The sequence below is a fragment of the Pseudomonas sp. TWR2-1-1 genome (genome assembly GCF_049897045.1).
GTDB classification, from domain to species: domain Bacteria; phylum Pseudomonadota; class Gammaproteobacteria; order Pseudomonadales; family Pseudomonadaceae; genus Aquipseudomonas; species Aquipseudomonas versuta.
The window spans coordinates 230302-287972 of the sequence record NZ_JAFCVM010000002.1; the positions used below are offsets into that span (position 1 = coordinate 230302).

The following is a 57671-nucleotide window of genomic DNA, read 5'->3' on the forward strand; positions in this document are numbered from 1 at the left end:
AGGTAGATCGACTTGAGGGCCGAGGGGTCGGCCCAATATTGCGGCGCGACTTCCATCACCACGTGGTACTGGTTGGCCGAGCGGTAAATGGTCGACACCTGACGTTGCCCGAACGCGTCGTACAGGGTCTGGTCAATCGCCGACATGCTGACCCCCAGCCGTGATGCGGCATCGCGATTGATCTGCACATTGGCTTCCAGGCTGTTGTCTTGCTGGTCGGTATTGATATCGGTCAGCTGCGGCAATTTATGCAGCGCCGCCACCACCCTGGGCACCCATTCGTCGAGGGTGCTCTGGTCGTCGGCGGTCATGGTGTATTGGTATTGCGCGCCGCTCTGGCGCCCGCCCACAGTGATGTCCTGCACCGATTGCAGGTACATCCGGGTGCCCGGCATATCCCCCAGGTGCTGGCGTATCTGGCCAATGATCCGGTCGGCACTGTCCTTGCGTTCACCCAGGGGCTTGAGTGAGATAAACATCTGCCCGCTGTTGACTGAACCGCCACCGCCGCCCGCACCGCCGACAAATCCACCCACGGCCTCGACGTTGGGGTTCTGCATGACCTTGCGGTTGATTTCGAGAAAGTCCTTCTGCATCGCGCCGAAAGAAATGCTTTGCGAAGCCATGATGCTGCCACTCAGGCGCCCGGTGTCTTCCTGGGGGAAGAAGCCCTTGGGCACCAGTACGTAGAGCACCCCCGCCAGCCCAATAACCAGTACCGTGACCAGGCCCATCAGCAGGGAGTGGTCGATCACCCAGCCCAGGGTGCGGTCATAGAAACGATGAAACCGCGAGCCCTGCGACCTCTCTGAATGGCCGGACTGCGGCGCAGTGCGCAGCAAGACTGCGGCCAGCATTGGCGTGACAGTCAGCGAGATCAGCATGGACACGGCGATCGACACCGACAGCGTGACCGAGAATTCGCGAAACAGCCGCCCGACTATCCCGCCCATCAACAGCAGCGGAATAAACACCGCCACCAGCGACACACTGATGGTCAGCACGGTAAAGCCCACTTCCTTGGCACCCGCCAGCGCCGCCTGAACCCGCGACTCGCCACGCTCAAGATGGCGCATGATGTTTTCCACCACCACGATGGCGTCATCCACCACAAACCCGGTGGCGATGGTCAGCGCCATCAGCGACAGGTTATTGAGGCTGTAGCCCAGAAAATACATAACCCCGAACGTACCCAGCAGCGACAGCGGCACGACGATGGCAGGCACCAGGGTGCTGCGCCAGTCACGGAAGAACGCAAAGGTCACCAGCGTCACCAGAATGATCGAGGCCAGCAGGCTCAGTTCCACATCCAGCAACGAGGCGCGAATGGTGGTGGTGCGGTCCATCAGAATATTGAGCCTGATCGACGCCGGGATCGACTGTTGCAGGAACGGCAGCTCGGCCTTGACCGCATCCACCGTGTCGATCACGTTGGCGCCCGGCTGTTTAAAGATCACCAGCAGTACCGAGGGCTGACCGTTGTAGAGGCCGAAGTTGCGCAGGTCTTCAACGTCCTCGCGCACGTCCCCCAGGTCGCTGATACGCACCAGGTCACCGTTGTTCTGCTTGACCACCAGAGCGCCATAATCCGCCGCGTTGTAGAGCTGGTCATTGGCTGCCAGCACGTGGTTCTGCGGGCCGATTTCAATCGTGCCCTTGGGCAGATTGACGTTGGCGGCGGCGATGACTTGCCGCACTTGCTCCAGGCTGATGCCGTAATGGTTGAGGCGATCGGGGTTGAGCTCGACCCGTACCGCAGGCAAGGCGCCGCCGCCCACGGTTACATCGCCGACACCGGCGGTTTGCAACAGCCGCTGTTCGAGCAAGGTCGAGGCCACGTCGTACATCTGCCCCGGGGTCGCACTGTCAGAGGTCAGGCTGATGATCAGAATCGGCGAATCCGCCGGGTTGACCTTGCGGTAGGTCGGGTTGCCGGACAGGTCGCTGGGCAGGTTGGTGCGGGCGGCGTTGATCGCCGCCTGCACATCCCGGGCGGCACCATCGATGTCGCGGCTGAGGTCGAACTGCAGGTTGATCCGGGTCGAACCCAGGGTGCTGGAGGAAGTCATTTGGGTGACCCCGGCAATCTGCCCGAACTGACGCTCCAGCGGGGTCGCTACCGAGGTGGCAACGGTATGCGGATCGGCCCCCGGCAACTTGGCACTGACACTGACGGTGGGGAAATCCACTTCCGGCAATGGCGCCACCGGCAGCAGTTTGAACGCCAGCGCGCCAAACAGTGCCAAACCAATGGCCAACAGGGTGGTGGCTATCGGACGCTTGATAAAGGGCGCGCTGAGGTTCATCGCATCAGTCCGCCCTGCCCGCACGCCGACCGCTCAGGCGCTGGCCGAGGTCATGCATGGCGAGAAAGATCACCGGGGTTGAAAACAGCGTCAGCAACTGGCTGAGCAACAGCCCGCCGATGATCGCGATCCCCAGCGGATGGCGCAGTTCCGAACCGATGCCGGTGCCCAGGGCCAACGGCACCGCGCCGAACAGCGAGGCCATGCTGGTCATCAGAATCGGACGGAAACGCAGCTCCGCCGCCTGGCGTATCGCATTCACCGGGCTCAACCCGTCCTTGCGCTCCAGTTCCAGGGCGAAGTCGACCATCATGATCCCGTTTTTCATCACGATGCCGATTAACAGCACGATGCCGATCAGGCCGATGATGTCGAACTGGGTGCCGGTAATCATCAGCGCCAGCAACGCACCGAGGGCCGCCGACAACAAGGTCGAGAGGATGGTGATCGGGTGCACGAAACTCTCGTAGAGAATCCCCAGCATCAGGTACACCACCACGACCGCCGCCAGCACCAGCAACACCTGATTGGACAATGACGCCTCAAACGTGGCGGCCGCGCCTTGCAGGGAGGCTTGCAACGACGCCGGTAATTGCACCTGTTGTTCTATTGCCTGGAGCCGGGTAACCGCCGCGCCCAGGGTCTGGCCGGGGGCCAGGTTGAAGGAGATATCGGCATAGGGGAATTGCCCCAGGCGGTTGATGGTCAGCGGCACCCGTTCGACCTGCATCGTTGCCATGCTCGACAGCGGCGCCACACCACCACCGGGGATATTGACGTAGAGCCCGGTGAGCAAGTCAGCCAGATTTTTCGGCGGCCGGTCGGTGGCCATCACCACGTGATACTGGTTGAGTTGGGTATAGATGGTCGACACCTGGCGCTGGCCGAACGCGTCATACAGCACATCGTCTATGGCCTGCGGGGTGATGCCCAGGCGCGAGGCGGTGGCCCGGTCGAAATTCAACTGGATCTGATTGCCAAACTGCATGGCCTGGCTTTGCACATCGGTGAACATCGGGTCTTTCTTGATCGCCGCGATCATCGTGCCGGTCCACTGTTCCAGCACGTCCGGGTCGGTAGCCTGCAAGCCCAGTTGATAGCTGGTGGTAGCCACGGTGGCATCCAGGGTCAGGTCCTGCACCGAGTGCAGGTACAGGCGAATCCCGGCCACATCGGCGTTGGCATCGGACAGCCGGCGAATCACCACGGCACTGCTGTCGCGCTCGCCCCGTGGCTTGAGGTTGATCAGCAGGTTGCCCTGGTTGATCGTGGGGTTGGTCTGGTCGATGCCGACAAACGAAGACAGGCTCAACACCGCCGGATCACGCAGGATTCGCGACGCCAGACGCTGTTGCTCGACCTGCATCTGCTGGAACGAAATGGTCGGCGCCGCCTGGGAAATCCCCTGAATCAGGCCGGTGTCCTGCTCGGGAAAAAAGCCTTTGGGCAGCAGCACCAGGGTCATCAGGGTCAGCAGTGCAGTCAGCACCACCGAGCACAGCGCCAGGGTACGATGCGCCAGCACCCAGTCGAGCCCGCGCACATAGTGGCGGTTGATCCGGTCAAAAAAGTCCTCTTTACGCTCTGCGGTATGCACCTTGAGCATGCGCGAGCACATCATCGGCGTCAGTGTCAGCGAGATCAGGGCCGAGATCACGATGGTCACGGCCACGGTCATGGCAAATTCGCGAAACAGCCGCCCCACCACATCGCCCATGAACAACAGCGGGATCATCACCGCGATCAGGGCCAGGGACAGCGAAATAATGGTGAAACCGATCTGTTCCGAGCCCTTGAGCGCGGCTTGCAGCGGCGTGTCTCCGGCCTCGATGTAGCGGGTGATGTTTTCGATCATGACGATGGCATCGTCCACCACAAAACCTATGGCGATGGTCAAGGCCATCAGCGTCAGGTTGTTCAGTGAAAAACCCAGCGCATAGGCCACCGCCAGGGTGCCGAGCAAGGTCAGCGGCACGGTCACCGCGGGGATGATCGTGGCCGGTACATTGCGCAGAAACAGGAAAATCACCAGCACTACCAGCACGACGGCCACACCCAGTTCGTATTGCACATCCGTGACCGAGGCGCGAATGGTCTGGGTGCGGTCAGTGAGCACCGCCACCTTGAGCGTGCCCGGCAGGCTGGCACGCAGCTTGGGCAGCAGTTGTTGCACCCGGTCGACCACCTCAATCACGTTGGCCCCGGGCTGGCGCTGGATGCTCAGCACAATCGACGGCGTTTCGTTGGTCCAGGCGGCCTGACGCGGGTTCTCCGGGCCCTGGGTCGAGCTGGCGATTTGCGACAGGCGAATCGGTGCGCCGTTTTTATAGGCAATCACCAGGTCGCGATACTCTTCGGCCGATTGCAACTGGTCGTTGGCGCCGATGGAGTACGCCTGAAACTTGCCGTCGATGCTGCCCTTGGCCTGATTGACGTTGGCGTTGCCCAGCGAGGTGCGCAAATCATCCAGTGACAGGCCCAGGTTGTTCAGTGCCGAGGTGTTGGCCTCAACCCGCACGGCCGGGCGCTGTCCTCCGCTGATGGTGACCAGGCCGACGCCGCTGATTTGCGAGATTTTCTGCGCCAGCCGGGTATCGGCCAGGTCCTCGATCTTGGTCAGCGGCAACACATCGGATGTCAGGGACAGGGTCAGCACGGGCGCATCCGCCGGGTTGACCTTGCTGTAGACCGGCGGGTACGGCAGGTTGGCCGGCAAGAAAGTCCCCGCCGCGTTGATCGCCGCCTGTACTTCTTGCTCGGCGACGTCCAGCGACAACGCCAGATCAAACTGCAAGGTCACCACCGAGGCGCCATCGGAGCTGGTGGAGCTCATGGATTTGAGGCCGGGCATTTCCCCCAGCTGACGCTCAAGGGGCGCGGTGATCGAGGAGCTGATGACCTGCGGGCTGGCGCCAGGGTATTGGGTAAACACCTGGATGGTCGGGTAATCCACTTCCGGCAAGGCCGACACCGACAGCAGACGATAGCCCAGAATCCCCAGCAGCAACACGGCGACCATCAACAGGCAGGTGGCAACCGGGCGCTCGATAAAAGGCCGCGAGATATTCATCGGACCGGCCTCACTGGGCGACTACTTTGACAGCCGAACCGTCATCCAGTTTGTCGGCGCCCTCGGTGATCACCTGCTCCCCGGACTTGACCCCGGCATCCAGAACCGCGGTTACATCGCCCATGGCCGGGCCGGACTTGATAGTGCGCAGACTGGCCTTGTTACCCGTGACCACAAACACGAAATCGCCCTTGCTGCCATGCTGAATTGCCCGGGTCGGCACCACCGGCACCTGGCTCAGGGTATCGGCCTGGAGGCGCGCATTGACGAACTGATTGGGGAACAGGGCGCTGCCCGCCTCATTGAACTGCGCCTTGACCTTGATCGTGCCGGTGCTGGTGTCGACCTGATTGTCCAGCGCCAGCAAGTGACCGCTGGCCAACAGCTTGTGCTTGTTGCGGTCATAGGCCAGCACTGTGACCTGGCCGGCCGTCATGGCCTGATTGATCGCACCCAGGTCATCTTCAGGGACGGCAAATACCACCGTGGCTGGAACCATCTGGGTAATCACCGCAATCCCGGTGGTGCTGGCGGTGGTCACATAGTTACCGGGGTCGACCTGACGTAAACCGACCACACCGTCTACCGGTGAGGTGATGGTGCAATAACTGAGCTGTACTTCGAGGTTCTGCACGCTGCCCAGATCGGCGGCCACCGTGCCTGCTTGCTGGGCCACGGTGGAAACCTGGGTATCGAGGGTTTGCTGGCTGATGGAACCGGCCTTGATCAATTCGCGGTAACGCAGCAGATCGCGCTGGGCATTGCTCAACACGGCCTGATCGTGGGCCAGTACCCCCTTGGCCTGAGCCAACTGAGCCTTGAGTGCACGGTCATCGATCCGGGCGATCACCTGCCCCTTGCGTACCCGCTGGCCCTCCTTGAACTCCACCGTCGCCAGAATGCCGTCGACCTGAGTGATGACCGTGACACTTTGGGTCGGGGTCACGGTACCCAGGGCATCGATAAAGACCGGCACGTCTTGCAGCACCACGGCACTGGCGGCTACGGGCTCACCACGCACGGGAGGCAGTTTTTCAGGCTGCCCGTGCGAAAGGTAAAACCACAGGCCCACGGCGATACAAATCAGGAGCAGAACGCCAAGCGCCCATGCAGTCTTGTGTTGTCGGCTTTTTTTCACGCGCTTTACTCACCAGTGACAGGCAGAGATCAGCTTAGCCGTACGGCACGTTGCGAAAATTAATTCGGCCGTTTCTTACAAAACTTTCATTGATGGCGGGGACATGTCTGTGGGAGCTGGCAATACCGCGTCGCTTGCGATTAAAAGATCGCGAGCAAGCTCGCTCCTACAGAGGTTCGCTTTTAGGCCACTGCTGGTGCGCCATCGTGCTTGGCCCGCGGTTCTACGGGTATACCCGGCTCTTTGAGCAGCGCGAAGTATGCAAACGCTGAACACACCGCCACCACCGCACTGATCACAAACGCCGTGGAAAACGAGCCGCTCTGCTGCACGCTGAAGCCGGTCAGGATCGGCGCCACGGAGCCTGCCAGGTATCCGCCAAAGTTCTGGATCGAACCGAACGACGCCACCCGCTCCGAAGGCACGATGGTGTTGACGATCATCCACGCCGTGGCACTTGAGATATTTATGAAGAACATGGTCAGGCACAGCAGCACCACACACGCCACCACGTTGGTGGTGAAGGCGACGATCAGGGTGAACAGCGCCCCGCCGAGCAGGCCCAGGATGACCATCAGCTTGCGACTGGCCAAAACCCGCATTCCGCGCGCCACCAGACGGTCGCAGCATTTGCCCGCAACGATGGTGCCCACTGCGCCGAACAGATAAGCCAGTGATACCACCCAGGCCGTGCGGTACAGGTCCAGGCCGTGCTCGCGCTCAAAGTAACCGGGCAACCAGGTAAGGTTGAGCCAAATCATGTAAATAACGCCCATGAATCCGAGAAACGCGCCCCAGGTGTTGCGGTCTCTGAACAGTGAGGTCCAGGCCACCTTCGGCGCCTTGTGCTGTTGCACCGCCACCGGCTCGGCACGGCCCGTCTCAGCCATGTACTGGGCTTTGCTTTTGTAGAATTTGAACCAGCACAGTGCCAGCAACAGCCCCATGATTCCGGTGAGGATGAACATCCCGCGCCAGCCCAGATGGACCATGAATACGGTCAGCAACGGTGGCGCCAGGCATGGCCCGATGCAGGTCGATGACCAGACCCAGCCGGTGGCCGTGCCACGCTCCTGGGTGTCGAACCATTCGGACAGGGCCTTGGCTGCCGAAGGAAATACCGGCGCCTCGCCAATCCCCAGCAATACCCGCAGCCCCACCAGATGCCCGTAGCTGCTGAACAGGCCGAAAGCCGCCTGCGCCACCGACCACACGACCAGCGATCCGCCCAGCGCCAGCTTGCTGCCGAGTTTGTCGATCAAGGCGCCAAGGGGTAACTGCGAAAAGGCGTAGGCCACGGAAAAGGCCGAGAGCATCACCCCCATCTGCATGGGGCTGATTGCCAGGTCGTGCTGAATGGTGGTGTTGGCGATAGACAAGGCGCTGCGGTCCAGGTAATTGACCACGCCAATCAGGAACAGGAAAAAAATCGTCAGCGTTTTGTAGGTTTTTATTGTTCTCATACGCGCCTCTCATGAGCGGTTGCGCTCCTGCCCGACAGACGGAGCGTAGCTCACTCTAGTTGGCGTCCTGCTGGCTGCCCAATCACATGATTCGATCGGCTAATAACCTCGGGTTATCAAGGCGTCTGGGGTGCTCCGCGCAAGGCATCGGGACCGCTCAAGAGCGCGTCAATAAAGGCCTTGGCTGACCATTGGGGCACTTCGTTGCGCCGGGTAATGACCCCGTAATCGGCCAGCACCAGCGGAAATGGCAGCGCCAGACGGGTCAAGCGCCCGGCGCGGATTTCCGGCTCCGCCATCGATTCAGCCAGCATCGCCACGGCCGGGGTTGTTTGCAGCAGTTGCATGGTGGTCTGCAGGGAGACCGTTTCTACCGTGTTCTCCGGGGTCTGCATGCCTGCTTCGACAAAGGCCTGCTCCACCCGTACCCGCATCGGCGTGCCGGTGGGGTAGATCACCCAAGGCCAACTGCCCAGATCGGCCAGCGGCACTTCACTGGCACCGGCCAACGGGTGCTGACTGCCCGTGACCAGGCACAGCGGCTCCGGCGCCAGGGCCTGGAATTCAAACAGTTCACGATGACGGTCGAGGGTGAACCGTGCCACCACTACGTCCAGTTCCTTGTGTTCGAGCATGGCCAGCATGTTGGCGCTGGTGCCCTCGAGCACCTGCAAGGTGAGCAACGGCCACTGTTGTTTGACCCGCACGATGGCCGCCGGAACCGCCAGCGCGGTGGCGGCATAGATGGTGCCGACTTTCAGCAGGCCATGGCCGCCCTGGCGCAAATGGTTGATCTGACCGACAAACTGCCCGGTGTCGTTCAACGCGATCTGGGCAAACCGGGCCACATGACTGCCCAGGTCGGTCAGCGACATGCTGCGTGGCAAACGCGCAAACACTTCAAAGTCCAGCTGGTGCTCGATCTCACGCAACATCTTGCTCACCGCGGGCTGGCTGATGTTCATTTCATGGGCGGTGGCATGCATGTTTTGCGTGCGCGCCAGTGTGTCTATAAGCACCAAGTGGCGATAACGCAGCCAGTTGCACAATTGATTAAATCCGACATCAGCCATCCGATAACCTCCGGTTATTGAGACTTGAGAATATCTCATTGGCGATTATCGCGAAGCAATATTAGGGTGATCCGGTCGCGCCACATAATAACAATGGAAACCGCCATGAATCTTGCCAGCAAACGCGTAGTCATCACCGCTGCGGCACAGGGTATCGGCCTGGCCTCGGTACTCGCGTTCCGTGATGCAGGCGCAGAGGTCATTGCCACCGACCTGCACATTCAGTCCCTGCAGGACATCCCCGGGATCCGGGTGTTGCAACTGGACGTGACGCAACCTGCGGCCATCGCTGCTGTCAGCCAGCAGGTCGGCCCGGTGGACGTACTGTTCAATTGCGCCGGATACGTTCATAGCGGCGCACTGCTGGACTGCGACGAACAGGCCTGGCAGTTCTCCTTCGATCTCAATGTCACGGCCATGTACCGCATGATCAGCGCCTTCCTGCCCGGCATGCTGGCCGCGGGCGGTGGCAGCATTATCAACATGGCCTCGGTGGCTTCCAGCGTAAAAGGCGTACCCAACCGCTTTGCTTACACCGCGAGCAAGGCCGCGGTTATCGGCCTGACCAAATCAGTGGCCGCGGACTACGTGCGCCAGGGTATCCGCTGCAATGCCATTTGCCCCGGTACGGTGGACTCGCCGTCCTTGCGCCAGCGCATTGCCCAACAGGCGCTGGAACAGGGCCGCACAGAGGCCGAGGTGTATCAGGCATTCGTCGACCGCCAGCCCATGGGCCGTATCGGCACCGCCGAAGAAATCGCCCGCCTGGCCTTGTATCTGGCCAGCGACGCCAGCGCCTACACCACCGGCACCACCCAGGTGATTGATGGCGGGATGAGTAACTGACATGCATAAACCCTCTGCAGGAGCGAGCAAGCTCGTTCCTGCAGACACAGTTTTTCTTATTGGATGAAGGAGTTTTTATGAAACTACTGCGCTACGGCGAGAAGGGTCAGGAAAAACCGGGGCTGCTGGATGCCCAGGGCAAAATTCGCGATTTGTCGGCGCACATCGCCGATGTAGCCGGCCAGGCACTGGATGCCGCAAGCCTGGCCGCCCTAGGCAAAATCGACCCTTCCAGCCTGCCGCTGGTCAGCGGTTCGCCACGCCTTGGCGCCTGCGTCGGCCAGGTCGGCAAGTTCATCTGCATCGGCCTCAATTATGCAGATCATGCCGCCGAGTCGGGCCTGGACGTGCCATCGGAACCGGTGGTGTTCAGCAAATGGACCAGCGCAATCTGCGGCCCCAACGACAACGTCGAGATCCCCCGCGACTCAACCAAGACCGACTGGGAAGTCGAGCTTGGCGTGGTGATCGGCAAAGGCGGACGCAATATCGATGAACACAATGCCATGGACCACGTGGCCGGGTTTTGCGTGATCAACGATGTCTCCGAACGCGAGTGGCAGCTGGAACGTGGCGGCACCTGGGACAAGGGCAAGGGCTTTGACACCTTCGGCCCCCTCGGCCCGTGGCTGGTTACCCGCGACGAAATCAGCGACCCGCACCAGCTTGACCTGTGGCTTGAGGTCGACGGACAGCGCTACCAGAACGGCAACACCCGCACCATGGTGTTCCAGATCCCGGCCCTGATTGCTTACCTGAGCCGCTGCATGTCGCTGCAACCGGGGGATGTCATCTCCACCGGCACCCCGCCGGGCGTGGGCCTGGGGGTAAAACCGGCGCCGGTCTACCTGCGCCCCGGGCAGGAAATACGCCTGGGCATCAGCGGCCTTGGCGAGCAACGCCAGCGCACGGTACAGGCTGACTGACCCACAGCAGGCCTTGAAAATAATCATAAGAAACAGGAGCAACACATGCGGATTCTGATCACTGGCGGCACCGGTTTTATCGGCAAACAACTGGCCCAACGCCTGCTCGACCTCAACAGCCTGACGCTTGAAGGCCAGGCCCCCCGCGCGATCGATCGCATCGTGCTGTTCGACACTTTTGCCGGTGAAGACCTCCCCGTCGACCCGCGTATCGAACTGGTGACCGGCGATGTAGCCGACCCCGAAGTGATTGCCCGGGTGACCGACGGGGTGGACCTGGTGTGGCATTTGGCAGCGGTGGTCAGTTCAGCCGCCGAGGCCGACTTCGACCTGGGGATGCAGGTCAACCTGCATGGCCTGATGCTGTTGCTCGAAACCCTGCGCAAACAGGGCAACGCCCCGCGCTTTGTGTATGCCAGCGGCTTCGCGGTATTTGGTGGCGAGCTGCCGGAAGTGGTCGACGACAACACGGTACTCACCCCGCAATCGTCCTACGGCATGCAAAAGGCCGTGGGCGAACTGCTGGTGGCCGACTATGCCCGCAAGGGCTTTGTCGATGGCCGCGTGCTGCGCCTGCCTACGGTGGCGGTGCGTCCCGGCAAGCCGAACAAGGCAGCGTCGACGTTCTTCAGTTCAATCATCCGCGAACCGTTGGTAGGGCTGCCTGCTGTGTGCCCGGTACGCCCGGACACCCAGGTGTACCTGACCTCGCCACGGCGGATCATTGAGTCAATGCTGCTGGGCATGACCCTGTCGCCAGAGACCCTGGGCAATCAACGGATCATCCCGCTGCCGGGCGTGACCACCACCGTTCATGACATGGTCTCGGCGCTGCAACGGGTCGCGGGCGAGGAAGTGACCAAACTGATTCGCTGGGAACCGGATGCCACCATCCAGCGCATCGTCGAGAGCTGGCCAAGCAAGGTCCAGGCGCCCCGCGCCCGCGCCCTGGGCTTCACTGCCGACGCGGATTTCGACGCCATCGTGCGTGCGCATATTGAAGACACTGCCACCCGATAACACTCTGCCCCTGTAGGAGCGAGCTTGCTCGCAATCTTTTGATCTTAAAGAGCTCGCTCCTACAGAACACTGCACAACAGGTTCACGCTACTCACAACAATAAAAACTGAGGCCGTGCGATATGACCACTCCACTCACCGATGTCTCGGACATCGAACAACAGACGATCAAACGCGTTACCAAACGCATGATCCCCTTTCTGATCCTGCTGTTTGTGGTCGCTTTTCTGGACCGCAATAACGTCGGTTTCGCCGCCCTGCGGATGAACGAAGACATCGGTATCAGCCAGACCATTTATGGCCTGGGCGCCGGGATTTTCTTCCTCGGCTACTTCATGTTCGAAGTGCCGAGCAACATTCTGCTGCACCGCTACGGCGCCCGGGTCTGGATCGCCAGGATCATGGTGACCTGGGGCATCATCGCCGGGGCCATGGGCTTCCTGCAGACGCCGGTGCATTTCATCTCCCTGCGCGTATTGCTGGGCATCGCCGAAGCCGGGTTCTTCCCGGGGGTGATTTATCTGCTGTCGCTGTGGTTCCCGAGCCGTTACCGCGCCCGCATGATCGCCACCTTTTACCTGGGCGTACCCATTGCGCAAATTATCGGTGCCCCGCTGTCGGTGGGCCTGATGGAGCTGGGCGATGCCTGGGGCTTCGTCGGCTGGCGCCTGATGTACATCGTCGAGGCCGTACCCGCGGTGATTCTCGGTGTGGTCTGCTATTTCTACCTCACGGACCACCCGGCCGATGCCCATTGGCTGACTGACAAACAGCGCAACTGGCTGATCGGCACCCTGGAACAGGAAGAGCGCAACAAACCGCTGGTGGTGGGCCTGCAACCGACCAAGGGCCAGATGATCCGCAAGGCACTGTGCAACCGCCAGGTGTGGCTGCTGGCGCTGGTGTACTTCGGCATCACCTCGGGCTCCAACGCGATGAACTTCTTTATGCCCACGGTCCTGGCATCGTTCCGCGGCTCGTTCGGGCTGGAGATCGGCCTGATGCAGAACGGCCTGATCACGGCCATCCCTTACGCCGTCGCCGCCGTGGCGATGATCTGGTGGAGCCGTCGCTCGGACCGCCTGCAAGAACGCCACTGGCATGCCGGCGGTGCCGCCATGCTGGCCGCCGTGTCCATCGCCGTGGCGCTGTGGCTCAACCAGCCATGGATCATCGTTATCGGTTTCATCCTCCTGGCCATGGGTGTGTACAGCGCCATTAACGTGTTCTGGGCTGTGCCGGGGCAAGTGCTGACCGGGGTCGGAGCCGCCGCCGGGATTGGCCTGATCAACTCCATCGGTAACCTCAGCGGTTTTGTCGGCCCTTACCTGACCGGTTACCTGTTCACCGTAACCGGCAGCTATACCCCGGGCTTCCTGGTGATTGCCGCACTGGTGGGCGCCGGTGGCCTGGGCATGGTGATGATGCCGCGCAACAAGGTGTCGCAAATTGGCACCGCCATCCCCGCAGCCGCCGCAGGAGGTAAAGCATGAGTCTGGCGACCGTAGCGTTTATCGGCACCGGGATCATGGGTAAACCCATGGCCCGCAATCTGTTGCAGGCCGGTTATCCGGTACGTGCATGGAACCGCTCCCCGGCCAAGGCCCAGGAGCTGGCGGCCCACGGCGCCGACATCCTGTCGACCCCGGCGCTGGCGGCAAAGGGTGCACAGGTGCTGGTTTGCATGCTCAGCGATGGTCCGACCTGTGATGAGGTGCTGTTTGGCGAAGGGGGGGCTGCGCGGGTATTGGCCCCCGGGGCGCTGGTGATTGTGATGAGTTCGATTGCGGTCGACAGCGCCGTCGAACAGGCCCGTCAGTGCGCCGCCCTCGGGCTGCGCTACCTCGATGCGCCGGTGTCGGGCGGTGAGCGCGGGGCGCGTGAAGCCAGCCTGGCGATCATGGTCGGCGGTGAAGTGGCGGCCTTTGAACAAGGGCGCGAGGTGCTGGCGGCCATGGGCCGTCCGGTCCACGTAGGCCCGGCCGGAACCGGCGAGCTGTCAAAACTGGTCAATCAGTTGATCGTCGCCAGCACCATCGCCACCGTCGCCGAAGGCCTGCTGCTGGCCGAACGCGGCGGCGCCGACCCGAGCAAGGTCCACGAAGCGCTGATGGGAGGCTTTGTCGATTCTCCGATCTGGCGCCAGCACGGCCAGCGCATGCTCGACAACGATTTCACCCCCGGCGGCCCGGCCAAATGGCAACTCAAGGACACCCGCACTGCCCTCGCCCAGGCCCAAAAACTGGGCCTGAGCCTGCCGGTCGGCAGCCTGGTGGATGGCCTGTTCCAGGCCATGATCGAAGCCGGTGACGGTGAACTCGACCACGCCGGGCTGATCCGCCAGTTACGCCGTCACAACCAATTGCCTGAATAATCTGCTGGAGCCTGTCATGACCGAATCAACCCCTCGCCGCCTGCGCAGTCAGCTGTGGTTCGACGATCCCAGCCATGCCGATCTCACCGCGCTGTACGTCGAGCGCTACATGAATCAGGGCCTGACCCGCGCCGAATTGCAATCGGGGCGGCCGATCATCGGGATCGCCCAGACCGGCAGCGACCTGACGCCCTGCAACCGGCATCACATCGAACTGGCCAAGCGGGTCAAGGATGGCATCCGCGATGCGGGCGGCATTCCGATGGAGTTTCCGGTGCACCCGATTGCCGAGCAGTCGCGCCGACCGACCGCGGCACTGGATCGCAACCTGGCGTACCTGGGCTTGGTGGAAGTGCTGCACGGGTACCCGCTGGATGGCGTGGTGCTGACCACCGGCTGCGACAAAACCACCCCCGCGTGCCTGATGGCGGCGGCGACCACGGACCTGCCGTCCATCGTGCTGTCCGGCGGGCCGATGCTCGACGGTTGGCACAAAGGCCAGCGTATCGGTTCGGGCACTGTGCTCTGGCACGCGCGCAATCTGCTCAGCGCCGGGGAGATCGATTACGAAGGGTTTATGACCCTGACCACAGCGTCATCGCCCTCGGTCGGCCACTGCAACACCATGGGCACCGCCCTGTCGATGAATGCCCTGGCCGAAGCCCTGGGCATGTCATTGCCCGGTTGCGCGAGCATTCCGGCGCCTTATCGCGAACGCGGGCAAATGGCCTATGCCACCGGTATGCGCATTGTCGATCTGGTGCGTGAAGACGTACGCCCTTCGCACATCATGACCCACGCGGCATTCGAGAACGCCATTGCCGTGGCCTCGGCCCTGGGGGCTTCTACTAACTGCCCGCCGCACCTGATTGCGATAGCCCGCCACAGCGGCATCGATCTGTCGCTGGAAGACTGGCAGCGGGTCGGCGAAGACGTGCCGTTGCTGGTTAACTGCATGCCGGCCGGTGAATACCTGGGTGAAGGTTTCCACCGTGCGGGCGGCGTGCCGGCGGTGATGCATGAACTGGACAAGGTGGGCCGCCTGCACCGCGACTGCCGTTCGGTGAGTGGCCGCAGCATGGGCGAGATCGTGGCTGACGCCGTGACCGGCGACCGCGACGTGATTCGTTCGTACGAAGACCCGCTGATGCATCGCGCCGGTTTTATCGTGCTCAGCGGTAACTTCTTCGACAGCGCGATCATGAAAATGTCGGTGGTGGGCGAAGCCTTTCGCAGAACCTACCTCAGCGATCCGTTGCAACCCAACAGCTTCGAAGCGCGGGCCATTGTGTTCGAGGGCCCCGAGGACTATCAGGCGCGGATCAACGACCCGAGCCTGGACATCGATGAGCGCTGCATTCTAGTGATTCGCGGCTGCGGTACCGTCGGTTTCCCGGGCAGTGGCGAGGTGGTCAACATGGCCCCCCCTTCAACGCTGATCAAGGCCGGCATCGACTCGCTGCCCTGTATGGGTGACGGTCGCCAGAGCGGCACCTCGGCCAGCCCGTCGATTCTCAACATGTCCCCGGAGTCGGCAGTGGGCGGCGGTTTGTCGTTGCTGCGTACCGGCGACCGGCTGCGCGTCGACCTCAATGCACGCAGCGTCAATTTGCTGGTGGACGAAGTCGAACTTGATGCCCGTCGCCAAGAACCGCTGCCGCCGCTGGCGCCTTCGCAAACACCGTGGCAGGAACTCTATCGCCAGCTGGTCGGCCAGTTGTCCACCGGCGGCTGCCTGGAACCGGCCACCCTGTACTGGCGCGTGATCCCGGAAAACGGCCCACCGCGCCATTCCCACTAAACAATGAAGCCCCTGGAACCCTGAACCCTGTAGGAGCGAGCTTGCTCGCGATCTTTTGATCTTGAGAGCTCGCGAGCAAGCTCGCTCCTACAGAGGTTGGGGTAGAAGGGAGATCGACCATGAATTCAAGGATTGACCTTATGAAGCCGCTGCAATTGAACGTTGAGAACTCCCTGCCTGAGGACTGGCAGCGTGCAACCCTGATCGGTCGCGTGTGGCTGCCAGGTGAGCGCGGCGGGCCGGCGGTGGTTGTGATTCGTGACGGTGATGTCATTGACTGCACTGCACACTTCCCGACCCTGAGCCTGCTGCTGGATCAGCAAAACCCGTTACAGGCGGTGCGCGAAATCAGCGGTCATTCGCTGGGCACGGTCCAGGACCTGCTGGTCAACAGCGGTGAACAGCGCGACCCGGCCAAACCCTTCCTGCTGGCGCCCACTGACCTGCAAGTGATCAAGGCGGCAGGGGTAACGTTTGCCGCCAGCATGATCGAACGGGTCATCGAGGAAAAAGCCGGTGGCGATGCCCTGCGGGCCGAGCAGATACGCGGCCTGGTGCAGGAAGTCATCGGCGACAACCTGCGCGACCTGCGCCCCGGCTCCCCCGAGGCGATGCGTCTCAAGCAGGTTTTGATCGAGCAGAACATGTGGTCGCAGTACCTGGAAGTCGGGATCGGGCCCGATGCCGAAATCTTCACCAAGGCGCCGATTCTGGCTGCCGTGGGCAGCGGCAACGCAATCGGTGTCCACCCAGGCTCCAGCTGGAACAACCCGGAACCGGAAGTGGTGCTGGCCGTCGACAGCCGGGGGCAGATTCATGGTGCAACCCTGGGTAACGACGTCAACCTGCGTGATTTCGAGGGGCGCAGTGCACTGCTGCTGAGCAAAGCCAAGGACAACAATGCCTCTTGCGCACTCGGTCCGTTCATTCGTCTGTTCGACGAACATTTCAGCCTTGACGACGTACGCCGCTGCGAAGTGACCTTGCGCGTCGAAGGGCGGGACGGTTACGTGCTCAATGGTAAAAGCTCCATGAGCCAGATCAGCCGTGACCCGGCCGATCTCGCGCAACAGACCCTCAATGAGAACCACCAGTACCCGGATGGATTTGTGTTGTTCCTTGGCACCCTGTTCGCCCCCACCGACGACCGCGACCAGCCCGGCCAGGGTTTCACCCACAAGGAAGGCGATGTGGTGAGCATTGCCTGTACCAGCCTGGGCGCCCTGCACAATCGCGTGACCCGTAGCGACCAGGCCGCACACTGGTCGTTCGGGGTGGCAGCACTGATGAAGAATCTGGCGCGCCGGGGTTTGCTGGCGTAAATGAAGGCCAGCGCCGCCTCGAGTGCATGCACGCCATGCACTTGAGGGCGTCGCCATGACGGCCCGGGTGTTACCTGCTGCAACCCTTTTCGTGTAGTATCCGGCGCTGGGTGCCACCGCAACAACGCGGCAGGGCAGGTTAATTTAGCGAAGGTCGGGCCGCCATCGCGGAGTCGCCACACCTATGAGTCTTGAGCCCTCGCGTCTGGATAAAGCCGCAAACACCCGCAAGTCTGCATCCTCCCTCGCTTTTATTACGCGCTTTTTCGCCGCGGAATCTGCGGGCGGCTTGATCCTGATGGCATCAGCCCTGGCAGCACTGCTGCTGGCAAACTCCCCGTGGTCTGCTGCTTACTTCTCCACTCTGCAAGTCAAGTTCGCCGGGCTCTCGATCGAGCACTGGATCAATGATGGCCTGATGGCGATCTTTTTCCTGTTGGTGGGCCTTGAGATCAAGCGTGAAATGCTTGCCGGCCAGTTATCCAGCTGGAGCCAGCGCGCACTTCCGGGTTTTGCCGCACTGGGCGGCATGCTGCTGCCGGCCTTGATCTATATCGCCATCAACTGGGGCAACTCGCAAACTATCGGCGGCTGGGCCATCCCGGCAGCTACCGATATCGCGTTTGCACTGGGCGTACTGTCACTGCTGGGCAAGCGGGTTCCCGTTTCGTTGAAGATCTTTCTGGCGGCGCTGGCGATTCTCGATGACCTGGGGGCGGTACTGATCATCGCGCTGTTCTACACCAGCGGCCTGTCCATCAGCATGTTGCTGGCATCGGTGGCTGTGGTTGCGGTGCTGGTGGTGCTGAACCGCTGCGGTGTACGCCGACTGGCCCCGTACCTCATAGCAGGCGCCCTGCTCTGGTTCTTCATGCTGCAATCGGGCATCCACGCGACACTGGCCGGAGTCATCCTTGCCCTGTGCATTCCAATGGGTGATCCGGAAAAGAAGACGAAGTCGCCCCTGCTCCACCTCGAAGAAAAACTGCATCCGTGGGTCGCTTTCGCCGTGGTACCCATCTTTGGTTTTGCCAATGCCGGTGTATCGCTGGCCGGCATTTCGCCACGCGACCTGCTGGACCCGGTACCGCTCGGGGTCACGCTGGGCCTGTTGCTGGGTAAACAACTGGGTGTGTTCGGCCTGGCGGCTCTGGCCATACGCTTTGGCCTGGCAAAACTGCCCGAGGGTAGCAACTGGGTCCAGCTCTATGGCGTTGCCTTGCTGTGCGGCATCGGCTTCACCATGAGCCTGTTCATTGGCGCCCTGGCCTTCCCGGGTGCTCCGCATCTGGTGGATGAAGTGAAGGTCGGCGTGCTGATGGGCTCCATCCTGTGCGCCATCCTGGGAGTGGTGGTACTGATCAAGGCTGGTCGTCAAAAGGCATCAGCCTGATCCGGACTGAGGTGCGTCCGATCAAGGACGCACCTGCCGGGTAATTCGCTCACGCACAAAAAAGCCCCGCCAAGTCGAACTTGAGCGGGGCTTTTTGTTGCCTGAAGCCTGCCTGATGCACCCGCCCTGCCCCATGGGGAATTAGCGGGAAAATCAGGGATCACTGGAGGCTTTGAAAAATATGGTGTCCCAGGCGGGGTTCGAACCTGCAACCTTCCCCTTAGGAGGGGGATGCTCTATCCAATTGAGCTACTGAGACAAATCATGGGCACTGCACGCTATGTGCGGTGCGATCAACGGCGTGCATGGTAACGGCCAAGGCTTTATTTGTCATGTCGTGCGTTGGCTTTTTACTGTCAGAAGCATCGCGGGCAAGCCGCGCTCCCACAGAACTCCTGCACTGCCACGAATATGTCGTTGCTGCCCAGGCACGAGGCTGCGATCAGCAAGTGGCGACACGTTGCTGTGCATGGGCGTGAGCACGACCTGAAAAATCGTATACAAAATGTCACATAACGGTGCGCTAAAAATCCCCGCACAGGTTTTATGCATCAAAAAGTAACAGACATCCTGACAATAAAAGCTGACAGCTGTCCGCGCGCTCTTTCCCCCCTTAATCCCCCCGCCTCAAATATTGAAAATTAAAATACTTATTTTTCAATGCATTAATAAAAACCCCTGAGAACAACATTCACTTTTACCTGCACACAATTTTTGTCTGGCATGAATATCGCTTAAGTCCACACGCCACTTGTATACAAAACAAACAAAAACTAAGTACACGTTATTTCGTGGCCTGCCACAAAAAGCAGGCATACCGCGGACTTTCATAACCAGTGATTCTCGCTAGCCGTGACGAAGATTTGTCGAGCCCGTGCTCATGAACAGTCATCACGCTGCAGGTATCAGGAGCTTGCCAGAATGCGTTCAAGACTCTCCCCTACCATCGCTCTGGATTTACCTTCCCCGGTTTCAACCCCCACCCCTGCTCCTGACAGCGTCGCATCAACGCTGGCGCTCAGTCCGCGCTTGCATAACAGTGACCTGGCCCCCACCAAAACCGAAGGCCGGCGCTGGGGCCGGTACAGCATTTTTGCGCTGTGGACCAACGATGTGCACAACATTGCCAATTACTCGTTCGCCATCGGGCTGTATGCGCTGGGCCTGAACGGGTGGGAGATTTTGCTTTCGCTCGGGATCGGGGCGGCGCTGGTGTTCAATTTCATGAACCTGTCCGGCTATATGGGTCAACGCACCGGTGTGCCTTTTCCGGTCATCAGCCGTATTAGCTTCGGCATTCACGGGGCACAGATTCCGGCGTTGATACGTGCAGTTATCGCTATCGCCTGGTTCGGCATTCAGACGTATCTGGCCTCGGTGGTCTTGCGCGTGTTGCTGATCGCGGTTCATCCGGGTTTTGCCGCCTATGACCACAACTCGATTCTTGGCCTGTCGAGCCTGGGCTGGTTATGTTTTGTGGCGATCTGGTTCGTACAACTGGCGATCCTGGCCTATGGCATGGAAATGGTCCGACGCTATGAAGCTTTCGCCGGGCCGGTGATTCTGCTGACGGTGATCTGTCTTGCCGGCTGGATGTATTTTCAGGCCAACGGCACCATCGCCTGGTCGAGCCGCGAGCCACTGAGCACGGCTGAAATGTGGCGCAATGTATTTGCCGGTGGTGCTCTGTGGCTGGCGATCTACGGCACGATGATCCTTAATTTCAGCGATTTTTCCCGCTCGTCCCCCTGCTGCAAAACGATCAAGGTCGGTAATTTCTGGGGCTTGCCCGTGAATATTCTGGTGTTTGCCGGGATCACTGTCCTGCTGTGCGGCGCGCAATTCCAGATCAATGGAACAATCATTGAGAGCCCGACGCAAATCATTGCCTCGATTCCCAATACCTTGCTTCTGGTGCTGGGATGCCTGGCGTTCCTGATCGTAACGGTGGCCGTGAATATCATGGCCAACTTTGTCGCTCCGGCATTTGTACTGAGCAACCTGACCCCCCGGTACCTGACCTTCCGCCGCGCCGGGCTGATCAGTGCCACCATCGCGGTGCTGATCTTGCCGTGGAATTTGTATAACAGCCCGCTGGTGATCGTTTACTTCCTGTCCGGCCTCGGCGCCCTGCTCGGCCCGCTGTATGGCGTGATCATGGTCGATTACTGGCTTGTACGAAAAGGTCAGGTCGATGTGCCGGCCTTGTACAGCGAAGACCCGAGCGGCGCGTATTACTACTCGAATGGCGTCAATTTACGTGCGGTCGCCGCCTTTGTTCCTGCAGCACTCATCGCCATCGTGCTGGCGCTGGTACCTGGTTTCCACACGGTCTCGCCATTCTCCTGGCTGATAGGCGCCGGCATCGCGGCAATGCTTTATCTGATTATCGCCAAGCGCCAGCCCTACTACGCCCAGGTCAGCGGCGAATCGATTGCCGTCGAGAACGCCAGCCATTGATCCGTCTGCGGCCCGCCTGATCCGGGCCGCCCCCACTCACTTCAAGGAGAGCCAATGCGAATTCTCGTGGTTAACGTCAACACAACCGACAGCATCACCCAGGCCATCGCTCGCCAGGCACAAGCAGTGGCAGCGCCGGGCACTGAGATCATCGGTCTGACCCCCGCCTTCGGGGCAGAATCGGTCGAAGGTAATTTTGAGAGTTATCTGGCAGCGATCGCAGTGATGGACTGCGTGATGTCCTATGACCGGCCGTTCGATGCGGTGATTCAGGCCGGGTACGGCGAGCATGGCCGCGAGGGGCTGCAAGAGTTGCTCAATGTGCCCGTGGTGGATATCACTGACGCGGCGGCGAGTACGGCGATGTTTTTGGGGCGGGCTTATTCGGTGGTCACGACTCTGGATCGCACCGTCCCGCTGATTGAGGACCGTCTGAAGCTGTCGGGGCTGTGGGATCGCTGTGCATCGGTGCGGGCCAGTGGCATGGCAGTGCTGGAGCTTGAGTCTTCACCGCACAAAGCATTGGAGGCCATTGTTCGCCAGGCTGAACTGGCCGTCAGAGAAGACAAGGCGGAGGTGATTTGCCTGGGTTGTGGCGGGATGGCCGGGCTTGATGAGCGCATTCGTCAGCTCACGGGGGTGCCGGTGATTGATGGCGTGTCGGCAGCCGTGACCATTGCCGAATCACTGGTGCGCCTGGGTCTGTCCACGTCCAAGGTGCGTACCTATGCTACGCCGCGGCCCAAGGCAATTGCGGGCTGGGCAGCCCGGTTCTGCCGGTAGCGACAAGCACTGACATGCTCGCGAAAGCATCATTGGCGAGGTATCGAACTACCTCACCAAAGCCATCGCGGGCAAACCCGGTTACTGGAGGTTTTTTGAGACCCTCGGGACGCGCCACAGTGATATCGTGCAATTTGCACTACAGCAAAAAGCCATCATTGCATTTTGCAATTGAGCCCTCTTTTAAATACCCATCAACATACTGATTTATAAGGGTTTTATTCCAAAAATCAGTTGGCACGATCACTGCTATAACAACAGTATTCCGTCCATGCCCTCAGAGATGACCGCCATGAACAGCACTCTTTTACTGTTGAATGCCCTTGCGCTTGCCGTACTGGTAGTTTTCCACTTTCAACCTGAACCCGCCGCCTCCGCGCAGACTGCCGGGCTGGCCGGCACTTACAACAAACCGCTCACCCCCATGCCACAACTGGCCGTGATGACAGAGAACGATCAGGTTGCACCTCGTTTGACCGCCGAACGCCCTGTGGCCGCAACTATTCAAGGCGAACGCTGGTCCTTTTAAAGAGAGACTTGGGCCCTCGACTCACCGTTATGCCGAGTGGGCAGCAGGGGCCAGGCTGGCATCAATAAGCGCCAAAAAGCCTTGAACCCCCAGTGACAGCGCAGCCGAATTGTTCAGCACTGACACCTGCTCAGACTGCTGCTCATCGATTGAATCGATAAATAATTGGTTGCGCTGGAGCCGGTCGCTGATTTCAGCCGGCGTCTCCCGACCCCGAGCCTGTAAACGCTGACGCAGCACCCCGGTATCGACGTACAACATGATCGCCAGCAAATCCGGGTAACGCTCGCGGGCCTGCTTGAGGTACCCCCGGGAGCCGTTCACCAGTACATGGCGCCCGCTATTGAGCCATTGGTCGATTTCTACCGGGATGCCGTACTCAAGGCCGTTGGCCTGCCAGTGCATGGCAAAGGCCCCCTCCTCCTTGAGTGACTGAAAGCGCTCATGGGAAACACCCAGCGCATCCTCGCCCACCGCTTCGCTGGAGCGGGTAATCACTCGCCGGATAACCTCGCATCCGCGCTCGGGCAGATAAGGTCGTACGGCATCAATCAGGCTATCCTTGCCTGAGCCCGAAGGGCCCATCAAATAAATCAATTTGCCTGGCATGACTTGGATCTCCCGGGAGTTGACGTCCCGTCAAACTGCACCCGCTCTCAGCTTCTGCTAACAAGTAAGGCCCGACTGCAGGCTTACAAGCCTTAGATGTCGTGAAATACCTTTTATAGGCGTGCGGGGATGAGAAAAATCTCTATCTGCTTTTCATTGCGACGCATATTTCCGATAATCGTTACTGGCATAACGCCTCTATCCGGTTCAATATTTGTCACAGAATTGACGCCAGGGAAGTGGCGGATTTGAGGCATGATGCGCGCCTCTTAACAATTCAGGTTGAACATTTGGTCGCAGATACGGTCTTAAACACATCCTGCGGCCAATTCCGAGAACCGCTCCCCTGAACTAACCGGTTAACTATAATGCGCCCATTGAAACAGGCAATTTACTCAAGCCGTACGGCCGACAAGTTTGTCGTACGCCTGCCAGACGGAATGCGCGAACGCATTGCCGAAGTGGCTCGCGATCATCACCGCAGCATGAACTCAGAAATCATCGCCCGACTGGAGCAAAGCCTCATACAGGAAGGCTCTCTGGGTGAAGAACTCAGCATGCGCCTGGACAGCCCCGAGCTTTCCCTGCATGAACGTGAGTTACTGCAACGCTTCCGCCAACTCTCGCATCGCCAGCAAAATGCTCTGGTGTCCCTGATTGCTCACGACGCTGAAGTTGCATCGAACGCGTCCTGATTCAAGCCAGATATAAAAAGCCAGCACTGCGCTGGCTTTTTTATGGGCGCTATTCACGCCTGACATTCAAACGGCCTGATCAGACCGGGGTCCGATCAGGCAGCGGTCAAAGCAGGAAGATCGTTGCCAGCCCCAGGAAGATGAAGAACCCGCCACTGTCAGTCATGGCGGTGATCATCACGCTAGCCCCCATTGCCGGGTCTCTTCCCAGCCTGGCCAGCGTCATGGGGATCAACACTCCCATCAACGCTGCCAGTAACAGGTTGAGAGTCATGGCAGCCGTCATCACTACGCCCAGCGACCAGCTGCCATACAGCAGGTACGCCACGACACCTATCACCCCACCCCACACCAGGCCATTGATCAGGCCCACGGCAAGCTCTTTGCGCATCAAGCGCGAGGTGCTGCCGGTGTTGACCTGGTCAAGCGCCATGGCGCGCACAATCATGGTGATGGTCTGGTTACCGGAGTTGCCACCAATACCCGCAACGATAGGCATCAGTGCCGCCAGGGCTACCAGTTTTTCAATCGAGCCTTCAAACAGCCCTATCACCCGCGATGCAATAAATGCAGTCACCAGGTTGACCGCCAGCCAGGCCCAGCGGTTACGCAGGGATTTCCAGACTGAAGCGAAGATGTCTTCCTCTTCACGCAGACCGGCCATGTTGAGGACTTCGTTTTCGCTTTCTTCACGAATCAGATCGACCATTTCATCGATGGTCAAACGGCCGATCAGCTTGCCGTTCTTGTCGACAACAGGGGCTGAGATCAAGTCATAACGTTCAAACGCCTGAGCCGCATCGTAGGCATCTTCGTCCGGGTGAAAACTCACCGTGTCGCTGGCCATGACGTCAGCGACCTGCTTCTCAGGGTCGTTGACCAGCAAGCGCTTGATCGGCAATACGCCTTTGAGCACGCCGTCGTAATCAACTACAAACAGTTTATCGGTGTGCCCCGGCAACTCTTTGAGGCGGCGCAGATAGCGCAACACCACTTCAAGACTGACATCCTCACGGATTGTCACCATCTCGAAGTCCATCAGGGCGCCGACCTGGTCCTCGTTATAGGACAGTGCGGAGCGAACGCGCTCACGCTGCTGGCCATCCAGGGTCTCCATCAGCTCATGGATGACGTCTCGCGGCAGCTCTGGGGCCAGGTCAGCGAGTTCATCGGCATCCATCTCCTTGGCCGCAGCCAGGAGCTCGTGATCGTCCATGTCGGCGATCAGGGTTTCACGTACCGAATCCGAAACTTCAAGCAGGATGTCGCCGTCGCGATCAGCCTTGACCAGCTGCCAGACCGTAAGGCGATCGTTGAGCGGCAATGCTTCAAGGATGTAGGCAACGTCTGCAGAGTGCAGGTCTTCCAGCTTGCGCTGGAGCTCGACAAGGTTTTGCCGGTGGACCAGGTTTTCAACCCGGTCATGGTGATGGCCTTCCTGACGATGGGTCAGATCCTCGACCACACGCTGGCGGTTAAGCAGCTCAATCACTTGAGCGAGGCGGCTTTGCAGGCTGTCTTGCGTTTTCTTTACTTCAACTTCGGTCATAGGCGAACTCCACTCCCAGCAGCAGGGCACGCCGGAAGGATCAATCAGTCAATTCATGATTGGAAAAACGGGATGCTGAGTTTCTACTGGGTAAGTCCATGGAGGTCTTCCACAAGCCCCGGCGGGGCTGACGGGCGCAATCATACACGGCTTAAAAATTAATGACGCTAAAAATCTCGGAGATAACAATTGCTTGCGGCACACTGGCGAAACTGAATCTGCGACGCCGAATGATTCACACAGAACACATACTGCGGCAAATAATCATGAATCTTCAGTTTTTATCAGAGGGTCAGAGTAATCAGGAGAGAAGTCTGCAGCATGACAAGAGGTTGCGGCCGGCGGACGCATTTGAACATGACTCAAATCGCAGAAAGCAAAAAGCCCGCACAATGTGCAGGCTTTTTGGTGTTTGGTGCACTCGACAGGATTCGAACCTGTGACCGCTCGGTTCGTAGCCGAGTACTCTATCCAGCTGAGCTACGAGTGCAAGTTGTGTTTGTTAAACCAGACCACCCTGGTTGAAGCAAAGTTAACTGCCGAAGCAACTAACTCTTAAATGGTGCACTCGACAGGATTCGAACCTGTGACCGCTCGGTTCGTAGCCGAGTACTCTATCCAGCTGAGCTACGAGTGCAAGTTGTGTTTGTTAGACCAGACCACCGCTGGTTGAAGCAAAGTTAACTACCGAAGCAACTAACTCTTTAAATGGTGCACTCGACAGGATTCGAACCTGTGACCGCTCGGTTCGTAGCCGAGTACTCTATCCAGCTGAGCTACGAGTGCATTTGAAGCTGCGTATTATAGACCGTTGAATCTCTCTGCCAAGTACTTTTTTCAGTAATTTCAACAACTTACCGAAATGGCTAGATTCGAACGTGCTACTTGAATAAATGGCGGAGAAGGGGGGATTCGAACCCCCGACACCCTTTTGAGATGTACTCCCTTAGCAGGGGAGCGCCTTCGGCCACTCGGCCACCTCTCCGCAACACGGGGCGTATAATAACCAGCCTTTTCCCCGTATGCAACTAAAAACTTAAATAAAATTAGAGACTTGGTTCTTCATCCTTTTCTTTCTTGATCCGCAGGTAGATTTCCTCGCGGTGTACAGCCACTTCCTTGGGGGCATTCACACCAATTCGCACTTGGTTTCCTTTGACGCCGAGCACGGTCACAGTAATTTCGCCATCGCCTATGATCAGGCTTTCCGCACATCGGCGAGTCAAAATCAGCATACGTTTCTCCTCACGCTATTCATTTCAGGGACAACAGTCTGCAAAAAAAAAGGGCTTCGGCCTACTAGCTAATTAGCTATAGGCCGCCGCGCCTTTAGTATTGACCAACATGACGAAAGCAGCAGTCTTCGTTTATGCAAATCAAAAAAACAAAGGGCGCGGATCAACCGCGCCCTCGGGCAACGCTTTACTCACCCTGTCGGGCAGGAGCGTCCAGTTCAAAAGCGGTGTGCAACGCACGCACGGCCAGCTCCAGGTACTTCTCCTCGATCACTACCGAGACTTTGATCTCGGAAGTCGAGATCATCAGGATGTTGATGCTCTCCTTGGCCAGCGATTCAAACATGCGGCTGGCAACACCCGCGTGTGAGCGCATGCCAACACCGACAATCGACACCTTGGCAATCTTGGCATCGCCGACCACTTCACGCGCGCCAATTTCACGGGCCGTGTTTTCCAGCACCGTCTGAGCCGCAGTGAAGTCATTGCGATGAACGGTGAAGGTGAAGTCGGTGGTGTTATCGTGCGCCACGTTCTGCACGATCATGTCGACTTCAATGTTGGCCGCACTGATCGGGCCCAGGATCTTGAACGCAACGCCCGGAGTATCTGGCACGCCACGGATGGTCAGCTTGGCTTCATCGCGGTTGAAAGCGATGCCAGAAATGATCGGCTGTTCCATGGATTCCTCTTCATCAATAGTAATAAGGGTGCCAGGACCCTCTTTGAAGCTGTGCAATACGCGCAGCGGAACGTTGTACTTGCCTGCGAACTCGACCGCCCGGATCTGCAACACCTTGGAACCCAGGCTGGCCATTTCCAGCATTTCTTCGAAGGTGATCTTTTCCAGACGCTGAGCCTGCGCCACAACCCGCGGGTCTGTGGTGTAGACACCATCGACATCGGTGTAGATCTGGCACTCGTCCGCCTTCAAGGCTGCCGCCAGCGCCACACCAGTAGTGTCAGAGCCGCCACGGCCCAGCGTAGTGATGTTGCCGCTCTCATCCACGCCCTGGAAACCTGCGACCACAACCACGCGCCCGGCCTTGAGGTCGGCACGAATCTTCTGGTCGTCGATTTTCAGGATCCGGGCTTTAGTGTGCGAGCTGTCCGTAAGGATCCGCACCTGGCTGCCGGTGTAGGACACCGCTGGCACGCCGCGCTTGTTCAGCGCCATCGCCAGCAGACCTATTGTCACCTGCTCGCCCGTGGACAGGATCACATCCAGTTCACGCGGCAATGGCTGATCGCTGATTTGCTTGGCCAGTTCGATCAGGCGATTGGTCTCGCCGCTCATTGCAGACAGAACAATCACCAGATCATTGCCGGCTTCACGGAACTTCTTAACTTTCTCGGCGACCTGCTCGATTCTCTCGACAGAGCCGACCGAGGTGCCTCCGAATTTTTGTACGATCAAAGCCATTTCAAAGCAGCCTCAGCCCATAAAGGGCGCCCATTTATCATTCAAACCACGCGCCGTAGACGACGGCGCGTACTGGACCTCAGATACCTTGCTCGACAAATGGCACAGTCAGGGCCAGCGCGGCGTCCAGGGCTGCAGCATCAACACCGCCACCCTGCGCCATGTCCGGACGACCACCGCCCTTCCCGCCCACTGCCGCAGCGGCTTGCTTCATCAAATCACCGGCTTTGAGTTGGCCAGTCAGGTCCTTGGTTACGCCTGCAACCAGTACAACCTTGTCTTCATGAACACTGCCGAGCAGGATCACTGCACGGCCGAGCTTGTTCTTCAGCTGATCTACCAGCGCCAGAAGCGCCTTGCCATCCTGACCGTCCAGGCGGGCGGTCAACACTTTCACGCCTTTTACATCCACTGCAGACGACGACAGATCATCGCCGGCAGCACTTGCGGCCTTGGCCTGCAATTGTTCGAGTTGTTTTTCCAGCTGGCGATTGCGCTCCAGCACAGCCGACAGTTTGTCGACCAGGTTTTCACGCGAGCCCTTGATCAGGCTGGCGGCTTCCTTGAGCTGCTCTTCAGCGGCGTTCAGGTAAGCCAGTGCGGCTGCGCCGGTTACCGCCTCGATACGACGGATACCGGAGGCTACACCACCTTCACTGGTAATTTTCATCAGACCGATATCACCGGTGCGATTGGCGTGGATACCGCCACACAGCTCGACCGAGAAATCACCGCCCATGCTCAGCACGCGCACGTTGTCGCCGTATTTCTCGCCAAACAGCGCCATGGCGCCTTTTTGCTTGGCGGTGTCGATGTCGGTTTCTTCAGTCTCGACCGGGGTGTTCTTGCGAATCTCGGCGTTGACGATATCTTCCAGCGCCTTGATTTGCTCAGGCTTGATCGATTCAAAATGGCTGAAGTCAAAGCGCATGCGCTGACTGTCAACCAGCGAGCCCTTCTGCTGAACGTGCTCGCCCAGTACCTGGCGCAAAGCAGCGTGCAACAAGTGGGTGGCCGAGTGGTTCAGCGCCGTGGCGTGACGAACTTCAGCGTCGACCTGGGCTTCAACGGTTTCGCCGACCTTCAGGCCGCCCGCTGCAACCACACCGTGATGCAGGAACGCGCCGCCGGTTTTAGTGGTGTCGCGCACGTCAAAACGGGCAGTGCCCGCCTGCAGATAACCGCAGTCGCCGACCTGACCGCCAGATTCGGCGTAGAACGGGGTTTGATCGAGAACAACCACGCCCTCATCACCTTCATTCAGGCTGGCAACAGACTGGCCATCCTTATAGAGGGCAACTACCTTGGCCGGGCTGTGGGTGGCGCTGTAGCCGATGAACTCGGTCGGCACGTCGACTTTGACCAGGGTGTTGTAGTCCAGGCCGAACGAACTGGCCGAACGTGCACGCACGCGCTGGGCTTCCATCTCGCGCTCGAAGCCTTCTTCGTCAACGGTCAGGTTACGCTCACGGGCGATGTCGGCCGTCAGGTCCATCGGGAAGCCGTAGGTGTCATAGAGCTTGAACACTACGTCGCCCGGCACCACGGTGCCTTTGAGGTCAGCCAGATCCAGTTCAAGGATTTTCAGCCCCTGCTCCAGGGTCTTGGAGAACTGCTCTTCTTCGGCTTTGAGCACGCGCTCGATGTTGGCCTGCTCACGCACCAGCTCCGGGAAGCTTGCGCCCATCTCGGCAACCAGCGCCGCGACGATCTTGTAGAAGAAGTTGCCGGTAGCACCCAGCTTGTTGCCGTGGCGGCACGCGCGACGAATGATACGGCGCAGCACATAGCCGCGGCCTTCATTGGAAGGCAGCACGCCATCAGCGATCAGGAAGCTGCACGAGCGAATGTGGTCAGCCACCACTTTGAGCGACGCCTGACCTTCATTGGCACAGCCAATCGCTTCGCCAGCAGCTTTCAAAAGGCTCTGGAACAGGTCAATGTCGTAGTTGGAGTTGACGTGCTGCATCACCGCACTGATCCGCTCCAGGCCCATGCCGGTGTCTACCGACGGCGCAGGCAACGGATGCAACACGCCATCGGCGGTGCGGTTGAACTGCATGAACACGTTGTTCCAGATTTCGATGTAACGGTCACCGTCTTCATCCGGCGAGCCCGGTGGGCCACCCCAGATTTCAGGGCCGTGATCGTAGAAAATTTCGGTGCACGGGCCGCACGGGCCGGTATCACCCATGGTCCAGAAGTTGTCCGAAGCGTACGGAGCACCCTTGTTGTCGCCGATGCGGATCATGCGCTCGGCGGGTACGCCGACGTCTTTGGTCCAGATGTCATAGGCTTCGTCATCGCTGGCGTAGACCGTCACCCAGAGCTTGTCTTTAGGCAGTTTCAAGACACCGGTCAGGAACGTCCAGGCGAAATTGATCGCGTCTTTCTTGAAATAGTCGCCAAAGCTGAAGTTGCCCAGCATTTCGAAAAAAGTGTGGTGACGGGCGGTGTAGCCGACGTTTTCCAGGTCACTGTTCTTGCCACCGGCACGCACGCATTTCTGGCTGCTGGTAGCTCGGGTGTAAGCCCGTTTTTCCTGACCCAGGAAACAGTCCTTGAACTGGTTCATCCCCGCGTTGGTGAACAGCAGGGTCGGATCGTTGTTCGGGACCAAGGAGCTGGACGGGACACGGGTGTGACCTTGCTCCTCGAAGAAGCGAAGGAAGGCTTCACGGATTTCTGCGCTTTTCATAGGTTCTTCCACGGAGGCTGCGGCCAGAGGCAAGTCAATCACGTCCATCGACAGTGCGACTCGCAAAGGGCCGCATTATATCGGCCCTTCGCCTTGGGTACAGCGTGTTTATACGATAGGCGCAGGCAATTGGACGGCCTGCACACTCATTGTTGGTTAAATTCGGTTAAAACCGAGATTACCTGCTCAATCTGCTGGCGACTGACATCCATGTGCGTGACCATTCGCAGACGCGGTGCGGCACTCAGTTTGATACCACGTTCGCCGGCAAATATCTTGAGCGCTTGCGCCCGCTCACCCAGTTGCGCATAAACCATGTTGGTCTGGACCGGCTCAACCTCATAGCCGCCAGCACGCAAGCCCTCGGCCAGCAACTGGGCGTGGTCATGGTCATCCGCCAGGCGTTCGACCTGGTGGTCCAGCGCGTACAGGCCCGCAGCCGCCAGCTGTCCGGCCTGACGCATGCCGCCACCGACCATTTTGCGCAAACGCCGAGCCCTGCCAATAAAGTCCGCAGCACCGCACAACACCGAGCCCACTGGAGCGCCCAGCCCTTTGGATAGACATACCGAGACCGAATCGAAATGCCGGGTGATGTCGCCCGCATCCACCCCCAGTTTGACTGCAGCGTTGTACAGCCGCGCGCCATCAAGGTGCAGCCCCAGCCCGTGCTCACGGGTCAGGCGACTGGCTGCGGCCAGGTACTCCAGTGGCAGGACCTTGCCTTGCATGGTGTTTTCCAGCGCCAGCAAGCGGGTGCGGGCGAAATGAAAGTCGTCAGGCTTGATCGCCGCGGCGACCTGATCCAGGTCCAGCGAACCGTCCGCCTGCACCTCCAGCGGCTGCGGTTGAATGGAACCCAATACCGCCGCACCGCCGCCCTCATATTTGTAGGTGTGGGCCTGCTGCCCGACGATGTATTCCTCGCCACGTCCGCAATGGGCCATCAATGCCAGCAAGTTGCTCATGGTCCCGGTAGGTACAAACAACGCTTCGGCAAAGCCCAGACGCACGGCCAGCTCCGACTCCAGCTTGTTCACCATTGGATCTTCGCCATACACATCGTCGCCCAACGGCGCATTTGCCATGGCTTCGCGCATACCGCTGCTGGGTAGGGTCACTGTGTCACTACGAAGATCGATATCAGTCATTGAACAAGCCTCGGCAATGGGGAGTCAGCACCGGATGCTAATCGCGGACTTCCCTTTCGAACAAGTGGACTGCGCACCGTATCGCTCATATTCAAGCAGTTACATCACCATCGACCGCTAAAACCATCCGGGAATTTGATGGCTATTAGCAAAAAGCAGCGATGCATCCTTGAAACATATGTGATACAAAATGTCCGCCGCCAGAAACACTGGTGGCAACGTTCTCAGGGCGGGGTGCAACTCCCCACCGGCGGTAATTGCGCGCAATGCGCATAGCCCGCGAGCGCTTGGCAGGTCCTAAGGTTTCGGCTGGAGGGCGGTCAAGGTCAGCAGACCCGGTGTGATCCCGGGGCCGACGGTCATAGTCCGGATGAAGAGAGAACGGGATTGGCGCCAAAGGGCCGTCAACCAGGCGCGATTGTGTTGCTGCTGATAGCCGTACATGATTCGCTTGAACGTACCCTTAAATCCCATTCGATTCATATGCCCTGTTTTTCACACAAACAGGAGTCAGAACATGCAACCCACCGCAATTCACCACAACGAGCGCGTAGCGTTTATCCAGGCCTCCTGGCACAAAGAGATCGTCGACCAGAGCCGTAAAGGTTTCCTGGCCGAAATGCTGGTGCAGGGTTATCAGGAAAGCGACATCGATTTCTTTGAAGTCGGCGGTGCGTTTGAAATCCCGCTGCACGCCAAACTGCTGGCCAAGACTGGCCGCTATGCCGGTATCGTCGGCGCAGCACTGGTTGTCGACGGCGGCATTTATCGCCACGATTTCGTCGCCCAGTCAGTGGTCAGCGGCCTGATGCAGGTTCAACTGGAAACCGAAGTTCCGGTCTTCTCGGTCAGCCTCACCCCGCATCACTTCCACGCAGGCGAGGAGCATCAGAAGTTCTTCTTCGACCACTTCGTGCACAAAGGCCAGGAAGCTGCAAAAACCTGCGTCGATACCCTGCAGAAAATTCGCGCTATCAAGCGTATGGATAACCAGCAAAAACGCGCGGTGTAATTCAGGGTAATAGCGATGATTGCTAACGATGGCGCCGTGCGGGTAAACACGGCGCCATCGAGAGCATCGCGAGACAAGCTCGCTCCTACAGCTAAACGAGCACCGCCGCTTTCGCCGGCTCGATGATCATTGCGGCCCGCAAACCATTCTTCACCTTTGGATTGGGGAAGATGATACGCGCACCCTCCTCTTCGACGATCCAGCGTGTCTTGGCTGTGTCTTGCGCCAGCAAATAGCCCTTGGACAACTCGCAGAAATTCTCGACATCCACCGGCAAATGCAAGACGAACGCATCACTGTGCTTGATCACTTCGCGGGCCACGCTGAACAGCTGCAGGCCTTCGAGCGAAGCATCAGCCAGCGGCGGTTCGGTGCCCTCGATGATCTGCTTCAAACGCAGCTCAAGACGCTCGACGTTAACCCCGCCGTTTTGCCCGAAAGGTCGGGCCTTGCCCAACTCGAGGGTAAACGCCTCGGCGCCCAGCTGATCGTAGGTGTAGGCACTGAATACGATTGAAGGCTTGTTCTGCAGCAGCACCGCCTCCATGCCGGCAGCGCGCAGGCGGGCCAGCTCGTCACGCGAATGCACACGACCTTCTTTATAGGGGTAAAGCGCAAACTGCTCGATCTTCGAACCGCGAATGGCGGTGTGCAGATCGTAGTGAAGGCGAGTACGTTCGGGGAGGCTGAAAAATGTTTCGGCCAGATGTTCAAGCTCGCACGCGCGCAGGGCCTCGGGGCCGCTGCTGTTTTCGTGACGACCGTTGAACAGCCGGTTCAGATCCTCTTCGACAAACCGCGCGCCGGTGCGCATGGCGCCAGGGTTGCCAAACAGGAACAGGATTCGGGCCCGAGGCTTGATGTCGCCGCGGGCAATGTCATTCAACAGGCGATCGAGCAGCTCAATCGGCGCTGTTTCATTACCGTGGATACCGGCCGACAACAGCAGATCCATACCGTTATCGCGACCTTGCGCAGGGCGCACTTCAAGTGCGCCCTCGGCCAGCCAGCGCATCCGCACGCCGTCGACAGTCAGTTGAGTCTTCTCGGCCGGTTCACGTCCGGCCAGGGTCAGTTCAAGCAGTTTGCCGAGGGCGAGCATAAAACATCCTTTTATCAGTGGTTACAGTCCGGACCGTGTACGTGACCGTCTTCATCATCGCCCAGGTCTGCCGGTTCCATTTCCAGTTGCAGACTTACGAGGTTAGTTGCCAATGGACGCAGCAACAGGTTGGCGTATTCGGCATCGCCCTCTTCAACGTCCACACCGATCAGCAACTGGCCACGGCCGTCTTGCTGAATCCACAGCTCTTTGCCCTGCCACATGACCGCGACGCGGGTGCAGGAGGTTTCCAGCTGGGTGCCGTCGGTATCTTCAAGGATCAGCTTCAGGGTATCGGTCATTATTCAGCTCTCATTTGCAGGTGACGTTGCGCGCCCGAGGCGAAAAAACCGCAGGCACACACGTGTTCAATTGATCTGGAAGGGGTAAACCGCGCCCAGTTTAAGGATTTGCGTCAGTTCATCCAGTGCCGTACGGCATTCAAGCAACAATTGCGGGTCTGCCAGATCGCTTTCACGCAAGGCATCGCGGTAGTGCTTGCTTACCCAGCGGGTCAGCGTGTCGTACAGACCGGGGGTCATGATAACCCCTGGGTTGACGGCCGCCAGCTCAGTTTCATTAAGGGCAACCCGCAGCCGCAGGCACGCCGGGCCGCCACCGTTCTGCATGCTTTGCTTGAGGTCAAACACCTTGACCTCGCGAATCGGCCCGCCCGCGGCCGTCAGCCCTTGCAGGTACTGCCAAACGCGGGGGTTGCTGCGGCACTCTTCGGGCACGATCAACAACATCGAGCCGTCAGCGCGACTGAGCAGCTGGCTGTTGAACAGATAAGAGCGCACCGCATCCTCTACTGCCACCTGATCACGGGGCACGCTGATCGACTGGAAGTTGCCACCGCGGGCCGCCAGTTTGCCGTGCAGTTCGGCCAGCATCTGTTCGGTGTTGAGGAACGCATCCTGGTGATGGAACAACAACTCGCCATTGCCCACTGCGATCACGTCGTTGTGAAACACCCCTTGATCGATCACCGACGGGTTTTGCTGGGCAAACACAACGCCCTCTTCGCTCAAGCCGTGCAGACGCGCCACGGCTTGCGAAGCTTCGAGGGTCTGGCGGGCCGGGTATTTTTGCGGCGCCGGGTAGCGGCTATCGAACGCACTGCGCCCGTATACAAAAAACTCCACCCCCGCCTCGCCATACTCCCGGCAAAACCGCGTGTGGTTGGCGGCCCCTTCATCGCCGAATTGAGCAACCGCCGGCAACGCCGCGTGGTGCGCAAAATGCTGCTGATCGGCAAACATCGCCCCCAGCACACGGCTGGTGGTCGGATGCTCGATGCTGCGATGGAATTTGCAGTTGAGGTTCGCGGCGGTGAAGTGCACCCGGCCGTCTGCCGTATCAGCGCTCGGGCTGACCGTGGCCGCGTTGGCCACCCACATGCTCGACGCCGAGCAACTGGCGACCAGCAATGGCATCGCTTCCTTGGCGGCACGCTGGATGACCTGCGCATCGGTGCCGCTAAAACCCAGGCTGCGCAAAGCGCCGACATCAGGACGTTCTTGAGGCGCCAGCACACCTTGGACAAAGCCCATGTCCATCAGCGCTTTCATTTTTTCCAGACCCTGCAGCGCGGCTTCCTTGGGATTGGAGGCCTGCTGACTGTTGCTCTGGGAAGCGACGTTGCCAAACGACAGGCCGCCATAGTTATGGGTCGGCCCCACCAAACCGTCAAAATTGACTTCAAAGGACTTCATCAGCGAGGCTCCGGCAAACGGTTGTAATAGGCATGAATCAAAATTCTGGGGCTAACTGGCCAGCTCCCGCAGGAATTGACGCTTCAGGACATTCGCACGCCTGGAGTCAACGCCGCCGGCAACGCCAGGGTCGGTGTCTCCAGGGAGGCAACCGGGTACGCGCAATAGTCAGCGGCGTAGTAGGCACTGGCGCGATGGTTGCCCGATGCTCCGATACCGCCAAACGGTGCACTGCTGGCTGCGCCTGTCAGCTGCTTGTTCCAGTTCACGATCCCGGCCCGGCTTTGCAGCCAGAACTGCTGATAACGCGCTTGGGAGTCAGACAACAGGCCTGCAGCCAGACCGAACGCGGTGTTGTTGGCCTCGGCAATCGCTGCGTCGAAATCGGTGTAACGAATCACTTGCAGCAGCGGCCCGAACAACTCTTCATCGGATCGGTCACTGACCTCTGTGACGTCAATGATGCCCGGGGTCAACAACGCGGCATTGGTGTTCGGCTGAGTCATTTCCAGCAGCGCCACAGCGCCTGAACCCAGCAATACTTCCTGAGCATCCATCAGGGCCCGGGCAGCACCCAAGGAGATGACCGAACCCATGAACGGTGCCGGCTGCTGATCAAAAGCACCCACTTCAATGCTCTGGCTGACCTCAACCAGACGCGTCAACAGGCTGTCACCCCATGCACCTTGCGGTACCAGCAAGCGCCGGGCGCAAGTGCAACGCTGCCCGGCCGAGATAAAGGCCGACTGAATGATGGTGTACACCGCAGCGTCAAGATCGGCCACCTGATCGACCACCAGCGGGTTATTGCCGCCCATTTCCAGGGCCAGGATCTTGTCCGGACGACCGGCGAACTGCTGATGCAGCGCGTTGCCGGTGCGACTCGAGCCAGTGAAGAACAAACCGTCTATGCCCGTATGGGCCGCCAGGGCGATACCGGTTTCGCGCGCGCCCTGCAGCAGGTTCAACACACCCGCCGGCAAGCCGGCTTCGATCCAGCACTTGACCGTCAGTTCGGCAACCGCGGGCGTCAGCTCGCTGGGTTTGAACACCACGCTGTTACCGGCCAGCAAAGCCGGAACGATATGCCCGTTCGGCAAATGGCCCGGGAAGTTATACGGACCAAATACCGCTACCACTCCGTGCGGCTTGTGGCGCAGCACGGCGGTAGCATCGCCCAGCGGGCCGCTCTTCTCACCCGTACGCTCGCGATAGCTTTGTACCGAGATTGCCACCTTGTTGATCATGCTGGTGACTTCGGTGGCCGACTCCCACAGGGGTTTGCCGGTCTCCTCACCGATGCAGCGCGCCAGTTCATCGGCGTGACTCTTGAGGCTGGCAGCGAACGCTTCGAGTACGCTCAGGCGCTCCTCGAAAGAACGCGTGGCCCAGGCCGGGAAGGCCTCGCGCGCAGCCTTCACTGCAGCATCGACTTGCCCAGCATTGGCACCCTTACCTGCCCACAACACCTGCTGGGTGACCGGGTCCAGCGATTCAAATGCTTCGCCCTGCCCGTTCTGCCAGGCGCCTGCGATATACAACGTGCTCATTATTTCGACTCCCGTGGGGCCACTGGTTGGGCCGACAACGCAACCGCGCGGACTTGATCGCCAGCAGTCAGTTGCAAGCGTCTGGCGGTCAATTGATCGACCACCAGCGTGCCTGCGGCCAGACGCGCCGGTGCCGCCGTAATACGACACTCTTCGCGCTTGCGGTTGTGGATCAGGTAAGGCGTGGCATCGTCACCCGGGGTGCCGATGGCCAGCACCAGTGCTTCACTGTCGCGTACAGCGCGGATCTTGCTGGTTTCGCACTCAACCGCCGGGCCTGCGTCGAAAATGTCGACGTAACCCTGGTAGCTGAAACCCTCGCTTTTAAGCATGTTCAATGCAGGTTCAGTGTGGGTATGCACTTTACCGATCACGGCGCGGGCATCTTCAGACAGGAAGCAGGTGTAGACCGGAAACTTGGGCATCAACTCGGCAATAAAGGCCTTGTTGCCGACGCCGGTCAGGTAGTCGGCCTGGCTGAACTCCATTTTGAAGAAGTGCCGGCCCAGGCTTTCCCAGAACGGCGAGCGGCCCGCTTCGTCGGACATGCCACGCATTTCGGCAATGATCTTGTTGCCGAACAGCTCAGGAAATTCGGCGATAAACAGCATCCGCGCCTTGGCCAGCATGCGGCCGTTGAGGCCGGTACGGTAATCGGCACTGAGGAACAGGGAGCACAGTTCAGAGTTGCCGGTCAGATCGTTGGCCAGAAACAGGGTCGGGATTTCACGATAAATACTCAGCTCCTGGGAGGCGCTGACTGTCAGCCCCACCCGGAAGTTGTACCAGGGTTCGCGCAGACCTACAGCGCCGGCAATGGCAGAAATGCCGACCACCTTGCCTTCGTCGTTTTCGAGCACAAACAGGTAGTCCGCATCACCACGCCCGGCTTCGCCACGGAAGGTTTTTTCAGCCCAGGTGACACGGTGCAACAGGCGTTCTTCATTGGCCGGCAAGGTCGTCAGGCCGGTGCCAGTGCTGCGGGCCAACTCAATCAGGGCCGGTAAATCGCTATTGCGTACAGGACGAACGATCATGCTATCTCCTCAGACGGGGCTCGCTGACGAACCCCGCGAAACTCGCTAAACGCGTTAAACCGCCACCACTCGTACGCTGGCACCTTCGCCAACACCGAGTGCTTCGGCCGCTTCCAGATCCAGCATGACCGGCTTGCCCGGTGCCCAGTCGAGCTCCAGCAATACCGCGCGGTAATCCTGCAACTGGGCGTTGGCCACCAGATACTGACGACCGCCGCCTTTGACTGGCGCCCCGATCTTGACCGGTACAACACGGCTCTGAGCAATCGAGCGAATGCCCGAAACCCGCGCATGCAGGGTCGGGCCGCCGTCGAAAATATCGATGTAGTGATCGGTCTCAAAACCTTCGCGCATCAGGATGTCGAAGGTAATCTGCGCCCGCGGATGCACTTGCCCCATCGCCTCTTGCGCGGTGTCAGGCAGCAATGGCACGTAAATCGGGTAATGCGGCATCAGTTCAGCAAGGAAAGTACGGCTTTTGAGCCCGCACAGGCGCTCGGCGGCGGCGTAGTTCAAGTCGAAGAAGTTGCGGCCAATGGCGTCCCAGAACGGCGAGTCGCCGTTTTCATCGCTGTAACCGACGATCTCGGTGACCACCGAATCGGCAAAGCGCTCAGGGTGATTGGCCACAAACAGCAGGCGTCCGCGGGAGTTGAGCTCGGACCAGGCCGAACCCACCCATTCAGGAAGCACATAGAAGCTGGTCAGCAGGCTATTGCCGGTCAGGTCATGGCACTGCGACAACACGTGAATCTTGTTGTGAATCTTCAGCTCGCGGGAGGCATGAACGAAGGTCTCGTTACGAAAGCTGTAGAACGGCTCTGAGTAGCCAGCCGATGCCACGATGGCCGAGCAGCCCACCAGCTTGCCGGTAGCGGTATCTTCGAGAACGAAGAAATAGCTCTCCTCACCATTGAAGCTGACTTCAGCGGCAAATGAAGTTTCAGAGGCAGCGATCTTGTCGCGCAGACGTTCGATATCGTCCGGCAGTGAAGTGACACCAATCGGGCTGTCCGCAGCCAGACGCTGTACCTCGCCCAGATCAGCCATTTGCGCAGGGCGCATCACCAGCATGGTGTCACTCCTTAATCCTTGAACAACACAGAAGAAATTACCGAACCTGCCCCCTGTAGGAGCGAGCTTTGTGGGAACACGATGAAAAGCTCGCGAGCAAGCTCGCTCCTACAGGGGTTACGGTTCAGCATATAAAAGAGTCAACGCCTGAAAAATCAGGCGTTGAAATCACGATCAGGCTTGCGTCAGCTTTTGTACGGCGCGCTCGAAGCGGTTCAGACCTTCTTCAATATCGGCCTCTTCAACCACCAGGCTCGGGGCGAAACGCACCACGTCCGGACCCGCCTGCAAAATCATCAGATTTTCTTTCTCGCAGGCGTTGAAGATGTCTTTAGCCTTGCCTTTCCAGGCATCGCTCAGGACACAACCAATCAACAGGCCCATGCCACGTACTTGCGTGAATATGCCGTATTGCTGGCCAATTTTTTCAAGGCGGGTTTTGAACTGGTCGTGTTTGGTCTTCACACCGTTCAACACTTCAGGGGTGTTGATCACGTCGATGACCGCATTGCCCACCGCGCACGCCAGCGGGTTGCCGCCGTAAGTAGTGCCGTGAGTACCGACAACCAGATGCTTGGCCAATGCTTCAGTGGTCAGCATGGCAGCGATCGGGAAACCGCCGCCCAGGCTCTTGGCGCTGGTCAGGATGTCGGGGGTCACGCCGTAGTGCATGTAGGCAAACAACTCGCCGGTACGGCCCATGCCGGTTTGCACTTCGTCAAACACCAGCAACGCATTGTGCTGATCGCACAGTTCGCGCGCGCCTTGCAGGTAAGCCTGCTCGGCCGGGAGCACGCCGCCTTCACCTTGAATCGGCTCCAGCACAACAGCGCAGGTCCTGTCCGAAATAGCCGCTTTCAAAGCGTCCAGATCGTTGAACGGGACATGGGTGATGCCGGTGATTTTCGGCCCGAAGCCGTCGGAGTACTTCGACTGGCCACCCACGTTTACGGTGAACAGCGTGCGCCCGTGAAAGCTGTTGAGCGCAGCGATGATTTCGTATTTTTCGGGGCCAAAACGGTCATGCGCAACACGACGGGCCAGCTTGAAAGCGGCCTCGTTGGCTTCTGCGCCGGAGTTGCAGAAGAACACCCGCTCAGCGAATGTCGAATCCACCAGTTTTTTGGCCAGACGCAAGGCCGGCTCGTTGGTGAACACATTGGATACGTGCCAAAGGGCGTTCGCCTGTTCAGTCAACGCGCCGACCAGTGCCGGGTGTGCATGACCCAGAACGTTAACGGCGATGCCGCCTGCGAAGTCGATCAGTTCTCGGCCCGCCTGATCCCAAACCCGGGAACCGGCACCGCGCACAGGAATAAAGGCAGCAGGTGCGTAGTTAGGAACCATGACCTGGTCGAAATCGGCGCGTTGCACCGGGGCTTGCTCAACGGACATCGGAGTCTCCTGAAGAGGATCGCCTGCCTAAACTGGCAAGCGATGGGGGGATTGTAAGGACACGCGGAGGGCAAGCCTTGTCGCCAAGCGACAACTTCTTACAGCGTCCAACCACGATTTTTCAAGGCTTGCGGCAATGCGACATATTCCGTCACAAAGGCGCAGTTTAAACGCTGGGCCGTATTTTCGGCAGCACCAACACGCTGTGACTAATCGTCATGGTGCGTGATGCCCTCAGGCAAATCGAAGCTGCTGGATTTCAGCCACGCTCGGCTGGTGCCGATGACAACTCAAACGGGCTGCTGCTGCGACGCTGATTGCGATCTTCCCGAGGCGTTGCGCCAAAGAAGTTGCGATAGGCGCTGGAGAAATGCGGCCCCGATGAAAAACCGCACGACAGGCCGATCTGGATAATCGACTTGCTGGTTTGCATCAGCATTTGACGGGCCTTGTTCAAACGCAACTCCAGGTAATACTGGCTCGGAACGCGATTGAGGTACTGCTTGAAAATCCGCTCCAGTTGCCGGCGAGACACGCACACGTGCTGGGCAATCTCGTCTGTGGTCAGCGGCTCTTCAATATTGGCTTCCATCAGCAACACGGCCTGAGTCAACTTGGGATGGCTCGACCCCAGGCGGTTTTGCAGAGGAATGCGCTGGCGCTCGCCGCCTTCACGAATGCGCTCTACTACCAGCTCCTCGGAGACCGCGCCCGCCAGCTCGGCGCCATGGTCACGGGCCAATACTGCAAGCAACAAGTCCAGCACCGACAAGCCGCCACAGGCACTCAGGCGATCGCGGTCCCAGTCAAACAAATGGCTGGTGGCAATCACTTTAGGGAAGCGCTCGGCAAAGTCATCCTGCCAGCGCCAGTGCACAGCCGCACGATAACCGTCGAGCAAACCTATTTGCGCCAGTGGATACACCCCGGCGGACAGACCACCAATCACACAGCCCGCGCGCACCAATTGCTTGAGCGCGCTGCTCAGGGCCGGCGCGATGGTGGTCGGCGGTTCGTCCGCCAGCAAAAACAGCTTTTGGCAGCCTTCCAGCTTGCCGGTCCATGGTTCACCGGGCAGCTGCCAGGCGCCTTCGACCGCAGGTTCCGCCTGCAAAAACAGCAACTCGTAAACAACATCAGGATGCACGCGCTGAGCAACACGCAACGCTTCCTCAGCCAGCGCCAGAGTCAAGGCTTTGGTACTGGGCCAAATGAGGAAACCAATTCGATGGGCGGTCATAGCGTGCTATCCGGAACGAAAACAGGAGAAAAACCAAATGCGCCAACACCCAGCCTGGGCCAGCTGCGCGAGACGCGGAGCATGACCTATTTTGGTGCACAGAGGCAGTCTTAAAGCTGCAGTTATTTCAGGCTGCCTGACAGGAACTGCTGCAAACGCTCGCATTGCGGGTTTACCAGTACTTCACGCGGATCACCGCTTTCTTCAACGATGCCTTTGTGCAGAAACACCAGCTGGTTGGACACTTCACGGGCAAAGCCCATTTCGTGGGTCACCACAACCATAGTCCGCCCTTCGAGAGCCAGATCCTGCATCACTTTCAGTACATCGCCCACCAGCTCAGGGTCGAGGGCTGAAGTCGGCTCGTCAAACAGCATGACTTCAGGCTCCATCGCCAGCGCCCGGGCAATGGCCACGCGCTGCTGTTCGCCACCGGACATGTGCCCCGGGTAGGCATCCTTGCGATGGGACACGCCCACTTTGTTCAGGTAATGCTCGGCCTTTTCCCGCGCTTGGGCCTTGGACATGCCCAGCACATGCACCGGCGCTTCCATGATGTTTTCCAGCGCAGTCATGTGCGACCACAGATTGAAATGCTGAAACACCATCGACAGGCGCGAACGCATGCGTTGCAGTTGCTTGGGGTCAGCGGCCTTGAGCGCGCCGTCCTTGTTGGCAATCAGCTTGAGTTCTTCGCCATTGAGCAGGATTTTGCCCGCATGCGGCTGCTCAAGCAGGTTGATGCAACGCAAAAAAGTACTTTTCCCGGAACCACTGGAACCGATGATGCTGATCACATCGCCTGCCTTGGCGGCCAGCGAAACGCCTTTTAGCACTTCGTGACTGCCATAGCGTTTATGCAGGTCTTGGACTTCAAGCTTGTACATGTTGTCGGTTCTCACAAAAACAGTCAGTCGTTGAGCAAGCGCCCGTGACGCAGAGGCTCACGCCCTGCCACTTTAGCCAGCCAGAAACCGGGTTGGGCATAACGCAGTCGCTCAACGGCAAATAACACGCCGGCCGTGCCCGCGCATACCGTACTGACCCGGTCAGATAAAGGATCAATCACTTCAAACAGCGGCTCGCCGGCTTCAACCCAGGCGCCCGCCGGGCGTAAAAAACTCACCACACCGGGGTGCGGTGCATACAACAGCTCGGTGCCTTCAAACGGCATGCCTTCGCAGGCCTCGTGCTGCGCAGCTGGCCAGTCGCCCGTAATCAGGCCCTGCTCGGCCAGGAATGCCAGGATACCTTCTGCATAAGCCTCGGCCTGCGGACGCCCGGTGTCGGACTGCCCGCCCAACTCCAGGGTGGTCGCCATACAGGCCAGGGGAATCTGCGCATCGGCGAACTGACGCTGCAAGCGTAGCCACGGTAACGAACAGGCCTCATCGAACGAGCTGCCGCCCGAGTCTTCGGCCAATAATCCAACCCTCATGTTCAGGTGCGCGGCCAGCGAGCGCCACTGCGGCCAATGCTGAGGCAGGGCGTACATGTGCAATGCCGCTTCGGCATCGCAATGCAGATCAAGCACGATGTCCGCATTACAGGCATGGCTCAACAGCACCCGCTGCATGCCCTGCAACTGGCTTGTAGCCGGTGGCAATTGCTCCAGCACATCCAGCATCACCTGACGGATCAGCCGGATATTGGCATGGGGGTCGTCACCCAGTTGCCCTTGCAGCGCAGCAACCACAGGCGCGCTCAACTCAGTGAAATCACGGTTGAAGTTCTTGCCGCTGCCGGACTCAAAACGCCCCTGATGGTTGCCTTGCAGCAACTGGCCCAAGCCCAGCGGGTTGGCCACAGGTACCAGTTCGATCACGCCGTTCAGGGCGCCCCTGGCTTCAAGTTCCACCAGGCGTTTTTTCAGTTCCCAGGCGCAGCGCATGCCCGGTAACTCATCGGCATGCAGGCTGGCCTGAATATAGGCTTTACGCTCGCCAGTGCCGAAACGAAACACCGTTAACTGGCGTTCGGTTCCCAGGCTGCTCCACGGCAGTACATGATCGATGCGTTCCATGGGTCAGGCCTTGCGCGGGGCCATGTAGCCCAGCCAGCGGCGCTCGGCCAGTTTGAACAGGCGCACCAGAATGAACGTCAGGCACAGGTAGAACACACCGGCGGTGATATAGGCCTCAAACGGCAGGTAGTACTGCGCGTTGACGGTCCGTGCGGCCCCCGTGATGTCGATCAGGGTCACGATGGAGGCCAGACTGGTGGTCTGCAACATCATGATCACTTCGTTGCTGTACTGCGGCAGCGCCCGGCGCATGGCCGACGGCAGCAGGATACGGCGATACATTTTGTAGCGCGACATGCCCATGGCCTTGGCCGCTTCGATCTCGCCATTGGGTGTGGCCTTGAGGCTACCGGCAATGATTTCAGCGGTGTAGGCGCTGGTGTTGATGGCAAACGCCAGACACGCACAGAAGGTCGCACTGGACAGCAGCGGCCACAGGAAGCTGTCACGCACTGATTCGAACTGAGCCAGGCCGTAGTAGATCAAAAACAGCTGAACCAGCATCGGCGTGCCGCGAATCACATAGGTGTACAGCCAGGCCGGGAAGTTGACCCAGGAACTCTTGGAGACCCGCATCAACCCCAGCGGTATGGCCACCAGCAAACCGAAAAACAGCGAGATACCCAGCAGCTTCAGGGTTTCAAGCAGCCCGCTCAGGTACAGCGGCATGCTGTCCCAAATGACGTTGTAGTCGAAGATCATAGATCAGCCGCCCTTACGCCTACCGAGTAGCGCTTCTCAAGTTGTCGCAACGCCAGCAGCGAAACACTGGTCAGCACCAGGTACATCGCGGCCACGGCCAAAAAGAAAGTAAAGGGTTCGCGGGTGGCATCCGCCGCCTGCTTGGCCTTGAACATCATGTCTTGCAAGCCGACCACCGAAATCAGGGCAGTCGCCTTGGTCAGTACCAGCCAGTTATTGGTGAAGCCCGGAATCGCCAGGCGGATCATCTGCGGCACCAATACCCGGAAAAACACCTGAAAACTGCTCATGCCATACGCCATGCCCGCTTCGGCCTGACCTTTGGGGATGGCCATAAAGGCACCGCGAAAGGTCTCGGACAGGTACGCACCAAAGATGAAGCCCAGGGTGCCAATACCCGCAGCCAATGGGTTCAAGTCAATGTAATCGTCATGACCCAGCATCGGCGCAACGTTGTTCAGCAAATTCTGACCGCCATAAAAAATCAGCAGGATCAACACCAGATCGGGTATCCCGCGGATAACCGTCGAATACAAATCGCCCAACCAGGCCAGCCAGCGCACCGGCGACAGGCGCAAGGAAACACCGATCAGACCTAGAACAATGGCCAGGGCCATGGACGACAAGGCGAGCTGAAGCGTCAGCCAAGCGCCATCGAGGATGACAGCCCCGTAGCCTTTCAACATGATTCAGGTCCTCGAAAATTAGGATGAAAAAATGGCGCAAACTTCAGAGATCCTGTTGCTTGCGCCATTTCGGACTTACCGCTGCGACGGTTTACTTGGCTTCTGGGCCGTAAATATCGAAGTCGAAGTATTTGTCCTGGATTTGCTTGTATTTACCGTTGTCACGAATAGCCGTGATCGCGGTGTTGATTTTGTCTTTCAGCTCTTTGTCGCCCTTGCGCACCGCGATACCCACGCCGTCACCAAAGTATTTGACGTCGGTGAATTGCGGACCGACGAAGGCATAGCCTTTGCCAGCCGGGGTTTTCAGGAAACCGTCATTGAGCAGCGTGGCGTCGGCAACGGTGCCATCAAGGCGACCGGCTTCAACGTCAAGGTAGATTTCGTTTTGCGAGCTGTAAGGCACGATGGTTGCGCCTTTGGGTGCGAACACTTCCTTGGCGAAACGGTCGTGAATCGAACCGCGCTGCACGCCGATTTTCTTGCCCTTGAGCTCGTCAAGACTGTCGCTGACCACAGCGCCGTCCTTCATCACCAGACGCGCCGGAGTGAGGTAGTACTTGTTGGTGAAGTCGACAGACTTTTGGCGGTCTTCGGTAATCGACATCGAGGACAGGATGGCATCGATCTTGCGCACTTTAAGTGCCGGAATCAGGCCGTCGAATTCTTGCTCGACCCACACACATTTGACCTGCATCTGCTCGCACAGAGCATTACCGATGTCATAGTCAAAACCTACGATGCTGCCGTCCGGCGCCTTGGAGGCAAACGGAGGATAAGCGGCTTCAATACCGATTTTCAGCGGTTTTTGATCAGCGAAAGCCTGCAGGGACAGCACGGACAGTGCCAGGGCGCCAAGAAGCACGAGTTTCTTCATCTTAGGACTCCATCGGTAAAGGGCAATAAATGCAGAATGAGCGTTAGCCCAAGATGCGGAGGTTAAACCGGGAATGCGGCGCCACGTCCTACTGGCGTTATGCTGGGATCAGCACAACGACGACGAGCGAGTGATCGGCATTCTAACGACAGGCTTCAAGCCGTTATTTCTCCAATGCGACAACAAATTACAGATGCACCGAGAAAAGCGACTCCAGTCATTGACAGCTCTTCAAATTCATGCAAGAGCAAAAGACATAGAACCTATGTGAGTTGCAAATAGCGGGCCTATTATTCGCAAAGCCTTCTATTCCGGCAAGTGTAGCGTTTCATCTTATTTTTCAACCCGGTAAAAACAGCTCTAAAACGGTGCTTTTGGTGTCACAAGGCCCCGTTTTCGTGCGCGTGGTTACATCTGCGGTAACACTGCCCCAGGTTTATGCCCCTCTCTAGCTGCCAAATAAAAACCCCGCCAGGCAATGCCGGGCGGGGTTCTGTGAGGCGAAGTAGGATTATGCGACCTTCATGCTCTTGTGGGTTTCGATCAAATGCTGCACCACACCCGGGTCGGCCAGGGTGGAAATATCGCCCAGACCGTCATATTCGCCGGTCGCAATCTTGCGCAGGATACGGCGCATGATTTTGCCGGAGCGGGTTTTAGGCAAGCCCGGTGCCCACTGGATGACATCCGGCGAGGCAATCGGGCCGATCTCTTTACGTACCCAGTTTTTCAGTTCAAGACGCAGCGCCTCACTTGGCTCCTCACCGCCATTAAGGGTGACATAGACATAAATGCCCTGCCCCTTGATGTCATGGGGCACGCCGACAACAGCTGCCTCGGCAACTTTAGGGTGAGCCACCATCGCGCTTTCGATCTCGGCGGTCCCCATGCGATGGCCTGACACGTTAAGCACGTCATCCACGCGACCGGTGATCCAGTAGTACCCGTCTTCGTCGCGACGGGCACCGTCGCCAGTGAAATACATGCCACGGAAGGTCTTGAAGTAAGTATCGACAAAGCGGTCGTGATCACCATACAAGGTACGCGCCTGGCCCGGCCACGAGTCCAGGATCACCAGGTTGCCCTCGGCTGCCCCCTCAATCAGGTTGCCCAGGTTATCTACCAGGCCAGGCACCACGCCAAAGAATGGGCGCGCCGCAGACCCCGGTTTGAGTGCGTGAGCCCCCGGCAGCGGGCTCATCATGCAAGCCCCGGTTTCGGTCTGCCACCAGGTATCGACGATAGGGCAGCGCTCTTTGCCCACAGTGGTGTAGTACCAGTTCCAGGCCTCCGGATTGATCGGCTCCCCCACCGAACCCAGCAGACGCAGGCTTGAACCGTCGGCATCCTTAACGGCGGCCTGACCTTCGGCCATCATGGCGCGAATGGCCGTTGGCGCGGTGTAGAGGATGTTGACCTTGTGCTTGTCGACGATTTTCGACACCCGAGTGATGTCCGGATAGTTCGGTACACCTTCGAACAGCAGCGTGGTGGCCCCATTGGCCAACGGCCCGTAGACGATATAGGTGTGACCGGTAACCCAGCCAACGTCCGCCGTGCACCAGAACACTTCGCCGGGGCGATAGTCGAAAACGCGCTCATGGGTCAGCGCGGCATACAGCAGATAGCCACCCGTGGTGTGCTGCACACCTTTGGGCTTGCCGGTGGAGCCGGAGGTATAAAGGATGAACAACGCTTCTTCGGCGCCCATTTCTTTTGGCGCACAGTGCGTGGAGGCCACGGCCATCAGGTCGTGGTACCAAATGTCACGGTGCTTGTACCAGGCAATATCGCCACCGGTGCGCTTGAACACGATGATCTTCTGCACGCTTGAAGTATCAGGGTTGGTCAGTGCCACATCGACATTGGCCTTGAGCGCTGTACGCTTGCCGCCGCGCACACCTTCGTCGGCAGTGATCACCACCTTGGATTTGCAGTCGATGATGCGTCCCGCCAGTGCCTCGGGCGAGAAGCCGCCGAACACTACCGAGTGAATTGCCCCGATCCGGGTGCACGCCAGCATGGCGACCACGGCTTCGGGCACCATCGGCATATAGATAGTCACTACGTCGCCACGGTGAACGTCCTGACCGCGCAAGGCGTTGGCAAGCTTGCACACTTCTTCGTGCAGTTCGCGATAGGTAATGTTGCGCTGCTCGGAAGGGTCATCGCCCTCCCAGATGATCGCAACCTGATCGCCGCGCTCGGCAAGGTGGCGATCCAGACAGTTGTATGAAACGTTAAGAGTGCCGTCCGCAAACCATTTGATATCGACATGGTGATCGTCGAATGAGGTTTGCTTGACGCTGGTAAACGGCTTGATCCAGTCGAGACGCTGAGCTTGCTCGCGCCAGAAGCCATCGGGGTTGACGACGGACTGCTGGTACATCGCCTTGTAGGTCGCCTCATCGGTCAGCGTATTGGCTGCTACTTCAGGGCGCACGGGATACAGGGAAGCGGCACTCATGTTTCATACCTCGATGTTTGTAGTTGTTGTTTTATGACCCTGTTGTAGCCGGGCCGTGGCCTGAGATCCATTCGACGTTGGTAGTAAGAAATCCCCGGAAAAACCATGGTTTTTCTGCCGAAGGCTCAAGAACAATACTTACAGCGCTTTGCCAGTCAATGCCTCGCTCAATACAGGCTCTTTTTTCGACGATTGTTGCAGAATCTGTCAACAGTCTTTATCAAAACCCCCTCTTTATGCCTGCCCGGCCGGGGCCTAAAATTGACCTCGCCAACCAAGGCACTGCGATTGATACAAGTTACAGCCCCCACGAAGGCATGTTTAGTCGCTCTTAACTCATTAAGTTTCACACACAGCCTCACAAGGGCCGTGTGACCCCTCTCGACCATAAACAGGTAATTGCGAAATGAAAGCGTTGTTAGTTCTGGCCCTCAGCAGTGTGTGTTTAACCGCCATGGCGGATGAAACAAGTACCGCCGCGGCACACCAGCAACCCGCCGTTGAACAGTATTCTTACTCTTCCGAACTGGATATTGCCAAGGTGATTTCCATGAGCGAAATCCCCAGTGTCTGCGAAGTGGTGCCGGCCCAGATGGTCTACGAAGACTCGCACGGCGCCCAGCACACCCTTGAATACCGGGTAATGGGCAGCGGCTGCTCGAACGGCTGATTCATAACTTTCGTTTGTTCCGCTACTTAATCACATCATTTGTTAACGCGATTCAACGCGGCACTTTATTGCAACTTTCAAACTTTCATATTGAAGCGTTGCCCGCCTGCGCCTATATCGCCAGGAATTAATTACATGAAACGCGCCTTAATATTGGCCCTCAGCATATCCGTACTTGCAGGTAGCGCCTTTGCAGCTGACGGTTATGACCACACCCCTTCGGCGACCTTCGCTGAAGACGGTTACGACAACACCCGCTCGGCCACTTTCGCTGAAGACGGTTATGACAACACCCGCTCGGCCACCTTCGCTGAAGACGGTTATGACAACACCCGCTCGGCCACCTTCGCTGAAGACGGTTATGACAACACCCGCTCGGCCACCTTCGCCGAGGACGGTTACGATCGCACCAACGGCCATCGACTGAGCTAACACCGCACTGACTTGCCGCCCGGTTTCGACCGGGCTTAGCCTGCCCCGCCGCCGCCCCTCGCGTCACTAAAGCCACACCACATCCGTGGCCCCCGGCTTGCCTCAGAAAAACTTCCTGCCAAGCAAACCCTCGCCCAGTAACGGCCATGCTTAACTCCAGGCCAAATTTAGGGCATTTCGTCGCATCGGCCGAAAAAAAACTGGCTGAAATACCCTGTACAAAAGCCGTATACTGCCCCCTTCCAAAGGGTGCTCCATAACCCTTGAGCGGACTGTAAACCACGCAGCTGCGGCCTTCCGGGCCAGGGTGAGATGCCGAACAGACAGCATCCCCTCAGCGACAGCCGGGTCAGCCCCCGAATATATTCATGTTTTTGCGTGCGTACATCGCTACTGCAGCAACATTTCTTAGATCCAAGTGGCCTATGGCCGTGTGACAACCAAACAATCAGTGTTACCACACGGGCACAGGCCCTCACGCAGGAGACGACACGTCATGCTGAGCTGGGACGAATTCGACAAAGAAGAGGAAGGCGAAGTCGCTGTTAAAGGCGCCAATGCCGGCCACGCAACCGAAGCCAACATGGACCGCCTTGACGCTGCTGGCGGCGTTGCGGCCCAGGAAGCCCGTGCAGTCACTGCCAACGACTCCGCTGCAATCCAGCGCGCCAAGGCAGCCCTGGATGATCTCGACATCGCGGAAGGCCTGGCCGAACTCGAAGGCGCCAGCGCTCGCGTTGCTGTCGACGAGAAGATGATGATCAACTGCCGTGCCGACCTTAACCAGCTTGTACCGTTCAAGTACGACTGGGCGTGGCAGAAGTATCTGGACGGTTGTGCAAACCACTGGATGCCGCAAGAAGTCAACATGACCGCCGACATCGCCCTCTGGAAAAACCCGGAAGGCCTGACCGACGACGAGCGTCGCATCGTGATGCGCAACCTGGGCTTCTTCTCCACCGCCGACTCCCTGGTTGCCAACAACCTGGTACTGGCCGTGTACCGCTTGATCACCAACCCGGAATGCCGCCAGTACATCCTGCGCCAGGCCTTCGAAGAAGCGATCCATACCCACGCCTACCAGTACTGCATTGAATCTCTGGCCATGGATGAAGGCGAGATCTTCAACATGTACCACGAGATTCCGTCGGTCGCTAAAAAAGCTACCTGGGGCCTGAAGTACACCCGTTCGATCTCCGATCCGAAGTTCGAAACCGGCACGGTAGAAACCGACAAGGAACTGCTGCGCAACCTGATCGCTTACTACTGCGTTCTGGAAGGCATCTTCTTCTACTGCGGTTTCACCCAGATCCTGTCGATGGGTCGCCGCAACAAGATGACCGGTGTCGCCGAGCAGTTCCAGTACATCCTGCGCGACGAATCCATGCACCTTAACTTCGGCATCGATGTGATCAACCAGATCAAAATCGAAAACCCGCACCTGTGGGATGCTGAAATGAAGGAAGAGGCCACGCAGATGATCCTGCAGGGTACTCAGCTGGAAATCGAATACGCACGTGACACCATGCCACGCGGTGTACTGGGCATGAACGCGGCCATGATGGAGGACTACCTCAAGTTCATCGCCAACCGCCGCCTGTCGCAAATCGGCCTGAAAGAAGAATACCCGGGCACCACCAACCCATTCCCATGGATGAGCGAAATCATGGACTTGAAGAAAGAGAAAAACTTCTTCGAGACACGGGTTATCGAGTACCAGACTGGCGGCGCGCTGAGCTGGGACTGATTCCGGTTTAGTCATACGCTGTTTAAAAGGGCTGCCGCGAGGTGGCCCTTTTTATTGGGCAGAATATTTGTCGGGCACGTATCGAAATTTTCGACTGTTACCTGCAGTGCAAAATGCCTGAAGTGGGGCTTTTCGGCAGAGGTTTCCGCCCCCGGAACCGATCAGAAAAATGAGTTTGATCGCCTTCAAAAACAACTGTATAAAAACACAGTATATTTTCAAGCACTGACTCAGCCCCGGAGAATCCCCATGCCCAATGCAGCCATGCGCAGTACGTTTGAACGCATCATCATCAATCAATTCACCGCGCTGCACTGCGCCCAGGCCCGGCAAATGCTCGACTGGAGTTTCGAGCAACTGAGTCAGAAATCCAGGGTATCAGTCCCCGCCATCCAGCGTTTTGAAGCCGGAGAGCCGATTCGCGATGTCACTCGGCTGGCTCTGGCTTATTGCCTGGAAGCAGAAGGCCTGGTGTTCTTTCCGGGGTTCGCACCAGGTCGCGGCGGTAATATTCGCGGCACAACCCCTGATCCGACCGGGCGTGAAGACTTCGCACAGCTTGAATAAGCTCATTTGCCCTTGTTGCCCGGGGCGTCCTGCATGGTTTGCACGTCGAGCCACCAGGCACGTCCCGGGTGAGGCTGCAACAGATTGAACGCCTCCCCCATTAATGGCGTTGTGATCAGAATATTACGTTGCTCTGCCAGCGCCACGATGCGGTCAAAAGGCTCATGCCAGGCATGAAATGCCAGATCGAAGGTGCCATTGTGAACAGGCAACAACCAGCGACCTTTCAGATCGATATGGGCCTGCAAGGTCTGCTCGGGTTGCATATGCACGTCAGGCCAGTCGACGTTGTAGGCCCCGGTTTCCATCAGGGTCAGATCAAACGGGCCAAATTGTTCGCCGATCAGTTTGAAACCGTCGAAATAACCGGAATCACCACTGAAGAAAATCCGTACCTCGTCAATGATCATGACCCACGACACCCAGAGCGTCTGGTTGTGATCAAACAACCCTCGACCAGAGAAATGCTGGCATGGGGTAGCTATAAAACGAATGCCTGCCAGCTGTGCTTCCTGCCACCAGTCGAGTTGCTGAACTTTACTGGCGGGGACTCCCCACTTGACCAGCAGGTCACCCACACCCAGCGGGGCCAGAAAGTGCCTGGTTTTGGCGGCCAGCTGCAACACCGTCTTTTGATCAAGATGATCGTAGTGATTGTGAGACAGGATCACTGCTTCCAGGGACGGAAGCTCATCAAGGCTGATGGGTGGTGCATGAAAACGCTTGGGGCCCGCCCATTGGAACGGCGATGCTCGCTCGGCATACACCGGATCGGTGAGCCAGAATTTTCCTTTGAGCTTTAGCAGCAGTGTTGAATGCCCAATACGGTACACACTGAAGTCCGGAGCGTCCGCCAATTGCTGGCGGCTCAATGGCTTGACCGGAACCACCCCTGCCGGACGAGTATTGGCGGGTTTGAAAAGCATTTTCCAAAAAATGCCCAGCGTCTTGCCCAGGCTGGAGGGCGGCCTTGCCTGCTGGTTTCGAAATGCGCCTTGATGACGCTCTGCGGGTCTAAGCATCTCGTCACTGCCTGAGTCTAGCGTCATTCGTTTAAAACCTCAGTAATCCATAATTATCAGGCTTGCTTTACGGCCCATGTAAGGCGGCATGTCACTCTACACTCGCAAATAGCACCACTGCCCCGAGCTTTATCGATACACCTGCAGAGGTTTATAGAACTAGTATGGATCAGAGCGGACCCTGTGCTTGGGTGGTTATCCAAATGTTGCCCGCTTGATAATTGACAAAGATCTATGGGTTAAACAATAAATCCTGGCAGTGCAGTCCACAGCAGAGTTGCACACTGCCCCCAAACATCTTGCGCAGAAAGCTATGGATAATCAAAAAGGCAAAGGTTTGTCGTTCGCCCAGCGAATCTATTTGCCACGAGTCATTGGCCTCGCCATTGGCTGCTTCAGCGTGATGGCAGGTATCTACCCACTCAATCTGCCTGTCTGGATATGGGGGCTGCTGCTGATCAACGGCTTTATCTGGCCGTACCTGGCATTCCAACTGTCTTCACGTTCGATTTACCCGTTCGGGGCAGAGCGGCGCAACATGCTGATTGACTCTGTGCTCGGAGGCTTCTGGGCCGCGAGCATGCAGTTCAACCCACTGCCGGCAGTGACCATCCTGTCGATGATGATGATGAATAATGTGGCGGTCGGCGGCCCAAAAATGTTGGTCCGCGGACTGCTGGCACAATTGACCGGGGTCCTGCTGTCCTGGCTGTTATTGGGCGTCGCCTTCAACCCGCATACGACTGCGATGCAGATCTATGCCTGCCTGCCCATGTTGACGCTCTACCCGTTCGCAGTGGGCATGATCAGTTATCAGCTGGCGATCAAACTGGCCGAGCACAAACGTACGCTGCGAGCACTGAGCCGCACCGATAGTCTGACCGGCCTGCTCAACCACGGTTCCTGGAAAGACTTGCTGCAGGCGAGCTTCCAGCACTGCAAGCAGACACATTCCACCGCCACTCTGGCGTTGATAGATATCGATCACTTCAAGCGCATCAATGACACCTATGGACATATCGTGGGCGACAGCGTGTTGCGTGAACTAAGCAACAAACTCAAGGACAACCTGCGTGCTGAAGACTTGGCCGGGCGCTATGGCGGAGATGAGTTTTGCGTCATTCTTCCTGATCGTTCACTGGCGCAGGCACAAGAAATAATGGAGCGTCTGAGCCAGGTATTCAGTAATTATCAGCACCCGGATGAACCGCAGTTGTGCGTTAACTTGAGCATTGGTCTGGCGTCTTGCCGGCCGGAGTATCAGGACGCCTCCATGTGGCTCAACGAAGCCGACAAAGCGTTGTACATCGCCAAGAACACCGGCCGTAACAAGGTCAGCATCGGTGCCGCAGACACGCTTATGGATTCAGTCTTGAGCAAACCATAAGGTCCGTAAAATGAGAGAGAGCCCAGTGAGCACAGACAAGACCGACACAACACCCGCCCCAGAAAAAATCGACCACCTACGCTTTCATCGTGCCCATGCGCATCTGGAACCCACCTTCGGCAGTGACAAGTTCGCCTTGAGAGCCGAAGCCTTTGCCCGCTTCTTCGGCACGCCCACCTTTCTCGGCGCCCAGACATTGATCGTGTTGATTTGGATATGCCTGAACCTGTTTGGCGTCACCCACTTTGATATTTACCCGTTCATTCTGCTGAACCTGGCTTTCAGCCTGCAGGCGGCTTACGCCGCGCCTTTGATTTTGCTCGCGCAAACCCGCCAGGCTGCACGGGACAAAGCCCAGGCCGATGCCGACGCCCGGCACCGTGAAGCACTGGCCGTGGCCAACACCGAGCGACAAGCCGCTGCCGCCCAGACCAATGAGCAGATTATGCAGTTGCTGGAACAAAACACCCGATTGACCGAAATGACCAAGACATTAACCGAGCGAATTGAAAACCTGACCTCGGAAATGCACCAGCACTTGGTACACAAGACGCCTTAACTGACGCAGCGGCGCACGGCCATGATCTCCGGCACATCCTGGCGCTGCATGTACACACGCAATGGCTCAGTGATGTTCAGGCGATCGTCGATATTCTGATCCATTAATAACTGAATCAGCTCGCGTTTAAGGATCATGGTGTCTTGCGCGCCGGGCTGCCAGACGAATTCACTGGTGGGCGTGATGTTGTCGTCGGCGACATCCATTCCGAAAGAATCTTCGCTGAAGCGAACAATATGCTGCTCTGTCTTACGATTGAAACCAACAAAACCATTAAGTAGATCGGCAGCCTGGCAGATTAACTGTGATGTGATGCGCATGGTAAACCTCACTGACGAGCCCGGGAGGCTCAAGGATCGATGGTTTACACGCAAGATTGAACACGCATCCCTCTGCCGGGGACGCTGATAGAACCAAGAGTACTGCACAACTTTTCTAATACCAAGGACCTCAACAATGCCTGTTACTTTTGCCAAAAGCACCCTGCTGCTGAGCTTGCTACTAGGAATGGGTGGCGCATACGCCGCCAGCGCATCGAACGCACCCGAAGCAGCTGTGGCCAGCGCTCATGGCATCCCTCATCCGGCAGTCATCGCCCATCGTGGGGCATCGTTCGACGCACCGGAGTCTACTGCGGCGTCCTACAAGCTTGCCCGGGATCTGGGCGCCGACTACCTGGAGATGGATCTGCAGCGCAGTAAAGACGGTGTGTTGTTTGCCCTACATGACAACAGCTTGTTGCGCACCACGGACGTAGCGAAAAAATTCCCGGAGCGCAAAGACAGTCCGGCCAGCGCCTTCACCCTGGCAGAACTTAAAACACTGGATGCCGGGAGCTGGTTCAACCAGGCCTACCCGCAGCGTGCCCGCCCTTCCTTCGTCGGGCTGCCAATCCTGACGCTGGACGAAATTATCGATATTGCCCAGGGCAACCCGCAACACAAGCCCGGGTTATACATCGAGACCAAAGAGCCCAAGCAGTTTCCGGGTATTGAGCGTGACCTGAAAAACAAGCTGACCGAACGCGGATGGCTAAAACCCGTCACAACCACTGCCGGCAACGTTGCACCTCAAACAGGCGAAGGCAAAGGTCGCGTGATACTGCAAACCTTTGAAAAAAACAGCCTTGAATTACTGCAAAAAGAGATGCCTGACACGCCAAAAATCCTGCTGCTCTGGATCGGCGAAGGTGGCATGGCAGCCAGTTCCGGCGTCAGCTTTGCCGACTCCGGCGAGAAGGACAAAGCAGCGTATTACGCAAAACTGCAGCCCAAGGACAAAGACGAGTTCCTGCACTGGCTGGACGTTGCCAAAGCCAACGGCGCCATCGGTACTGGCCCGTCAGCAGCCTTGACCCACGGTGGCGCCCAGAGCTATTTCGACCTGATACAGCCCTGGATGAACAAGGCCACCCATGACAAAGGCCTGCTGGTACATGTCTACACCCTTGATGAGCCGGTGGATTTCAAGAAGGCAACGGACGCCGGCGTCGACGGCATTTTCACTAACCGTGCCAGCGAACTGCTCAAGTACTACCAGCGCCCGGCGGCAAAGAGCGTCAATCAACTACTGGAGCAAAACGGCTACTAAGATTCGACATTCAGGAACAGGGCGAAAATTAAGGGTGGGTTAAGTTGCCATGGTTAATCTGATCCCACTTAAACAGTTGACCCAAAAGGGATTAAACATGAAAACACTTAACGCAATGCTCACCGCTGCTGCCCTGATCCTGACTGCCGGCATAGCCCAGGCTGATGTCCGCCCTGACCATATTCCTGGCCTGCTCAAGTCGGGCGAGATCAGCTCGTTTGAGAAGTTGAACCAGGCCGCGCTGGATAAACACCCGGGCGCAACTATTGTCGACACCGAACTGGATCATTCCTACGGCAAACTGGTTTATGAAGTTGAATTGCGCGACAGCAAGGGCATCAAGTGGGATGTAGACCTGGATGCTAAAACCGCTGAAGTGCTGCAAGACAAACAAGATACTTAAGTTGCATGTTTAAAAAACCGCGCCCCTCATCATGAGCGGCGCGGTTTTTTATTGGCTATTACTCTGCAAGTACGCCACACAAAAACAGTATGAATTTGTACCGGTCGCAATGGTTCTGGCTAAAATCAGCTTTTTCCTGCGAGAGCATCTTCCATGGGGCGAAGCACGGCTGCCGATATCGCGACAATTGACCGGATCAGTGCCGTGCCGGCGATACTTCAAGTCATCACGGAGATGACAGGCATGCGCTTTGCCGCCGTTGCTCGTGTCACCCAGCAAACCTGGACCGCCTGCGCGGTGCTCGACAACCTGGGATTTGGCTTGCAGGCCGGCGGGGAGCTCGACCTGGTCAGCACCTTGTGCTTTGAAACCATGACCTCACATCTGCCGATCGTCATCGACCAGGCCAGCACAGATCCGTTGTACCAAAGCCATCACACGCCAAAAATGTATCGTTTCGAGAGTTACATTACGATTCCGGTATTTCGCACCGACGGTGCTTTTTTCGGCACCCTCTGCGCGCTGGACCCTGAACCTGCAAGTCTTAAAGA

Annotated in this window: 49 protein-coding genes, 5 tRNA genes and 1 riboswitch (2 of these 55 only partly in view); of the genes, 22 read left to right on the top strand and 32 right to left on the bottom strand. The window is 58.4% G+C overall.

The window, feature by feature from the left end:
• The 5 genes from ACP7BO_RS05995 to ACP7BO_RS06015 all read right to left on the bottom strand — a co-directional run.
• On the bottom strand, positions 1-2306 hold the 5' portion of the coding sequence (locus ACP7BO_RS05995; protein ID WP_426209116.1) for an efflux RND transporter permease subunit. 823 nt of this gene lie to the left of the window's left edge; 2306 of the gene's 3129 nt are visible here — the first part of the coding sequence; the start codon lies at positions 2304-2306; the stop codon falls past the left edge of the window.
• A 4-nt stretch (positions 2307-2310) separates the two neighbouring features.
• A complete protein-coding gene (locus tag ACP7BO_RS06000; protein ID WP_426209118.1) occupies positions 2311-5376 on the bottom strand; it encodes an efflux RND transporter permease subunit in 3066 nt (1021 codons plus the stop codon).
• Between the two features lie 10 nt (positions 5377-5386).
• On the bottom strand, positions 5387-6514 hold the full coding sequence (locus ACP7BO_RS06005) for an efflux RND transporter periplasmic adaptor subunit (protein WP_161718059.1): 1128 nt from the start codon (positions 6512-6514) through the stop codon (positions 5387-5389).
• A 182-nt stretch (positions 6515-6696) separates the two neighbouring features.
• Positions 6697-7977, bottom strand: coding sequence for an MFS transporter (locus tag ACP7BO_RS06010; RefSeq protein ID WP_426209120.1), 1281 nt, complete (start codon positions 7975-7977; stop codon positions 6697-6699).
• Positions 7978-8093: 116 nt separating this feature from the next.
• A complete protein-coding gene (locus ACP7BO_RS06015; RefSeq protein WP_060694450.1) occupies positions 8094-9050 on the bottom strand; it encodes a LysR family transcriptional regulator in 957 nt (318 codons plus the stop codon).
• Positions 9051-9155: 105 nt separating this feature from the next.
• Between ACP7BO_RS06015 and ACP7BO_RS06020 the strand changes: the two genes are divergently transcribed.
• From ACP7BO_RS06020 to nhaA, 8 genes are all read left to right on the top strand, one after another.
• On the top strand, positions 9156-9896 hold the full coding sequence (locus tag ACP7BO_RS06020) for an SDR family oxidoreductase (RefSeq protein WP_073509683.1): 741 nt from the start codon (positions 9156-9158) through the stop codon (positions 9894-9896).
• A 77-nt stretch (positions 9897-9973) separates the two neighbouring features.
• Positions 9974-10822, top strand: coding sequence for an ureidoglycolate lyase (locus tag ACP7BO_RS06025; RefSeq protein ID WP_397454515.1), 849 nt, complete (start codon positions 9974-9976; stop codon positions 10820-10822).
• Positions 10823-10867: 45 nt separating this feature from the next.
• Positions 10868-11842, top strand: coding sequence for a D-erythronate dehydrogenase (gene denD / locus ACP7BO_RS06030; RefSeq protein WP_426209123.1), 975 nt, complete (start codon positions 10868-10870; stop codon positions 11840-11842).
• A gap of 121 nt (positions 11843-11963) precedes the next feature.
• Complete coding sequence (locus ACP7BO_RS06035) at positions 11964-13334, top strand: MFS transporter (RefSeq protein WP_397454517.1); 1371 nt, start codon at positions 11964-11966, stop codon at positions 13332-13334.
• The gene (locus ACP7BO_RS06040) at positions 13331-14215 is read left to right on the top strand and encodes an NAD(P)-dependent oxidoreductase (RefSeq protein WP_060694459.1); all 885 of its coding nucleotides are present in this window, start codon (positions 13331-13333) and stop codon (positions 14213-14215) included. The genes ACP7BO_RS06035 and ACP7BO_RS06040 overlap by 4 nt, the downstream gene beginning before the upstream one ends.
• Positions 14216-14231: 16 nt before the next feature.
• Positions 14232-16016 (top strand): IlvD/Edd family dehydratase, encoded by a 1785-nt coding sequence (locus ACP7BO_RS06045; protein ID WP_060694461.1) that lies wholly within the window; start codon positions 14232-14234, stop codon positions 16014-16016.
• 140 nt (positions 16017-16156) lie between these two features.
• Entirely contained in the window at positions 16157-17338 is a 1182-nt protein-coding gene (locus ACP7BO_RS06050) for a fumarylacetoacetate hydrolase family protein (RefSeq protein WP_426209519.1), read from the top strand.
• Between the two features lie 184 nt (positions 17339-17522).
• The gene (nhaA, locus tag ACP7BO_RS06055) at positions 17523-18731 is read left to right on the top strand and encodes a Na+/H+ antiporter NhaA (RefSeq protein WP_397454519.1); all 1209 of its coding nucleotides are present in this window, start codon (positions 17523-17525) and stop codon (positions 18729-18731) included.
• 182 nt (positions 18732-18913) lie between these two features.
• On the opposite strand, the gene ACP7BO_RS06060 is transcribed toward nhaA, so the two are convergent.
• Positions 18914-18990, bottom strand: a tRNA-Arg gene (locus ACP7BO_RS06060).
• A 662-nt stretch (positions 18991-19652) separates the two neighbouring features.
• On the opposite strand from ACP7BO_RS06060, the gene ACP7BO_RS06065 reads away from it, so the two are divergent.
• The 3 genes from ACP7BO_RS06065 (at position 19653) to ACP7BO_RS06075 (ending at position 22503) form a co-directional block, all read left to right on the top strand.
• Entirely contained in the window at positions 19653-21191 is a 1539-nt protein-coding gene (locus ACP7BO_RS06065) for an NCS1 family nucleobase:cation symporter-1 (protein ID WP_426209126.1), read from the top strand.
• Positions 21192-21245: 54 nt separating this feature from the next.
• Positions 21246-21974 carry an aspartate/glutamate racemase family protein gene (locus ACP7BO_RS06070; protein ID WP_073509679.1) on the top strand — a complete coding sequence of 243 codons (729 nt, stop codon included), beginning with the start codon at positions 21246-21248 and terminating at the stop codon, positions 21972-21974.
• Between the two features lie 292 nt (positions 21975-22266).
• On the top strand, positions 22267-22503 hold the full coding sequence (locus ACP7BO_RS06075; RefSeq protein WP_426209128.1) for a hypothetical protein: 237 nt from the start codon (positions 22267-22269) through the stop codon (positions 22501-22503).
• A 27-nt stretch (positions 22504-22530) separates the two neighbouring features.
• On the opposite strand, the gene phnN is transcribed toward ACP7BO_RS06075, so the two are convergent.
• On the bottom strand, positions 22531-23112 hold the full coding sequence (gene phnN / locus ACP7BO_RS06080) for a phosphonate metabolism protein/1,5-bisphosphokinase (PRPP-forming) PhnN (RefSeq protein WP_426209131.1): 582 nt from the start codon (positions 23110-23112) through the stop codon (positions 22531-22533).
• A 368-nt stretch (positions 23113-23480) separates the two neighbouring features.
• Between phnN and ACP7BO_RS06085 the strand changes: the two genes are divergently transcribed.
• On the top strand, positions 23481-23807 hold the full coding sequence (locus ACP7BO_RS06085; RefSeq protein ID WP_060694475.1) for an Arc family DNA-binding protein: 327 nt from the start codon (positions 23481-23483) through the stop codon (positions 23805-23807).
• Positions 23808-23913: 106 nt separating this feature from the next.
• Here the strand turns inward: ACP7BO_RS06085 and mgtE are convergent, their stop codons facing one another.
• The 9 genes from mgtE to ltaE form a co-directional block, all read right to left on the bottom strand.
• Positions 23914-25356: a magnesium transporter gene (gene mgtE / locus ACP7BO_RS06090; RefSeq protein WP_060694477.1), complete on the bottom strand. Its 1443-nt coding sequence runs from the start codon at positions 25354-25356 to the stop codon at positions 23914-23916.
• 413 nt (positions 25357-25769) lie between these two features.
• Positions 25770-25846 (bottom strand) — tRNA-Arg (locus ACP7BO_RS06095).
• Between the two features lie 70 nt (positions 25847-25916).
• A tRNA-Arg gene (locus ACP7BO_RS06100) sits at positions 25917-25993 on the bottom strand.
• Between the two features lie 72 nt (positions 25994-26065).
• Positions 26066-26142 (bottom strand) — tRNA-Arg (locus ACP7BO_RS06105).
• 108 nt (positions 26143-26250) lie between these two features.
• A tRNA-Ser gene (locus ACP7BO_RS06110) sits at positions 26251-26341 on the bottom strand.
• Between the two features lie 61 nt (positions 26342-26402).
• Complete coding sequence (csrA, locus tag ACP7BO_RS06115; RefSeq protein WP_003175645.1) at positions 26403-26591, bottom strand: carbon storage regulator CsrA; 189 nt, start codon at positions 26589-26591, stop codon at positions 26403-26405.
• A 187-nt stretch (positions 26592-26778) separates the two neighbouring features.
• Positions 26779-28014: an aspartate kinase gene (locus ACP7BO_RS06120; RefSeq protein ID WP_060694479.1), complete on the bottom strand. Its 1236-nt coding sequence runs from the start codon at positions 28012-28014 to the stop codon at positions 26779-26781.
• Positions 28015-28093: 79 nt separating this feature from the next.
• Entirely contained in the window at positions 28094-30712 is a 2619-nt protein-coding gene (gene alaS / locus ACP7BO_RS06125) for an alanine--tRNA ligase (RefSeq protein ID WP_397454522.1), read from the bottom strand.
• 146 nt (positions 30713-30858) lie between these two features.
• Positions 30859-31863, bottom strand: a complete 1005-nt coding sequence (gene ltaE, locus ACP7BO_RS06130) for a low-specificity L-threonine aldolase (protein WP_397454523.1) — start codon at positions 31861-31863, stop codon at positions 30859-30861.
• A 216-nt stretch (positions 31864-32079) separates the two neighbouring features.
• Positions 32080-32250, top strand: a riboswitch (FMN riboswitch).
• Positions 32251-32380: 130 nt separating this feature from the next.
• Between ltaE and ACP7BO_RS06135 the strand changes: the two genes are divergently transcribed.
• Positions 32381-32875, top strand: a complete 495-nt coding sequence (locus ACP7BO_RS06135) for a 6,7-dimethyl-8-ribityllumazine synthase (protein WP_397454524.1) — start codon at positions 32381-32383, stop codon at positions 32873-32875.
• Positions 32876-32966: 91 nt separating this feature from the next.
• Here ACP7BO_RS06135 and astE read toward each other — a convergent pair whose 3' ends face one another.
• The 14 genes from astE to acs form a co-directional block, all read right to left on the bottom strand.
• Positions 32967-33977: a succinylglutamate desuccinylase gene (astE, locus tag ACP7BO_RS06140; RefSeq protein WP_397454525.1), complete on the bottom strand. Its 1011-nt coding sequence runs from the start codon at positions 33975-33977 to the stop codon at positions 32967-32969.
• 14 nt (positions 33978-33991) lie between these two features.
• The gene (locus tag ACP7BO_RS06145; protein ID WP_003440880.1) at positions 33992-34279 is read right to left on the bottom strand and encodes a hypothetical protein; all 288 of its coding nucleotides are present in this window, start codon (positions 34277-34279) and stop codon (positions 33992-33994) included.
• A gap of 66 nt (positions 34280-34345) precedes the next feature.
• Entirely contained in the window at positions 34346-35692 is a 1347-nt protein-coding gene (gene astB / locus ACP7BO_RS06150; RefSeq protein ID WP_060694486.1) for an N-succinylarginine dihydrolase, read from the bottom strand.
• An 83-nt stretch (positions 35693-35775) separates the two neighbouring features.
• A complete protein-coding gene (gene astD, locus ACP7BO_RS06155; protein ID WP_426209521.1) occupies positions 35776-37245 on the bottom strand; it encodes a succinylglutamate-semialdehyde dehydrogenase in 1470 nt (489 codons plus the stop codon).
• The gene (gene astA, locus ACP7BO_RS06160) at positions 37242-38279 is read right to left on the bottom strand and encodes an arginine N-succinyltransferase (protein WP_426209135.1); all 1038 of its coding nucleotides are present in this window, start codon (positions 38277-38279) and stop codon (positions 37242-37244) included. Before astA ends, astD begins: the two co-directional genes overlap by 4 nt.
• 54 nt (positions 38280-38333) lie before the next feature.
• Entirely contained in the window at positions 38334-39353 is a 1020-nt protein-coding gene (aruF, locus tag ACP7BO_RS06165; protein WP_060694493.1) for an arginine/ornithine succinyltransferase subunit alpha, read from the bottom strand.
• Between the two features lie 174 nt (positions 39354-39527).
• Entirely contained in the window at positions 39528-40748 is a 1221-nt protein-coding gene (locus tag ACP7BO_RS06170) for an aspartate aminotransferase family protein (RefSeq protein WP_426209137.1), read from the bottom strand.
• Positions 40749-41007: 259 nt separating this feature from the next.
• Positions 41008-41988, bottom strand: coding sequence for a transcriptional regulator ArgR (gene argR, locus ACP7BO_RS06175; RefSeq protein ID WP_397454526.1), 981 nt, complete (start codon positions 41986-41988; stop codon positions 41008-41010).
• Between the two features lie 122 nt (positions 41989-42110).
• The gene (locus tag ACP7BO_RS06180; protein WP_060694501.1) at positions 42111-42875 is read right to left on the bottom strand and encodes an ABC transporter ATP-binding protein; all 765 of its coding nucleotides are present in this window, start codon (positions 42873-42875) and stop codon (positions 42111-42113) included.
• A 23-nt stretch (positions 42876-42898) separates the two neighbouring features.
• Entirely contained in the window at positions 42899-44011 is a 1113-nt protein-coding gene (locus ACP7BO_RS06185) for a succinylglutamate desuccinylase/aspartoacylase family protein (protein WP_426209140.1), read from the bottom strand.
• Between the two features lie 3 nt (positions 44012-44014).
• Positions 44015-44713, bottom strand: a complete 699-nt coding sequence (locus tag ACP7BO_RS06190) for an ABC transporter permease (protein ID WP_060694506.1) — start codon at positions 44711-44713, stop codon at positions 44015-44017.
• The gene (locus ACP7BO_RS06195; protein ID WP_060694509.1) at positions 44710-45399 is read right to left on the bottom strand and encodes an ABC transporter permease; all 690 of its coding nucleotides are present in this window, start codon (positions 45397-45399) and stop codon (positions 44710-44712) included. Before ACP7BO_RS06195 ends, ACP7BO_RS06190 begins: the two co-directional genes overlap by 4 nt.
• Positions 45400-45490: 91 nt before the next feature.
• Entirely contained in the window at positions 45491-46276 is a 786-nt protein-coding gene (locus ACP7BO_RS06200; protein WP_397454528.1) for an ABC transporter substrate-binding protein, read from the bottom strand.
• 511 nt (positions 46277-46787) lie between these two features.
• Positions 46788-48743: an acetate--CoA ligase gene (gene acs, locus ACP7BO_RS06205; protein ID WP_426209143.1), complete on the bottom strand. Its 1956-nt coding sequence runs from the start codon at positions 48741-48743 to the stop codon at positions 46788-46790.
• Positions 48744-49149: 406 nt separating this feature from the next.
• On the opposite strand from acs, the gene ACP7BO_RS06210 reads away from it, so the two are divergent.
• The 4 genes from ACP7BO_RS06210 to ACP7BO_RS06225 all read left to right on the top strand — a co-directional run bounded on the left by ACP7BO_RS06210 (position 49150) and on the right by ACP7BO_RS06225 (position 52159).
• The gene (locus ACP7BO_RS06210) at positions 49150-49413 is read left to right on the top strand and encodes a DUF2790 domain-containing protein (protein WP_060694518.1); all 264 of its coding nucleotides are present in this window, start codon (positions 49150-49152) and stop codon (positions 49411-49413) included.
• A gap of 135 nt (positions 49414-49548) precedes the next feature.
• Positions 49549-49845: a hypothetical protein gene (locus ACP7BO_RS06215; RefSeq protein WP_426209145.1), complete on the top strand. Its 297-nt coding sequence runs from the start codon at positions 49549-49551 to the stop codon at positions 49843-49845.
• Between the two features lie 496 nt (positions 49846-50341).
• Positions 50342-51592: a ribonucleotide-diphosphate reductase subunit beta gene (locus ACP7BO_RS06220; RefSeq protein ID WP_060694522.1), complete on the top strand. Its 1251-nt coding sequence runs from the start codon at positions 50342-50344 to the stop codon at positions 51590-51592.
• Positions 51593-51841: 249 nt separating this feature from the next.
• Complete coding sequence (locus ACP7BO_RS06225; RefSeq protein WP_060694524.1) at positions 51842-52159, top strand: XRE family transcriptional regulator; 318 nt, start codon at positions 51842-51844, stop codon at positions 52157-52159.
• A gap of 2 nt (positions 52160-52161) precedes the next feature.
• Here ACP7BO_RS06225 and ACP7BO_RS06230 read toward each other — a convergent pair whose 3' ends face one another.
• Positions 52162-53208: an MBL fold metallo-hydrolase gene (locus ACP7BO_RS06230; RefSeq protein ID WP_426209148.1), complete on the bottom strand. Its 1047-nt coding sequence runs from the start codon at positions 53206-53208 to the stop codon at positions 52162-52164.
• Positions 53209-53494: 286 nt separating this feature from the next.
• On the opposite strand from ACP7BO_RS06230, the gene ACP7BO_RS06235 reads away from it, so the two are divergent.
• Both ACP7BO_RS06235 and ACP7BO_RS06240 read left to right on the top strand, forming a co-directional pair.
• On the top strand, positions 53495-54568 hold the full coding sequence (locus ACP7BO_RS06235) for a diguanylate cyclase (RefSeq protein WP_426209150.1): 1074 nt from the start codon (positions 53495-53497) through the stop codon (positions 54566-54568).
• A 10-nt stretch (positions 54569-54578) separates the two neighbouring features.
• On the top strand, positions 54579-55127 hold the full coding sequence (locus ACP7BO_RS06240) for a DUF1003 domain-containing protein (protein WP_426209152.1): 549 nt from the start codon (positions 54579-54581) through the stop codon (positions 55125-55127).
• Here the strand turns inward: ACP7BO_RS06240 and ACP7BO_RS06245 are convergent.
• Positions 55124-55447: a DUF2025 family protein gene (locus ACP7BO_RS06245; protein WP_397454531.1), complete on the bottom strand. Its 324-nt coding sequence runs from the start codon at positions 55445-55447 to the stop codon at positions 55124-55126. The two genes, ACP7BO_RS06240 and ACP7BO_RS06245, sit on opposite strands and share 4 nt — an antisense overlap.
• A gap of 136 nt (positions 55448-55583) precedes the next feature.
• On the opposite strand from ACP7BO_RS06245, the gene ACP7BO_RS06250 reads away from it, so the two are divergent.
• The 3 genes from ACP7BO_RS06250 to ACP7BO_RS06260 form a co-directional block, all read left to right on the top strand.
• Entirely contained in the window at positions 55584-56717 is a 1134-nt protein-coding gene (locus ACP7BO_RS06250) for a glycerophosphodiester phosphodiesterase (RefSeq protein WP_397454532.1), read from the top strand.
• 97 nt (positions 56718-56814) lie between these two features.
• Entirely contained in the window at positions 56815-57120 is a 306-nt protein-coding gene (locus ACP7BO_RS06255) for a PepSY domain-containing protein (protein ID WP_397454533.1), read from the top strand.
• A 153-nt stretch (positions 57121-57273) separates the two neighbouring features.
• A protein-coding gene (locus ACP7BO_RS06260) for a GAF domain-containing sensor histidine kinase (protein ID WP_426209154.1) crosses the window boundary here: on the top strand, positions 57274-57671 show its 5' portion. 790 nt of this gene lie beyond the right edge of the window; 398 of the gene's 1188 nt are visible here — the first part of the coding sequence; it begins with the start codon at positions 57274-57276; the stop codon falls past the right edge of the window.

Coding starts and splice junctions, on each gene's coding strand:
- ACP7BO_RS06000 (WP_426209118.1), bottom strand. CDS start 5,376: ATGAATATCTCGCGGCCTTTTATCGAGCGCCCGGTTGCCACCTGCCTG.
- ACP7BO_RS06010 (WP_426209120.1), bottom strand. CDS start 7,977: ATGAGAACAATAAAAACCTACAAAACGCTGACGATTTTTTTCCTGTTC.
- ACP7BO_RS06015 (WP_060694450.1), bottom strand. CDS start 9,050: ATGGCTGATGTCGGATTTAATCAATTGTGCAACTGGCTGCGTTATCGC.
- ACP7BO_RS06020 (WP_073509683.1), top strand. CDS start 9,156: ATGAATCTTGCCAGCAAACGCGTAGTCATCACCGCTGCGGCACAGGGT.
- ACP7BO_RS06025 (WP_397454515.1), top strand. CDS start 9,974: ATGAAACTACTGCGCTACGGCGAGAAGGGTCAGGAAAAACCGGGGCTG.
- denD (WP_426209123.1), top strand. CDS start 10,868: ATGCGGATTCTGATCACTGGCGGCACCGGTTTTATCGGCAAACAACTG.
- ACP7BO_RS06035 (WP_397454517.1), top strand. CDS start 11,964: ATGACCACTCCACTCACCGATGTCTCGGACATCGAACAACAGACGATC.
- ACP7BO_RS06040 (WP_060694459.1), top strand. CDS start 13,331: ATGAGTCTGGCGACCGTAGCGTTTATCGGCACCGGGATCATGGGTAAA.
- ACP7BO_RS06045 (WP_060694461.1), top strand. CDS start 14,232: ATGACCGAATCAACCCCTCGCCGCCTGCGCAGTCAGCTGTGGTTCGAC.
- ACP7BO_RS06050 (WP_426209519.1), top strand. CDS start 16,157: ATGAAGCCGCTGCAATTGAACGTTGAGAACTCCCTGCCTGAGGACTGG.
- nhaA (WP_397454519.1), top strand. CDS start 17,523: ATGAGTCTTGAGCCCTCGCGTCTGGATAAAGCCGCAAACACCCGCAAG.
- ACP7BO_RS06065 (WP_426209126.1), top strand. CDS start 19,653: ATGCGTTCAAGACTCTCCCCTACCATCGCTCTGGATTTACCTTCCCCG.
- ACP7BO_RS06070 (WP_073509679.1), top strand. CDS start 21,246: ATGCGAATTCTCGTGGTTAACGTCAACACAACCGACAGCATCACCCAG.
- ACP7BO_RS06075 (WP_426209128.1), top strand. CDS start 22,267: ATGAACAGCACTCTTTTACTGTTGAATGCCCTTGCGCTTGCCGTACTG.
- phnN (WP_426209131.1), bottom strand. CDS start 23,112: ATGCCAGGCAAATTGATTTATTTGATGGGCCCTTCGGGCTCAGGCAAG.
- ACP7BO_RS06085 (WP_060694475.1), top strand. CDS start 23,481: ATGCGCCCATTGAAACAGGCAATTTACTCAAGCCGTACGGCCGACAAG.
- mgtE (WP_060694477.1), bottom strand. CDS start 25,356: ATGACCGAAGTTGAAGTAAAGAAAACGCAAGACAGCCTGCAAAGCCGC.
- csrA (WP_003175645.1), bottom strand. CDS start 26,591: ATGCTGATTTTGACTCGCCGATGTGCGGAAAGCCTGATCATAGGCGAT.
- ACP7BO_RS06120 (WP_060694479.1), bottom strand. CDS start 28,014: ATGGCTTTGATCGTACAAAAATTCGGAGGCACCTCGGTCGGCTCTGTC.
- alaS (WP_397454522.1), bottom strand. CDS start 30,712: ATGAAAAGCGCAGAAATCCGTGAAGCCTTCCTTCGCTTCTTCGAGGAG.
- ltaE (WP_397454523.1), bottom strand. CDS start 31,863: ATGACTGATATCGATCTTCGTAGTGACACAGTGACCCTACCCAGCAGC.
- ACP7BO_RS06135 (WP_397454524.1), top strand. CDS start 32,381: ATGCAACCCACCGCAATTCACCACAACGAGCGCGTAGCGTTTATCCAG.
- astE (WP_397454525.1), bottom strand. CDS start 33,977: ATGCTCGCCCTCGGCAAACTGCTTGAACTGACCCTGGCCGGACGTGAA.
- ACP7BO_RS06145 (WP_003440880.1), bottom strand. CDS start 34,279: ATGACCGATACCCTGAAGCTGATCCTTGAAGATACCGACGGCACCCAG.
- astB (WP_060694486.1), bottom strand. CDS start 35,692: ATGAAGTCCTTTGAAGTCAATTTTGACGGTTTGGTGGGGCCGACCCAT.
- astA (WP_426209135.1), bottom strand. CDS start 38,279: ATGATCGTTCGTCCTGTACGCAATAGCGATTTACCGGCCCTGATTGAG.
- aruF (WP_060694493.1), bottom strand. CDS start 39,353: ATGCTGGTGATGCGCCCTGCGCAAATGGCTGATCTGGGCGAGGTACAG.
- ACP7BO_RS06170 (WP_426209137.1), bottom strand. CDS start 40,748: ATGTCCGTTGAGCAAGCCCCGGTGCAACGCGCCGATTTCGACCAGGTC.
- argR (WP_397454526.1), bottom strand. CDS start 41,988: ATGACCGCCCATCGAATTGGTTTCCTCATTTGGCCCAGTACCAAAGCC.
- ACP7BO_RS06180 (WP_060694501.1), bottom strand. CDS start 42,875: ATGTACAAGCTTGAAGTCCAAGACCTGCATAAACGCTATGGCAGTCAC.
- ACP7BO_RS06185 (WP_426209140.1), bottom strand. CDS start 44,011: ATGGAACGCATCGATCATGTACTGCCGTGGAGCAGCCTGGGAACCGAA.
- ACP7BO_RS06190 (WP_060694506.1), bottom strand. CDS start 44,713: ATGATCTTCGACTACAACGTCATTTGGGACAGCATGCCGCTGTACCTG.
- ACP7BO_RS06195 (WP_060694509.1), bottom strand. CDS start 45,399: ATGTTGAAAGGCTACGGGGCTGTCATCCTCGATGGCGCTTGGCTGACG.
- ACP7BO_RS06200 (WP_397454528.1), bottom strand. CDS start 46,276: ATGAAGAAACTCGTGCTTCTTGGCGCCCTGGCACTGTCCGTGCTGTCC.
- acs (WP_426209143.1), bottom strand. CDS start 48,743: ATGAGTGCCGCTTCCCTGTATCCCGTGCGCCCTGAAGTAGCAGCCAAT.
- ACP7BO_RS06210 (WP_060694518.1), top strand. CDS start 49,150: ATGAAAGCGTTGTTAGTTCTGGCCCTCAGCAGTGTGTGTTTAACCGCC.
- ACP7BO_RS06215 (WP_426209145.1), top strand. CDS start 49,549: ATGAAACGCGCCTTAATATTGGCCCTCAGCATATCCGTACTTGCAGGT.
- ACP7BO_RS06220 (WP_060694522.1), top strand. CDS start 50,342: ATGCTGAGCTGGGACGAATTCGACAAAGAAGAGGAAGGCGAAGTCGCT.
- ACP7BO_RS06225 (WP_060694524.1), top strand. CDS start 51,842: ATGCCCAATGCAGCCATGCGCAGTACGTTTGAACGCATCATCATCAAT.
- ACP7BO_RS06230 (WP_426209148.1), bottom strand. CDS start 53,208: ATGACGCTAGACTCAGGCAGTGACGAGATGCTTAGACCCGCAGAGCGT.
- ACP7BO_RS06235 (WP_426209150.1), top strand. CDS start 53,495: ATGGATAATCAAAAAGGCAAAGGTTTGTCGTTCGCCCAGCGAATCTAT.
- ACP7BO_RS06240 (WP_426209152.1), top strand. CDS start 54,579: ATGAGAGAGAGCCCAGTGAGCACAGACAAGACCGACACAACACCCGCC.
- ACP7BO_RS06245 (WP_397454531.1), bottom strand. CDS start 55,447: ATGCGCATCACATCACAGTTAATCTGCCAGGCTGCCGATCTACTTAAT.
- ACP7BO_RS06250 (WP_397454532.1), top strand. CDS start 55,584: ATGCCTGTTACTTTTGCCAAAAGCACCCTGCTGCTGAGCTTGCTACTA.
- ACP7BO_RS06255 (WP_397454533.1), top strand. CDS start 56,815: ATGAAAACACTTAACGCAATGCTCACCGCTGCTGCCCTGATCCTGACT.